General features: G+C 61.7%; 44 protein-coding genes and 2 tRNA genes (1 of these 46 only partly in view). 15 read left to right on the plus strand and 31 right to left on the minus strand.

Translation table 11 applies throughout. The features are described 5' to 3' along the window. Window positions 1–1,924, plus strand: partial view of an ATP-dependent DNA helicase gene (locus tag GTP46_RS20420; RefSeq protein WP_161008461.1) — the 3' portion only. It extends 368 nt beyond the left edge of the window; 1,924 of the gene's 2,292 nt are visible here — the last part of the coding sequence; its start codon lies beyond the left edge, outside the window; the stop codon is at window positions 1,922–1,924. On the opposite strand, the gene GTP46_RS20425 is transcribed toward GTP46_RS20420, so the two are convergent. The 9 genes from GTP46_RS20425 to trhA all read right to left on the minus strand — a co-directional run bounded on the left by GTP46_RS20425 (window position 1,921) and on the right by trhA (window position 8,697). Continuing rightward, window positions 1,921–3,105: an FAD-dependent monooxygenase gene (locus tag GTP46_RS20425; RefSeq protein WP_161008462.1), complete on the minus strand. Its 1,185-nt coding sequence runs from the start codon at window positions 3,103–3,105 to the stop codon at window positions 1,921–1,923. The genes GTP46_RS20420 and GTP46_RS20425 overlap by 4 nt on opposite strands. 16 nt (window positions 3,106–3,121) lie before the next feature. Further along, the gene (locus GTP46_RS20430; RefSeq protein ID WP_161008463.1) at window positions 3,122–3,922 is read right to left on the minus strand and encodes a helix-turn-helix domain-containing protein; all 801 of its coding nucleotides are present in this window, start codon (window positions 3,920–3,922) and stop codon (window positions 3,122–3,124) included. Further along, entirely contained in the window at window positions 3,922–4,653 is a 732-nt protein-coding gene (locus GTP46_RS20435) for a LytR/AlgR family response regulator transcription factor (RefSeq protein WP_161008464.1), read from the minus strand. Before GTP46_RS20435 ends, GTP46_RS20430 begins: the two co-directional genes overlap by 1 nt. Window positions 4,654–4,656: 3 nt before the next feature. Beyond that, window positions 4,657–5,736, minus strand: coding sequence for a sensor histidine kinase (locus GTP46_RS20440; protein ID WP_161008465.1), 1,080 nt, complete (start codon window positions 5,734–5,736; stop codon window positions 4,657–4,659). Beyond that, window positions 5,736–6,452: a LiaI-LiaF-like domain-containing protein gene (locus tag GTP46_RS20445; RefSeq protein ID WP_202414363.1), complete on the minus strand. Its 717-nt coding sequence runs from the start codon at window positions 6,450–6,452 to the stop codon at window positions 5,736–5,738. The genes GTP46_RS20440 and GTP46_RS20445 overlap by 1 nt, the downstream gene beginning before the upstream one ends. After that, a complete protein-coding gene (locus tag GTP46_RS20450; RefSeq protein WP_161008466.1) occupies window positions 6,449–6,826 on the minus strand; it encodes a LiaF transmembrane domain-containing protein in 378 nt (125 codons plus the stop codon). Before GTP46_RS20450 ends, GTP46_RS20445 begins: the two co-directional genes overlap by 4 nt. 116 nt (window positions 6,827–6,942) lie before the next feature. Then, a complete protein-coding gene (locus GTP46_RS29515) occupies window positions 6,943–7,101 on the minus strand; it encodes a hypothetical protein (RefSeq protein ID WP_202414364.1) in 159 nt (52 codons plus the stop codon). Window positions 7,102–7,184: 83 nt separating this feature from the next. After that, entirely contained in the window at window positions 7,185–8,066 is an 882-nt protein-coding gene (locus tag GTP46_RS20455; RefSeq protein ID WP_161008467.1) for a LysR substrate-binding domain-containing protein, read from the minus strand. 13 nt (window positions 8,067–8,079) lie between these two features. After that, window positions 8,080–8,697 (minus strand): PAQR family membrane homeostasis protein TrhA, encoded by a 618-nt coding sequence (gene trhA, locus GTP46_RS20460; RefSeq protein ID WP_161008468.1) that lies wholly within the window; start codon window positions 8,695–8,697, stop codon window positions 8,080–8,082. Window positions 8,698–8,937: 240 nt separating this feature from the next. Between trhA and GTP46_RS20465 the strand changes: the two genes are divergently transcribed. Genes GTP46_RS20465 through GTP46_RS20475 form a run of 3 tightly spaced genes read left to right on the plus strand, consistent with a single transcriptional unit; the run spans window position 8,938 to window position 12,994 of the window. Further along, complete coding sequence (locus GTP46_RS20465; RefSeq protein WP_161008469.1) at window positions 8,938–9,312, plus strand: BlaI/MecI/CopY family transcriptional regulator; 375 nt, start codon at window positions 8,938–8,940, stop codon at window positions 9,310–9,312. Beyond that, window positions 9,309–10,883: a M56 family metallopeptidase gene (locus GTP46_RS20470; RefSeq protein WP_161008470.1), complete on the plus strand. Its 1,575-nt coding sequence runs from the start codon at window positions 9,309–9,311 to the stop codon at window positions 10,881–10,883. The genes GTP46_RS20465 and GTP46_RS20470 overlap by 4 nt, the downstream gene beginning before the upstream one ends. A gap of 2 nt (window positions 10,884–10,885) precedes the next feature. After that, window positions 10,886–12,994 carry a TonB-dependent receptor plug domain-containing protein gene (locus GTP46_RS20475; RefSeq protein WP_161008471.1) on the plus strand — a complete coding sequence of 703 codons (2,109 nt, stop codon included), beginning with the start codon at window positions 10,886–10,888 and terminating at the stop codon, window positions 12,992–12,994. Here the strand turns inward: GTP46_RS20475 and GTP46_RS20480 are convergent, their stop codons facing one another. Continuing rightward, window positions 12,995–13,162 (minus strand): hypothetical protein, encoded by a 168-nt coding sequence (locus GTP46_RS20480; protein WP_161008472.1) that lies wholly within the window; start codon window positions 13,160–13,162, stop codon window positions 12,995–12,997. Between the two features lie 255 nt (window positions 13,163–13,417). Here GTP46_RS20480 and GTP46_RS20485 point away from each other — a divergent pair, with 255 nt between their 5' ends. Continuing rightward, on the plus strand, window positions 13,418–14,524 hold the full coding sequence (locus tag GTP46_RS20485) for a patatin-like phospholipase family protein (protein WP_229259036.1): 1,107 nt from the start codon (window positions 13,418–13,420) through the stop codon (window positions 14,522–14,524). Here GTP46_RS20485 and GTP46_RS20490 read toward each other — a convergent pair. After that, window positions 14,521–16,215: an FAD-dependent oxidoreductase gene (locus GTP46_RS20490; RefSeq protein WP_161008473.1), complete on the minus strand. Its 1,695-nt coding sequence runs from the start codon at window positions 16,213–16,215 to the stop codon at window positions 14,521–14,523. The two genes, GTP46_RS20485 and GTP46_RS20490, sit on opposite strands and share 4 nt — an antisense overlap. A 46-nt stretch (window positions 16,216–16,261) precedes the next feature. Beyond that, entirely contained in the window at window positions 16,262–16,591 is a 330-nt protein-coding gene (locus GTP46_RS20495) for a hypothetical protein (RefSeq protein WP_161008474.1), read from the minus strand. Between the two features lie 178 nt (window positions 16,592–16,769). Between GTP46_RS20495 and GTP46_RS20500 the strand changes: the two genes are divergently transcribed. Further along, the gene (locus tag GTP46_RS20500) at window positions 16,770–17,795 is read left to right on the plus strand and encodes a type II asparaginase (RefSeq protein WP_161008509.1); all 1,026 of its coding nucleotides are present in this window, start codon (window positions 16,770–16,772) and stop codon (window positions 17,793–17,795) included. Window positions 17,796–17,798: 3 nt separating this feature from the next. Here the strand turns inward: GTP46_RS20500 and GTP46_RS20505 are convergent, their stop codons facing one another. Then, on the minus strand, window positions 17,799–18,422 hold the full coding sequence (locus tag GTP46_RS20505) for a flavin reductase family protein (protein ID WP_161008475.1): 624 nt from the start codon (window positions 18,420–18,422) through the stop codon (window positions 17,799–17,801). Between the two features lie 53 nt (window positions 18,423–18,475). On the opposite strand from GTP46_RS20505, the gene GTP46_RS20510 reads away from it, so the two are divergent. Further along, window positions 18,476–18,979: a GNAT family N-acetyltransferase gene (locus GTP46_RS20510; RefSeq protein ID WP_229259037.1), complete on the plus strand. Its 504-nt coding sequence runs from the start codon at window positions 18,476–18,478 to the stop codon at window positions 18,977–18,979. Between the two features lie 132 nt (window positions 18,980–19,111). Here the strand turns inward: GTP46_RS20510 and GTP46_RS20515 are convergent, their stop codons facing one another. From GTP46_RS20515 to GTP46_RS20550, 8 genes are all read right to left on the minus strand, one after another. Then, the gene (locus tag GTP46_RS20515; protein WP_161008476.1) at window positions 19,112–19,528 is read right to left on the minus strand and encodes a DUF6691 family protein; all 417 of its coding nucleotides are present in this window, start codon (window positions 19,526–19,528) and stop codon (window positions 19,112–19,114) included. Further along, the gene (locus tag GTP46_RS20520; protein ID WP_161008477.1) at window positions 19,525–19,950 is read right to left on the minus strand and encodes a YeeE/YedE family protein; all 426 of its coding nucleotides are present in this window, start codon (window positions 19,948–19,950) and stop codon (window positions 19,525–19,527) included. Before GTP46_RS20520 ends, GTP46_RS20515 begins: the two co-directional genes overlap by 4 nt. 481 nt (window positions 19,951–20,431) lie before the next feature. Continuing rightward, window positions 20,432–20,508 (minus strand) — tRNA-Arg (locus GTP46_RS20525). A gap of 72 nt (window positions 20,509–20,580) precedes the next feature. Next, window positions 20,581–20,657: transfer RNA gene (locus GTP46_RS20530), tRNA-Pro, on the minus strand. A gap of 72 nt (window positions 20,658–20,729) precedes the next feature. Beyond that, complete coding sequence (gene glmM, locus GTP46_RS20535) at window positions 20,730–22,079, minus strand: phosphoglucosamine mutase (RefSeq protein WP_161008478.1); 1,350 nt, start codon at window positions 22,077–22,079, stop codon at window positions 20,730–20,732. 25 nt (window positions 22,080–22,104) lie between these two features. Next, on the minus strand, window positions 22,105–22,944 hold the full coding sequence (gene folP, locus GTP46_RS20540) for a dihydropteroate synthase (RefSeq protein ID WP_161008479.1): 840 nt from the start codon (window positions 22,942–22,944) through the stop codon (window positions 22,105–22,107). A gap of 70 nt (window positions 22,945–23,014) precedes the next feature. Further along, entirely contained in the window at window positions 23,015–24,898 is a 1,884-nt protein-coding gene (gene ftsH, locus GTP46_RS20545) for an ATP-dependent zinc metalloprotease FtsH (protein ID WP_161008480.1), read from the minus strand. A 194-nt stretch (window positions 24,899–25,092) separates the two neighbouring features. Then, window positions 25,093–25,785, minus strand: a complete 693-nt coding sequence (locus GTP46_RS20550; RefSeq protein ID WP_161008481.1) for an RlmE family RNA methyltransferase — start codon at window positions 25,783–25,785, stop codon at window positions 25,093–25,095. Window positions 25,786–25,829: 44 nt separating this feature from the next. On the opposite strand from GTP46_RS20550, the gene yhbY reads away from it, so the two are divergent. Then, a complete protein-coding gene (gene yhbY / locus GTP46_RS20555) occupies window positions 25,830–26,294 on the plus strand; it encodes a ribosome assembly RNA-binding protein YhbY (RefSeq protein WP_161008482.1) in 465 nt (154 codons plus the stop codon). 48 nt (window positions 26,295–26,342) lie between these two features. Here the strand turns inward: yhbY and GTP46_RS20560 are convergent, their stop codons facing one another. From GTP46_RS20560 to GTP46_RS20605, 10 genes are all read right to left on the minus strand, one after another. Continuing rightward, window positions 26,343–26,822 (minus strand): DUF4149 domain-containing protein, encoded by a 480-nt coding sequence (locus tag GTP46_RS20560; protein WP_161008483.1) that lies wholly within the window; start codon window positions 26,820–26,822, stop codon window positions 26,343–26,345. Then, a complete protein-coding gene (gene greA, locus GTP46_RS20565; protein ID WP_161008484.1) occupies window positions 26,822–27,298 on the minus strand; it encodes a transcription elongation factor GreA in 477 nt (158 codons plus the stop codon). Before greA ends, GTP46_RS20560 begins: the two co-directional genes overlap by 1 nt. Before the next feature lie 101 nt (window positions 27,299–27,399). Continuing rightward, window positions 27,400–30,618 (minus strand): carbamoyl-phosphate synthase large subunit, encoded by a 3,219-nt coding sequence (carB, locus tag GTP46_RS20570; protein WP_161008485.1) that lies wholly within the window; start codon window positions 30,616–30,618, stop codon window positions 27,400–27,402. Then, window positions 30,619–31,782 (minus strand): glutamine-hydrolyzing carbamoyl-phosphate synthase small subunit, encoded by a 1,164-nt coding sequence (gene carA, locus GTP46_RS20575; protein ID WP_161008486.1) that lies wholly within the window; start codon window positions 31,780–31,782, stop codon window positions 30,619–30,621. Between the two features lie 204 nt (window positions 31,783–31,986). Further along, window positions 31,987–32,679 (minus strand): LamG-like jellyroll fold domain-containing protein, encoded by a 693-nt coding sequence (locus GTP46_RS20580; RefSeq protein WP_161008487.1) that lies wholly within the window; start codon window positions 32,677–32,679, stop codon window positions 31,987–31,989. A gap of 123 nt (window positions 32,680–32,802) precedes the next feature. Next, window positions 32,803–33,213 (minus strand): GlcG/HbpS family heme-binding protein, encoded by a 411-nt coding sequence (locus GTP46_RS20585; protein WP_161008488.1) that lies wholly within the window; start codon window positions 33,211–33,213, stop codon window positions 32,803–32,805. A gap of 10 nt (window positions 33,214–33,223) precedes the next feature. Further along, entirely contained in the window at window positions 33,224–34,141 is a 918-nt protein-coding gene (locus tag GTP46_RS20590; RefSeq protein WP_161008489.1) for a patatin-like phospholipase family protein, read from the minus strand. A 67-nt stretch (window positions 34,142–34,208) separates the two neighbouring features. Next, on the minus strand, window positions 34,209–35,570 hold the full coding sequence (locus tag GTP46_RS20595) for a Gfo/Idh/MocA family protein (protein ID WP_161008490.1): 1,362 nt from the start codon (window positions 35,568–35,570) through the stop codon (window positions 34,209–34,211). A 14-nt stretch (window positions 35,571–35,584) separates the two neighbouring features. Then, window positions 35,585–38,536 (minus strand): TonB-dependent receptor plug domain-containing protein, encoded by a 2,952-nt coding sequence (locus GTP46_RS20600; protein ID WP_161008491.1) that lies wholly within the window; start codon window positions 38,534–38,536, stop codon window positions 35,585–35,587. A 98-nt stretch (window positions 38,537–38,634) separates the two neighbouring features. Continuing rightward, window positions 38,635–41,919, minus strand: a complete 3,285-nt coding sequence (locus tag GTP46_RS20605; protein ID WP_161008492.1) for a TIM-barrel domain-containing protein — start codon at window positions 41,917–41,919, stop codon at window positions 38,635–38,637. A 272-nt stretch (window positions 41,920–42,191) separates the two neighbouring features. Between GTP46_RS20605 and GTP46_RS20610 the strand changes: the two genes are divergently transcribed. The 7 genes from GTP46_RS20610 to GTP46_RS20640 form a co-directional block, all read left to right on the plus strand. Beyond that, entirely contained in the window at window positions 42,192–43,328 is a 1,137-nt protein-coding gene (locus tag GTP46_RS20610; protein WP_161008493.1) for an SIS domain-containing protein, read from the plus strand. Then, entirely contained in the window at window positions 43,315–44,262 is a 948-nt protein-coding gene (locus GTP46_RS20615) for an ROK family protein (protein WP_161008494.1), read from the plus strand. Before GTP46_RS20610 ends, GTP46_RS20615 begins: the two co-directional genes overlap by 14 nt. Beyond that, on the plus strand, window positions 44,262–45,605 hold the full coding sequence (locus GTP46_RS20620) for a D-tagatose-bisphosphate aldolase, class II, non-catalytic subunit (RefSeq protein ID WP_202414366.1): 1,344 nt from the start codon (window positions 44,262–44,264) through the stop codon (window positions 45,603–45,605). Before GTP46_RS20615 ends, GTP46_RS20620 begins: the two co-directional genes overlap by 1 nt. 34 nt (window positions 45,606–45,639) lie before the next feature. Then, window positions 45,640–46,407 carry a DeoR family transcriptional regulator gene (locus tag GTP46_RS20625; protein ID WP_161008495.1) on the plus strand — a complete coding sequence of 256 codons (768 nt, stop codon included), beginning with the start codon at window positions 45,640–45,642 and terminating at the stop codon, window positions 46,405–46,407. A gap of 4 nt (window positions 46,408–46,411) precedes the next feature. Beyond that, window positions 46,412–47,509, plus strand: a complete 1,098-nt coding sequence (nagA, locus tag GTP46_RS20630; RefSeq protein ID WP_161008496.1) for an N-acetylglucosamine-6-phosphate deacetylase — start codon at window positions 46,412–46,414, stop codon at window positions 47,507–47,509. Between the two features lie 11 nt (window positions 47,510–47,520). After that, a complete protein-coding gene (locus GTP46_RS20635; protein ID WP_229259038.1) occupies window positions 47,521–49,299 on the plus strand; it encodes an MFS transporter in 1,779 nt (592 codons plus the stop codon). A 145-nt stretch (window positions 49,300–49,444) separates the two neighbouring features. Further along, window positions 49,445–53,847: beta strand repeat-containing protein (locus GTP46_RS20640; RefSeq protein ID WP_161008497.1), on the plus strand; the 4,403-nt coding region annotated here is incomplete at its 3' end.

Here is a 53,847-nt window from a genome sequence, read left to right on the forward strand (position 1 = left end):
CTACTTCGACATCGGCAGCCAGAAAGAAACCGTGCTGCACGAAGACCACACGGCGGCCGGTCTGCAAGCCTACTTCGAACAGCAATGCACGCTGTTCCTGCAATGGGCACAGCAAGAGATGGCGCACCGCGCGGAGCGCGACCAGCAACTGAAGGTGATGCGCTTCCCCTACGGCGACTTCCGCCCCGGCCAGCGCCAACTAGCGGAAGCCATGTACCGCGCCAGCAACCGCAAGGTATGTCTGCTGGCGCAAGCGCCTACCGGCATCGGCAAAACCGTCGGCAGCCTGTTCCCGATGCTAAAAGCCAGCGCCGAACATGGCGTCGATAAAATTTTCTTCCTCGCTGCGAAAACCTCGGGGCGTCAAATGGCGCTCGATGCGGTGGACCTGATCCGCGAAGGCGCGCCGCTGCTGCCACTGCGCACGCTGGAACTAGCAGCGAAGAGCACCGCCTGCGTCAATCCGGACAAGGCCTGCCACGGCGATTCCTGCCCGCTGGCGAAAGGCTTCTACGACCGCCTGCCGGCGGCGCGCGAATCCGCGCTGGCGATCATGGCGCCATCGTCAAATGGTGGCGCACCGCCGACGCTGGATCGCGACACGCTACGTGCGATCGCCCTCGCCCACAATGTCTGCCCCTACTATTTGAGCAGCGAGTTGGCGCGCTGGTGCGACATCGTCATCGGTGACTACAACTACTACTTCGACGGCAGCGCCATGCTGTACAGCCTCACGCAGCTGAACGACTGGAAGGTCAACGTGCTGGTGGACGAGGCCCACAACATGGTCTCGCGCGCCCGCAAGATGTATTCGGCCGACATGGAGCACGACAGCCTGCGCCTGCTGCGCAAGATCGCCCCGGAGGAATTGAAAAAACCGCTGGAGCGCGTGCATAAGCAATGGAACCAGCTGGAGAAAGACCAGGCGGCCGAGTACCAGTCCTATGCCGAGCTGCCGGAAAAATTCATGGGCGCGTTGCAGACCGCATCGACCGCCATCTCCGACTACATGGCCGACCATCCGGGCTACGTGGAGCCGGACCTGCAAAGCTTCTACTTCAACGCGCTGATGTTCGCGCGACTGGCGGAAAGCTTTGGCGACCACGCGCTATTCGATATCGAGAAGGCGCCGGGCGCGCGCGCCAGCAATAGCAACTCGGTGCTCTGCATCCGCAACATCGTACCGGCCCCGTATCTAAAGCCGCGCTTTGAAAGCACGCACACCACGGCGCTGTTCTCGGCCACCCTGAGCCCATGGAACTACTTCGGCGACATGCTCGGCATGCCGGATACCACCGCGTGGGTGGACGTGGAGTCGCCATTCGTGGCGGAGCAGTTGTCGGTGCAGGTGGCGAAGCATATTTCGACGCGCTACCAACACCGCCAGCAATCTCTGAAGCCCATCGCGGACCTGATGGGCAAGCAGTACGCACAACAGCGCGGCAACTACCTCGCCTTCTTCAGCAGTTTCGATTACATGGAAAAGGCGGCCAACCAGTTCAGCGAGCTGCATCCGGAGGTGCCAACGTGGCGGCAATCGCGCCGCATGGATGAAGCGGAGCGCGCGCACTTCCTTGATCGCTTTACGCTCGACAGCGAAGGCATCGGCTTCGCTGTGCTGGGCGGCTCGTTCGGCGAAGGCGTGGACTTGCCGGGCGCACGCCTGATCGGCGCTTTCGTCGCCACGCTGGGCCTACCGCAAATCAATCCGGTCAACGAGCAGATACGCCAGCGCATGGAGACCATCTTCGGCGCAGGCTACGACTACACCTACACCTATCCCGGCATGCAGAAGGTGGTGCAGGCGGCCGGCCGCGTGATACGCACGCAGTCCGACAAAGGCACGGTCTACCTGATCGACGACCGCTTTGGCCGTCCGGAAATCCAGGAGCTGATGCCCAGCTGGTGGCGCATCGAAGGCTAGATCAGGCCCCACACGCGGCAGGCGAAGTAAGTAGCGCCGTGGCGGGTGTTGATCAAGTCCCGGAAGATGGCGTTCAAGGCACGACCTTCCGGCGTTGGCCGCATCACCGCGACCTGCGCACGCGACCAATCGAGGACCCGAACGCCGACCGGATGGCGCTCCGCCTGGTAGCTATCCAGCAGGCCGTCCGGCGCTTCGTTGTGAATGGTGGCCGCGAGCTTCCAGCCCAAGTTCATGGCGTCGCCGATGCCGAGGTTCAGGCCTTGCCCGCCCAGCGGTGCGTGAATATGCGCCGCGTCACCGGCCAGCAGGATGCGGCCATTGCGGTAGCTGGTGGCTTGCCGCGCACGGTCAGTCCACGTGGTGGCAACGTGCAGCGCGCCGATGGCGACGTTGACGCCTGAGATGCGGCGCAAGACCGCCTGCAAGTGGTCGCGCGTAACCGGTTCGCCGGTCTGGTGGAAGGCGCCGCCATCAAAGTCCTGCAGGTTGAGATAGCCCGGCTGCGATTGGAAGTACATGCCGCGCTCTGTCACCACACGGCCGCGAGCAAGCAACTCGGCATCGACCAGGTCCACCTTGGCGGAGTAGCCGGTGAATTCAGGCTCAGTGCCCGCGAACTCAAATCCGCCCTGCTTGCGCACCACGCTGCGCGCACCATCGCAGCCGACCAGCCAAGCTGCACGTGCCGTCCGCTGCTGCCCGGCCATGGATGCGGTCACGCTCACGCCGTCGGCATCCTGCGCCACATCGGTGATGCCTGCGCCGCGCCGGATCTCTACGCCCAGCGATAGCGCGCGGCGCGTCAACACCTGTTCCAGTTCCGCCATCTCGGACAGCAGGCTGTATGGCAAACCTTGCGGCCAGCCGGAGGTATCGATGTTGTCATGCTCGAACTGGATGCCGGCGAAGTGGCCGGCTTGTTTGGTGCGCGTGCCGGTGAAGGGATTCTGCAAGCGCTTGGGCACTTCCATTTCCTCCAGCAGCCCGCGCCGGTGCAGCGCTTCAATCGACGGCGCATTCAAGCCGCGTATGCCGAACGGCAGCTGCTTCAATAGTGAGTGCGGATCGTCCGATTTTTCAAGGATGAGGACCGAGCATTTGGCCAGCGCCAGCTCGCAAGCGAGCAACAGGCCTACCGGTCCAGCGCCTGCAATGATTACGTGATGTGGTGTGTTCATGCCCCGCAGTCTAGGGCTAGTCTCCGGCAGGGGCTTGTACAAATGCGACAATCTCTTTGCTGGCGGCTTGCACCTTGGCCTTGCGCGCGAAGGCAGCCGGCGTCGCGCCGCTGTATCGTTTGAACTCGCGGCTTAAATGCGATTGATCGGTGTATCCCAGCTCTTGCGCCAGCGCGGCAAGGTTGACCTGCGGAGTATGCCACAAGCGATTCCGCACCTGCTCGAAGCGCATCAGGCCCGAGACATCTTTCACCGTATGCCCGGACGACTGCTTGAACTTGCGCTCCAGCGTGCGCACCGTTGCATGCGCAGCTGCAGCGACCTCGCTCACTGGCATCGCACCGCCCGCTCCGCGCATCGCCTCACCGGCTTTGAACAGCGTGCTGTCCAGCGCCAGCTGCGGCCGGAAATGGCGCTGCAGCTCGTCCAGCGCCGCACCGATATCGCCGGCCTGCACGTGCCGCGCCATCAGAGGCTGCAACTGCGCGATCGGATGCTCGAACGTTTGCACACCATGCTTACCGGACGGCAGGCCAAGCAAATCAAACACCGTCCACGGATAGCAGCGGATGCCGATAATGTCCAGCCGCCCCGCCGCCGCAAACAACACCGGCTGGTTCAATAAGCCCATCATGAAGGGCGACGGCAGCGCCACGCCATCGCGAATCACGCTACCGAAGCTGAAGATGATTTCCGCATACCCGTCCGGCAGCACCTCAAAGCTTGCAGGCTGCTCGCCGAAGTCCCAGCGGTTATGCCAGAAGCACTTGATGGCTTCCCGCAGTTCCTCCGGCGGGTCAAACTCTTCGTGCAGCATTATTGGATCACCGTGCGTATCTTCTGGTAGCCGCTGCGGCTGACCGGCAAGCGGCTGCCATCTTTCAACACCGCGACATGGCTATCCTTGGTGGCCTGCTCGATGCGGTCCACAAACGCGATGTTGACGATGTACGATCGATGAATGCGCAGAAACTGCTCGCCGTCCAGCTGCTCCTCCAGCTCCGACATGCGCTGGTTCTTCAGGTAGGACTTGCCCTCCGACCGTATCTGCACATAGTCGTCCTGCGCCTCCACATGCTCGATCTTGTCGGCAGTGATAACGTGGACCTTGGCGCCGTCGCGTATCAGCACGCGGCCTATCGGTTTGTTGCGGCCCGTCGCCTCGCGCACCATCTTCTCCACCGCCTCGCCGCCGGCGCTGATATTGGCGCGCGCATGTGCCAGCGCCTGGTCGAAGCGCTGTTGGCTGAAAGGTTTGAGCAGATAATCGAGCGCGTGGAATTCAAACGCCTTGATCGCATACTGGTCGAATGCCGTGGCGAAGATATAGCGCGTCTTGCTGCCTGCCAGCTCGGCCACTTCAAAGCCATCCAGCTTGGGCATCTGGATATCCAAAAACACCAGGTCGGGCGACAGCTCTGTAATCGCCTTCACCGCCTCGAAGCCGTTGGCGCATTCGGCCACGACCTCGACGTCCGCATGCTCGGACAAGTATTCGCGCACCACGCCGCGCGCCAGCATTTCATCGTCCACGATGATGATACGCATACCTCAATCCCCTTCTTCGCTCGTTTGCGCGGGCATTGTGATGTCCACGCCAAAGCTGTTCTCGTGCCGGCCCCACTGGATGCCAGCTTCGTGTTTGTAAGCCCCGGATAAACGCTGGCGCACGTTGGTCAGGCCGATACCGTGGCCCTCGCTGCGAATGGACGCCATGTCTTCGTCCACCGGATTGGCCACACCGATGTGCAGCATCGAGCCGGCCCGCCGCGCGATGATGCGTATCGTACCGCCCTCCGGCATATTGCAGATGCCATGCTTGACGGCGTTTTCCACCAGCGGCTGGATGATCATCGGCGGCACCAGGCATTCCGCCGCACCTTCGCCGATTTCCTCTTCCACCAACAGGCGCTCGCCGAAACGTACCTGCTCGATGGCGAGGAAGTGCCGGATCAGCACCATCTCTTCACCTAGCGTTACTTTCTTGTGTGCCTCCATGCCGAGGCTCTGACGGAAGAAACTCGCCAATTCCAGCGTCATGCGCCGCGCCGATTTCGGATCCTGCGAGGTCAGCGCGCTGATGGAATTCAGGCTGTTGAACAGGAAGTGCGGATCGATCTGCGTGCGCAGCATGCGCAATTCGGCCTCCTGCGCCATCAGCAGCGATTCCAGCTCGCGCTGCTCGGCGTTCTTGGCCCGCACGAATTCAATCACCAGGTAATGCAGCGCCACCGCAAAGCCATACAGCAGCACGCCCAGCACCACAATCAACACCGACAGCTGCGGCGTGATGACGATGCCGCTCCATCCCACGCCCAACAACAGGCAAACGCTGTTCCATACATTCCCTATAATCAGCCACAGAAAACCCAGCACTATGGCCGCGAGAGCCAGCACCATCGCCGTCGGCGCGGCGCCGCGTGTGCCCAGTGGGTAGGCGCGACACAAGTAGTAAGCCGAATAGCCAGCGGCAAAGGCGTACCACAGATTCATGGGAATCGCGAACAGCATGGCGTTAGCCAGCGGCGTCTCGCTGGCAAGCGACACCACGCCGCCCAATGCACAACCGAGGAACAGCCATACCAGCAGGTAGATGACGGTCCCTCGGCGAGTGGCGGAAATCTCCTGCATCAGTTACGCACTTCCAGTCCACCCATGATGACGTAGCCGCGTACGATCAGGCGCTTACCGGAACCGGGGCCCGTGACCGGCACGGTCTTTTCCTCAAAGCCGCCCATGATCGGCGTGCCGTCGAATACCACGGTCCAATCGATCGGCACCTTAATGGTGATGCCGCCGCACATCACGAACACGTTCAGCACTGCGTCGCCGTTGATCGAGGACTGGCGCAGGTCCAGGTCACAGCCACCCATGATGGAGGTGATCTCGCCGCCGCGGAAGTCCGGCGTGGTGATGCGATGTTTGAAGCCGCCCATGATGGCGGTGTAGTTAATCAGCGAATCGGCTTCCGATTTATCCAGCGGGCCAGGCGGCTGCTGTTCCAGCGCGGTGCGGTTGGCGTTCGACTTGAATACCACGGCGACGCCGGCGCCAATCAGGACCAGCGGCCACAGGGTGTTCCAGCCGATGTTAATCAGGCCCATTTCCTTCAGCATGAACACACTGCCCACCGCCACCATCCCACCACCGATGATGATGCCCGACTGGGTGCGGGTTTGCAGCACTTTCAAAATACCGGCGGCGATCAGGATGGTCGGCAGGATGTGGATGCGCAGGTCAAGATCCAGCCAGCCGAGATTATCGAGCAAGAACAGCATGCCAACGCCAATCACAATCAGTCCGATAACCATCTGCGTGGCGGGATTACGGTCGCGGCGGGTTTTCATGCTTGCTCCTTGATCGATGCGAAAATATTATCCAGCAAAGGGCGCAGCAGCAGGCCCAGCCCCCAGGCGACCAGCAGCGCCGGCCAGGTTTCGCCGAAGCCCCAGCCCCAGATGCGGTTGAACGAAACATACCACCAGCCGGCGAAGAAGATCTCCCAGAATCCATTCAGGAGATAACGCGGGTTGGTCGGCGGGATGATTTTGGTGATGCCGCTGATGACCAGCAGCCAAGGCCAGTAGCGCCATACCTGCGCCAGGTCGAAGTCCCAGTCCAGCAGGTCGATACGCTCCAGTAGCACGATGGTGCCGACGGCGATCAGCGCCAGTCCCCACACCAGCTGTTTGCGCCACTGGTAGGCAGTTTGTACGTTCATGTCAGTCCCCCAAGTCGGTATGGATGTAACGATACCGGGGAACTGCTGGCGGGGATACCGCTATTCGGTGAACGGCGGAAATGGGCCGGTGAACGGCGAAAACAGGGTCAATTACGTCAATTACGGTTGCTGCTGACTTTTTGATCGAAGGCCATCAAGCCCCAGCCAAGCTGGCGACGGATTTCGTCCGGCGTTGGCGGCGGTTTCACTTCCTGCGAACGGCGCTCAAGGTAAGCGCGGACCAGGTACTTCGAAGGGTGCGTAGTGTGTGTCATGATGGCCTCCAGCTGTAGTAGCTTGGACACCAGTTTAGCCCTGCGCCGCACAGCTCTCTGTACGGCTCCGCACCCTGCACAGATCAGAGTTTTTGCTGCAAAAATTCGAGGAAACAGCTGATCCGCTGCGCCAGCTGGGTGTTGCGGTAGTAGACCGCGTGGATCTGCTGGCGGTAGCCGGTGTTATCGGCTTCCAGAACTTTCACCAGGCGGCCCGCGTCGATGTCGGCGCGGGTCATGAAGTCTGCCAGGCACACAATGCCCTGCCCGGCCAGCGCCAATTGGCGCAGCGTTTCGCCGCTGGAGGCGGTCATGGTCGGCGTAATCGGCAGGCTATTGCCGGCGGCATGGCGCAACGGCCACTGGTTGCCCAGTTCATACTGCACGAAGCCGAGCAGCGCATGCCGCGCCAGGTCTTCCGGTGCTTGCGGCGTGCCATGCTGCGCAAGGTATTCCGGACTGGCCAGCACGTGCAGCGGGCTGGAACTCAGGGCGCGCGCGTGCAGGGTCGAATCGGTCAGCGCGCCGATGCGGATGGCGATGTCGGTACGGTGCTCGATCAGGTCCGCGATCTGGTCGTTGCTGCTTAATTCCAGGCGGATGTCCGGATACATGGCGCGGAATTCGGGCACGTGCGGCACCACGCAATGCAGCATGAACGGCGACGCCGCGTCCACGCACAGGCGGCCGGCCGGCTTCTGGCGACGAATGCGGATGGTTTCTTCCGCCTCCTCCATCGCGCTCAGGATAGCGCGCGCTTTTTCCAGGAACAGGTGGCCCTCTTCGGTCAGCTCCATGCGGCGCGTGGTACGCGTCAGCAGCGAGGTGGCCAGCTTGTCCTCCAACCGCGACAACGCGCGGCTCACGCCGGACGTAGTCTGCCCGAGGTGCACCGAGGCGGCGCTCAAAGTGCCGCTGTCGATCACGGTGATGAAGGTCTTTAAATCGTCCGAGTTGATATCCACGGGTGTTCCATCCTTACGCCACGTACAGCAGCACCGCGCCGAAATGGCATGCGCTGCCGCCCAGTACAAACAAATGCCAGACGCCGTGGCCGTAACGCCATTTGTGGTCGGTGACGAAGAAAGCGATACCCAGTGTGTACACCAAGCCACCTACCGCCAGCCACATAAAGCCGTTCCAGCCCAGCGCATCGATCAGCGGGCTGGCGCCGATCACGCCCACCCACCCCATCGCCACATAAATCAGCAGCGACAGCACGCGCGCGCCCTTGGCAAACAAGAGTTCCTGCACGATGCCGATCACCGCCAGTCCCCATACCACGCCGAACAAGGTCCAGCCCCACGGTCCGCGCAGGCTGACCAGCGTGAACGGCGTGTAGCTGCCGGCGATGAGCAGGTAGATGGCGCAGTAATCCAACTGCCGCAGCACGTCTTTGGCGCGTCCGCGCAGGCTGTGATACAGCGTGGACGTCAGGTACAAGGCCAGCAACGTGGCGGCGTAGATGCTGCAGCTGACGATTTTCCAGGCGTCGCCGCTGCGGGCGGCCTGGATGATCAACAGGGTGCCACCGACCGCAGCCAGCGCAGCGCCGACGGTATGCGTGATGCTGTTGAAGCGCTCTCCGTAATACATAAATTTTCCAATGCAGAGGTGGCTGCGGCTGGGATAGCTGCGGCCACAGGCATTGTATAGCGCCTCGCTTCTACGTGCCGCCGGATTATGACGACGTGCCCTTTTGCTAGTTAGCAAAAAATTCATCGTAGCATATTTAGAATTTATTTAAAGCAATGTTACAAAATGATATACATTGGCTTGACGAGCATGCGACAACTGTCGCATACTGATCCCATTCGTCGCACAGAGGGTAGATTCATGAATATTCCGTCGGTTACCGAGCTGACTTTGCTGAAAGTGCTGTGGAAGCAGCAGCCACTGAGCGCGCGCGAGATTCACGATGCCGCCGCCGGCGAGCTGGATTGGTCGTTTTCGTCCACCCGCAAGACACTGGATCGCATGCTGGAAAAGGACATGGTCGGCTTGCAGCTGGCGCATGGCGTGAATGTCTACAGCGCGCGGCTGGAGAAGGTTGGCACGCTGGCCGCGTTTGCACACGATTTCGGCCGCCGCGTGATGGAGATCGACGCACCGCTGCCGGTGACCATGTTCACCGGCTCCAAACTGGTCGACCAGCAGGAACTGGCGCAACTGGAACAAATGCTGCACGACTGGCCGGCGGACGAGGCATGATGGCGTCCCTGGCGTCGCTTCAATGGCTAGTGGCATGCGCAAGCTGCCTGGCGGCAGGCATGCTGGTGTGGTTGATGCTGGACGGTGCTGCGCGCCTGCGTCCCGCGCTGCGAACGCGCCGGGATGTGTGGCTTGCAGCGCAATGCGTCGTGGCCTTTACCGCCGTAATACCTTTCCTGCCGCTACCGCGCAGCGCGCACATGAATATCGCACCGCAGATAACGCTCACCGCCGCGCAGCCAGCGCCGGCGCGCGCGGCCGGCGCCTCGACAGCCTCGCCGTCCTTGCCACAAACCGCAGCCTTCGACAACGGCGATGGCGAGACGGCGGCGTCGTCATCGGCGGCTGCGACTGCGGCCTTGCAAATCCTGCCTTCGCTGGCTGCGCTTTGGCTGTTGACTTACGCCGCCGGTCTGGCGTGGGCGATCGCGAAGCTGCTGCGTGCGCGGCGCTTGTGGCGCGGGCTGCTGGCAAGCGCCGAGCGTTTGTCGCCACAAGAGCTGCTCGTCCTGTGCACTGCCGATCAGTTACGAGAAATCGCCCAGCGCGGGCTGACCGTGCTGCGTACCGACGCCGCTATCTCGCCGATGCTGATCGGCGTACGTCGTCCGCGCCTGCTGCTGCCGGCCCATCTCGACACGCTATGCCGCCAGCAGCAACAAATGATCATCGCCCACGAACTGCATCACTGGCGCGTGCGCGATCCGCTGTGCCTCGCCATCGCTGCCATTCTGCAGACTATTTTCTGGTTTAATCCCGCCCTGCGCTGGATGGCAAAGCAAATGGCATGGGCGCTGGAACTCAGCTGCGATCAGCACGTCCTTGCTGGACGCCCGCAACAACAGCGCAAGCAATACGCCGCCGCCCTGCTGCGCCAATGGACGACGATCACGCCAGCCGGAGCTGCGGCCTTCGGCGGCGCAACGATCAGCGCCCGCATTCGCCACATGCAGCAAGAAGGCCTGCCTGCACTGGGCACTGCCACAACATGGCTGGTGGCCGCCGGACTGGCCTCCATTCTCGCGCTGGGCGCGATGCTGCAACCCGCGCTGGCATTCACCGCCGCGACCAGCGAAGCAGCGGCGAGCTACAGCTCGACCTCCATCGACACTGCAACTGCGTCACCTGAAATCTGGCGCGCACCGGTGGACAAGGTTCGCGTAACCAGCTTCTTCGGCGTGATTCGCAGCGTGCTGCCGACGCCGCACCGGGGCATCGACTTTGGTGCAGCCAAAGGTACGCCGGTCCACGCAACGGCCGACGGCACCGTCATCGCCGCCGGACCGTTTGCCGAAAACGACGGCCGCTACGGCAATGTGGTCATCATCGACCACGGCGGCCAGCAGTCCTTATACGCCCATCTGGACAGCGTAAGCGTCACGCCCGGCCAGCGCGTGCAGGCAGGCCAACACATAGGCGCTGTCGGCCAAACCGGCTTTGCAACCGGCCCGCACCTGCACCTCGAACTGCGCGAGAACGGCCGGATCCTCGATCCCGCGCCAAAATTCGCCAACCTCGACGCCTACGCCACCGCCCGCGCACTCAAAGTCCGCCGCCAGCAAAAAGGATAACCATGTCGCCTCAACGCATCACCAGCAGCCTGCTGCTGGCGGTCTCCGCTTGCGCCTACGCTTCGGAAACGCCGGAACCGCAGCAAGTCCAGGTCACCGGCGCGCGCGCCGAGCAGCGCCAGCGCGAGACCACCACCAGCATCGTCATCAACCACGCTGACATCGTGCGGCAAGGCGACCAGGCGCTGGCCGATGTGCTCAAGCGCCTGCCCGGCATCAGCATCAACGGCAACGCTATCCAGATGCGCGGGCTTGGCAACGGCTATACGCAGATACTGCTCAACGGCGAGCCGGTGGCGGCCGGTTTCTCGCTCGACGCCATCGCACCGGAAACCATCGAGCGCATCGAAATCCTGCGCAGTGCCACGGCGGAAATGAGCAACCAGGCGATGGCCGGCGCCATCAACATCATCCTGAAAAAAGCTGCGACGCGTGGCCAGCGCTCCATCACCGCCAGCGTCGCGCAACAAAACGGCGCGAACACGCCGGCACTGAGCGCACAACTCTCCGATCAAAGCGATGCTTATTCCTACAGCCTCGCCGCCGCGCTGACACGCAAGCGCAGCGAAAAACCCTTCACCGACTGGCAAGAGCAGCGCGACACCAACGACGCCATCACGCTGCTGCGCCGCACGCCGCAAACCGAATCCGGCCGCACCGACGCCCTCACCCTGACGCCGCGCCTGAACTGGAAATTCGCCGATGGCGATACCGTCAGCTGGCAAAGCTTTGCTTACATCCGCCGCGTCGACAACCTCAATCGCGCCGACGAAACGGCGCTACTTGGTGACCACAGCGAATATCCGCACAACGACGCCAACTTCATCGCCAACTTTGTCATGCTGCGCAGCGACGTCAATTGGACGCACCTGCTGGCCGATGGCGCCAGGCTGGAAATGAAACTGGGCGCGGCCACCAACCGCCGCAGCGGCATCTTCGACTTCCACGGCCGCGATGCCGACGGCAAGCCGCTCGGCCGCCATCACGTCGACTCCGGGCCGGTGGAAAACACCGCGACCAGCACCGGCACATATCGCCATCCGTTCGGCGAACAGCACGCGATTGCGCTGGGCTGGGACGCCAGTCACGCCGTGCGCAGTGAAGACCGCAATGAAACGGTGTTCGACGCCAAGGACGTACAAATCAGCGCCAACAACGCCGACTACCGCGCCAACGTCAATCGCCTCGCCCTGTTCGCGCAGGACGAATGGCAGGTAACAAAGCAGTATTCACTCTACCTCGGCCTGCGCCACGAACGCCTGGACACAGCCAGCCGCGCCAACGCCGCCAATGCAGCGGATGCGCTGGACAGCCGTTCCTCGGTATGGAGCCCATCGCTGCAATCGCGCTACGCGCTGGCGAACAAGGACGTGCTGCGACTGGCCATCAGCCGTACCTACAAAGCGCCACCGCTGGTCAAGCTGGTACCGCGCCGCTACACCAACGACAACAACAATAATCCTACCAATCCGGATGAACAGGGCAACCCCAACCTGCGGCCGGAACTGGCATGGGGTATGGATGCGGCATACGAGCACTATCTGGGCGGCGGTGCCCTACTCAGCGTCAGCACCTACCTGCGGCGCATCCGCGACGTAACGCAATCGCGCCTGTTCCAGCAGGACGGCGTGTGGGTAGAAGCGCCGTTCAACGACGGCAACGCGCGCGCGCATGGTGTGGAGCTGGAAGCCAAGCTGCCGTTGACAAAGACGTTGGACCTGCGCGCCAACCTGTCGCGCAACTGGTCGCGCGTGGACAATGTGCCCGGCCCGGACAACCGGCTGGAATCACAAACACCAGCCACCGCCAACATCGGCGCGGATTATCGCTGGCAGCAGTTCACAGTCGGCGGCAACCTGAATTACCAGGCCGCTGGCCCATCGCGCCAGTCATTGAAAGTGTTTAACAGCGCCAGCCCGAAACGTGAGCTGGACCTGTACGCCCTCTGGAAAGTGGGCGCGAAAACGCAGCTACGCATCTCCGCCGCCAACCTGCTGCACCAGCAAGCCAGCGAAACCACCCTCTACACCGACAGCAGCGGCGCCACGCAGCGCATCCGTCTGACGCCAACGTATGCCACGCTGCGCCTCATGCTGGAGCATCAACTGTAATTAGTGGACGTTGCGTGCGATGTAGTAGACGGCGGCGGTGAGTCCTGAGCAGACCACCGTCACGCCAACCAGCAAGCGCGTAGTCTGCTCGTGTATCGCCTTGTAGAATTCGGCCCGGACGCGTTCAACTTCGGCTTGGGTAGCCGCTGTCGCTTTGGTGGTCGCCATATCTATCTGAAGCTCATTAATAGATTTCTGCATGACGACCTGCCCGGCGCGGAGTTCAGCCTGTCCGCCGCGCAGCTCGGCTAGGGATGCCGCTAGCGCCTCGCTCCCAGTCTGCAATACGGCAGTACGAACCAGCAAGGTTCGTAGCATTTCCTCCGTCGGTGTAGTCTGGGTTTCCATGTGCGCCATGTTAAGCCTCTGCCGAGGGCTGTCAAGCAAGCTGGGCGCTGCTTGCTTGTGGTATGGTTGCGTCCTATGACGCAAGAATTGTATAAACCGTATAAACGCTGCATGGTGATGGGAGGTGGAGGTTTCCGCTTCGGGATCTACATCGGCATGTATGCCGCGCTGCGGCAGGCCGGCAAGGCGCCGGATGTGCTGCTGGCCAGTTGCGGTGGGGCGATTGCCGCCGCCATCATTCACAACCTGCCCGATCCCGAGGCACAGCGCGAGTGGCTGTCGTCGGAGCAGATGTACCAGTTCTGGTGTAGCCTGCGCTCCACCGACAATGCCGTTTTACTCGGCTCCTTATTCCGCGCCGCCAAGCGCAAGATGAGCAACGCCAGCGCGCCGGTGATTCCCGATTTATTCACCGACTACCTGTTCGAGATTCCGCCGCAGCTGCCCTTCCCTGCGGCCACCGGCACGCCGGAAGTGGATGTCGCCATCATTGGCGGCAAGCTGCTGTTCGATGAGGCGGACGTCGGCCAGCCACGCGGCCAGCGCAAGCTGTATGCGGAGACGGTATTCTGTAATGAGCGCGCCGCCGCCGCGCTGCAAGGCATGGATTCGCCGCTCAACGCGCCGCGCTGGGGCGATCACGCCGTCGCGCAGGAGCTGCTGACCGACAGCAGCGTGGCCGTCACCGACGCTGCCCGCATCTCCATCGCTGACATGATTTACTTCCGCTGCGCCCAGCATCGCGGCAGTGAGTACATCGGCGGCGTGCTTGATCTGTTCCCGGTCGAAATCGCGCGCGCGCTCGGCACAGAAGTCATCATGGAGTTCAAGGAAGCCTTCGACCAGGTATTCTCAATTCCCGCCTGGCGCGCGGTGCTAGGCGTGGATGGCAACGCGCGCCTGCGTTACGCCAACTCGCACCTGGCCGACATGCGCATTGATTCGTCCGACGTGTCGGTGGTGCTGGAAAAGCAGCAACTACAGCAAAAGCTGGACTGGCTGCGCAACCGCATCGAGCTGCGCATGCCGCCAAGTTACGAGGTCTTCGTGCAGCACATGCAGGACCAGTGGCAGTACGGCTACGAACGCGCCCAGGAAGCGCTGGCGCGGCCGCCACTCCAGCAGCCGCCGATCCGCCGCGCCAACCGGCACAGCAAACCGCTGGGCAGCATCGAGCCTTAGAGCAGGTCCGAAGCCAGGGCCTGGTGCAGCGATGCCACCGCTGCCGAGCCCTCGCCCACTGCTGCCGCCACCCGCTTGACCGAACCGCTGCGCACATCGCCCACTGCGAAGATGCGTGGGCGGCTGGTTTCGAGGAAGTGGCGCGGGCGTTCAAGCGGCCAGCGTTCTGCCGGCACGTCCGGCCCGGTCAGCACGAAATTCTTGTCGTCCAGCGCCACGCAATCGCCCAGCCACGCGGTGCTAGGCTCCGCGCCGAGGAACAAGAACAGATGGCGCGCCGGTGCTTCACGTGCGACACCGCCTGCGCTTTGCCAGCAAATGCTTTCCAGCCTGTCGCCGCCACGCAGCTCGACAATCTGCTTGTGCGTGTGCAGCGTGATTTTCGGCGAGGCTTCGATGCGCTGGATCAGGTAGCGTGACATGCTGGCCGCCAGCCCGCTCGAACGCACCACGATATGCACATGCTTGGCGTGCTGCGATAAAAACACCGCCGCCTGTCCGGCCGAATTGCCGCCGCCGACGATCACTACCTCTTCATCCGAACAGAAATTCGCTTCCATGAAGGAGGCGCTGTAGTACACGCCGCGCCCTTCAAAGCGCTCCAGTCCCGGCAAGTCAGGCTTGCGATAGCGCGCGCCGCTGGCGATGACGATGGAACGCGCACGCAGCTTCTCGCCGCTGTCGATCTGGATATCGTATTCCGGACTTTCGCAATTGACGGCGCTGACCTTGACCGGCACCGCCACCTCGGCGCCAAATTTGCGCGCCTGCGCCAGCCCGCGGCCTGCCAACGCCTGCCCCGATACGCCGGTCGGGAAGCCGAAGTAGTTTTCGATCTTGGAGCTGGCGCCAGCTTGGCCGCCCGGCGCTTTGGCGTCCAGCACCGCCACCGTCAAGCCCTCCGAGGCCGCGTACACGGCGGCAGCCAGACCCGCAGGACCAGCGCCGACCACCACCACGTCGAACAAGCGGCCGTCGATGCTGTCAGGGCTGATGCCGATGCCGTCCGCCACCTGGCGCAGTGTGGGCCGGCGCAGCACTTCGCCGCTGATGGTGACCACCGCCGGAATGTCCTGCAGTTGCACACCGAAGCGCTCCATCAGCGCGCGCGCATCGTCGTCGGCATCGGCCTCGAAGTAAGCGGATGGTGTGCCGTTACGATTGAGGAAATGGCGCAGGATCAGGGTCTCCTGCGAATCACGCTGGCCAAACACCACTACGCCGCCGGTCTGGTCGGACATGTAGACCACGCGCCGCAGGATGTAGGCGCGCATGATGGTTTCACTCAGCGCCGCTTCCGAAATCACCAGCGTGCGCAGCGAATCTTCGCTGATCACAATCAGCTCGCTGTCTGCCACCACGCGTGCTGTGGCGACGGCGGCACGGCCAGCCAGCGATCCCATCTCACCGGTGAACATGCCGGGACCGTGGGTGCCGATGACGGTCAAGCCCAGCGCCGAGCCGCGCTCCACTTCAATTGAACCGGAGATGATGACGTACATGCCGATATGCCGGTCGCCCTGGCGGAACAGCACCTCGCCGGCGGCAAAGTGCCGCCGTTCGCCGTAGCGCATCAGGATGTCAAACTGGTCTTCGCTCAGGGTAGGGAAAATCTGGTGCCGGCGGTTGCCGACGTCGGATGATGCCAGGTGAGGGGCGGCGCTGCTGCCGGCCCCAGGTTTCAGTTCCATGCCGTATCCTCGCGATGTGGTACAGACATGATAGCGCCAATTGGTGTTATCGACAGAGCTGCCGCCACTGCGCCTCAAATTCGGCCGGGGTGACGTCCTGCGCCAGCACGGTCAGGTCGCGCGCCACCGAGATGTAGCGCTGGAAGCCGATGTAGCTGCCGAACGCATCCTTGGCGTTGACCTCGCCGCACGGCGCCCCGCCCTTGCCGATGAACTGGTTGCGGAACTGCGCCTGCCCGGGTTCCAGCACTTTTTCGCGCACATATTTTTCGCCCAGGCTGGTAAGCGTCGCCGCTTCTTCTCGCTGTTTTTGCTCCGCGCTCTTGCCGCAGGCGGCCAGCGCCAGCAATAATGCGATCGTGATAGTCAATCTCATATTTTTTCTCTTTTACTTAGTGCCCGCAAGCTAGCGCAACCGTGCGTTAACGCGGCAACACCCTGCATTGTTGACATACGGCGTTTTTGCCAATATGCCAATCTTTGTAATTTTATCAGGAGACCTCATGTTCTTTCATCATTCTAGTCGCTGGCGTGAAGCCGTGCTGGCCTGCGCAATGCTGCTCAGCTCCTATGCCGGGGCAGCAGAAAAACTGGCCCACGTGACCATTTTGGCGACCGGTGGCACCATCGCTGGCAGCGGCGCCACCAGCACCACCACGGTCGGCTACACCGCCGCCACCGTCGGCGTGGAGCGCCTGATCGCCGCCGTGCCGGAACTGGCCAAGGTGGCTGACGTCAAGGGCGAGCAAGTGTTCCAGATCGCCAGCGAAAACATGAGCAACGAGCACTGGCTGAAACTGGCCAAGCGCGTCAATACGCTGCTGGCGCAGCCGGATGTGGACGGCATCGTCATCACCCACGGCACCGACACGCTGGAAGAAACCGCCTACTTCCTCGACCTGACCGTGAAGAGCAAGAAGCCTGTGGTGCTGGTGGGCGCCATGCGTCCCGGCACCGCACTGTCGGCTGACGGCCCGATCAATCTGTACAACGCCGTGCTGCTGGCCGCCAGCCAGGAAGCTGTTGGCAAGGGCGTGCTGGTCGCCATGAACGACCAGATCCACGCTGCGCGCGATGTCACCAAGACCAACACCTCCACCCCGGACAGCTTCAAGACCCCGGAACTGGGCATGCTGGGCTACATCCAGGGTAACAAGCCGTACTTCTACCACGTGTCGGCCCGCAAAAACACGGTCGACACCGAATTCGACATCAGCAGGCTGGACGCGCTGCCGCAAGTGGACATCGTCTACGGCTACGCCAACGTCAGCCCGGTAGCGCTGAATGCGGTGGTTGCCGCCGGCGCCAAAGGCATCATCCACGCTGGTGTGGGCGATGGCAGCCTGGCGTCGTCGGTCAAGACCAGCCTGGAGGCGGCGCGCAAGCAAGGCGTGCTGATTGTGCGTTCCAGCCGCGTCGGCCAGGGCATTGTGGCGCGCAACGGCGAAGCCAATGACGACGAGCTGGACTTCGTGGCGTCGGATACGCTGAATCCGCAAAAAGCCCGCATCCTGCTGATGCTGGCACTGACCAAGACCAGCGACAGCAAGCAGATCCAGCGCATGTTCTACACCTATTGATCGTTACGGATAATTTGGCCGCGTCATGCGGAACAAGTTATCCGGCGTGATCTCGAAGTAATCGGCCGGGCCGCCGCCACGCAAGATGGTGTGCGAACCGGCCGTGTCGTATATGCCGTCGCGCAGCAGGTTTTGTGCGATGTGCACGCCTACCACCTCTCCCAGAATCAGCCAGCTATTGGTCTCTGCACCGGACGCGCCTTGCAGGCGGATGATCTGGCTGCACTTGCATTCAAACGACACCGGACTTTCCGTCACACGCGGCACGCCGACGATGCGCGATGGCGCGGTCTTCAGGCCGGCCAACTGGAATTCATCCACTTCCGGCGGCGCGGCGGCGCAACTGGCGTTCATCGCGTCGGCCAGCGGGCGCGTGGCCAGGTTCCAGACGAATTCCCCGGTCTCTTCGACATTGCGTAGCGTGTCTTTGCGTCCTAAACTGGCAAAGCCGATCAGCGGCGGCGTGTAGTTGAAAGCGTTGAAGAAGCTGTACGGTGCAAGATTGAGCGTACCGTCGGCAGCGCGGGTGGAAATCCAGCCGATCGGGCGCGGGCCGACAATGGCGTTGAAGGGATCATGCGGCAGGCCGTGGCCGAGCGCCGGTTCATAAAAGTATTGCTTGTCCATGCCCCATTGTCGCATAGGGGCACAAGAAACAATTTATACAAATCGATCATTGCATGCCAATCGTGCGCACCGCAGTATACGTGGATCACCTAGCAGGAAAAGGTACCATGGATCTCGACTTGCAATTTCGCCTGCTGAAAACAGCACCCGCCACCAAGGTTTTAATGGCATTCCGGCGCGATGCCGGTGCCAAAGGTGCGCTGTCCCAGCCCACCGCTGCCGATCCGCGCGGCAAAGTCCAGTGGGTGTCAGTGGAATTGAAAAACAAACAGATCGGCATCGCCCGGATGGAAATGGCGGCGCCGGAGTTTTGTTTTGTGTCGGAGCTCATCATTTTGAGCGAATATCGCGGCCAGGGCATAGGCCACTGGATCATGAAGCGCATCGAACAGTATGCGCTGAGCATGGGAATCCGCCGCCTGCTGCTGGTGGCGGGCGAAGGCACAGACAACTTCTACAAATCGCAGTCCTTCATTTCGGATCCCTTCATGCCGCGCATGCTGCGCAAGGAAATCAATCCTTTCCAGCCGAAGATGTTTGCGCTGCAACTCCACTAACGTTTAGCGCTTCGGTTCGCCAGGTTGTTAACAAATTCTGTGGATAAGGCTGTTAACAAAGCCCAGGGCCGAGGCTCAAGCTCTTGTTCTGAAAGGATAAAGTTTCACTGCGCATTTTTTCCGCAGCTGAACTTATCCACCGCGTAGGCGCTCAATCAATTCATACAACGCCATGCCTGCCAACATGGCGGCGACGAAAATGATGGCTTTCGGCAAGCCCATGCCAACACCCACCAGTGCGGGGCCGGGGCAGAACCCAGCGATGCCCCAGCCGATGCCAAACATCGCGGAACCAATCACCAGGCGACGGTCTATTTGAGTCGCGGTCGGCAATTTCATTTCTGCCCCCAACAAAGTCGTCTTGCGCGATTTTGCCCAGAGAAAAGCAAAGAACCCCACGCCAATTGCACCGCCCATGACAAACATCAGGGATGGATCCCATTTACCAGCCAAATCAAGAAAACCTAATACCTTGGCCGGATTCGCCATACCGGAAATAATCAAGCCTATGCCGAAGATCAGCCCAGCTAAAAAAGAAACGAATATCATAAGTGGCGCACCAAAAATACTGCAATAAACCCTGCAGCCATAAAAATCAGGGTGGCAATAATTGAACGCGGGGAAAGCCGGGATATTCCACACACCCCATGGCCGCTGGTACAACCGGAGCCATAGCGCGTCCCGATGCCAACAATTAAACCCGCAATAATCAAAGTCGCAGTATCGGCATCAACCTGAATTTCAGGCAGTTTGAAAAACAAACCATATATTAATGGTGCACCAATCAGTCCAGCTATAAACGCCAGCCGCCAAGCCGTGTCGCCGCGTATCGGTTTAATCAGGCCGCCAATAATTCCGCTAATACCAGCAATTCGGCCATTGAAGATAACAAATACTGCGACAGCCAAGCCGATCAGCACTCCTCCCGCCAGCGCAGCGCCGGGAGTAAAAACGTTCCAGTCAATAGTCATTCAGCTCTCCTCAAAGCCGGCGGCAACACTTTCCCTCACGCCGGGCCAGGAGAGTATGCCAGAAATGAGCGACAACACGCTAATTTTTGGCATAATGAGGTGTCGTAGTGGATTCAGCCTTTTATATTAATAATCAAAAAATACGCAATGTCAAAAGCTCCCAAATTCCCTGGCCCATTAACTGCGCGTGGCGCCGTACTGGCGGTATTATTATCCGATGCTGACCAAACCGGAGCCGAACCGCTACAAGGCCGTACCTCCCTCGCCGCTATCGTTAAAACATTAAAGCGCAAATACCATTGGCCAATTGAATCCAGCAGTTTCCCTTCTAATGCCAGTGATGGACGTGCTACTTGGGCTACGGTATATAGCCTGCCAGCGGCATCAGTGGCTAAAGCCTTGAATAATGGTGGGCGTGAATGGCTGGAACGCCGGGCGAGTGCAAAGACATATTGAGCGATGCATTAAGTCTTGGATTATCTGGCCTGCCCAGCTGGGTTCGAACCAGCGACCCCAAGCTTAGAAGGCTTGTGCTCTATCCAACTGAGCTATGGGCAGAAAGACGCCACAGGAATCTGCGGCGGAAATGAAAAAAGGGCTGTCTGAAAGACAGCCCTTTTTTGAAGTTCTTGGTCGGAGTACAAGGATTCGAACCTTGGACCCCCTGGTCCCAAACCAGGTGCGCTACCGGGCTGCGCTACACTCCGAAGACCAGTATTCTAATCGTTATCACCGATTCCGTCAATCAAAGCACCTGATTTAATTATAGTGCTGAAATTTCAGGCTGCCAGCTGGCTTTCCATCTTGTCGGCAATGCGGCGTGCCATCGACTGTGCGTCGTCGGCGTTGCGCGCTTCCACCATCACACGGATCAGCGGTTCGGTGCCCGAAGCGCGGATCAGCACGCGGCCGCTATCGCCCAGCTCAGCCTCAACCTTGGCTTTTTCCGCCACCATGGCCGCATTCTTGGTCCAGTCGAAACCGGCCGCCACGCGCACGTTGATCAGGGTCTGCGGGAAGATGGTCAGGTCGGCACAGCATTGTTCCAGGGACTTGCCGGCGCGCTTCAGCGCTGACAGCACTTGCAGCGCGGAAATGATGCCGTCGCCGGTGGTGTGCTTGTCGAGCGCCAGCAGGTGGCCCGAGCCCTCGCCGCCCAGGATCCAGCCGTTTTCCTGCATCACTTCCAGCACGTAGCGGTCGCCCACCTTGGCGCGCGCGAAGCCGATGCCTTTCTGTTTCAGCGCCACTTCGACCGCCATATTGGTCATCAGCGTGCCAACCGCACCGGCGACCGGGCCGGTAGCCAGGCGATCCATGACCATCAGGTACAGCAGCTCGTCGCCGTTGTACAGGCGGCCATTGGCGTCGCACATGATGAGGCGGTCGGCATCGCCGTCCAGCGCAATGCCGAGATCAGCACCGTGCGCCTGTACAGCAGCAGCCATCGCTTTCGGCGCAGTAGCGCCGTGCTCAAGGTTGATGTTAAAACCGTCCGGCTTGTTGCCGATGGCGATCACTTCCGCGCCCAGTTCGTGGAACACGTGCGGTGCGATGTTGTAGGCCGCGCCGTGGGCGCAATCAACCACTACTTTCAGGCCGCGCAGGTCCAGCTCGTTCGGGAAGGTGCTCTTGCAGAATTCAATGTAGCGGCCTTGTGCATCGTCCAGGCGCTTGGCGCGGCCCAGTTTTTCCGACGGCACGCAGTTCATCGGCTGATCCAGCTCGGCTTCGATGTCCAGCTCGACCGAATCCGGCAGCTTGGCGCCCTGGGCCGAGAAGAATTTGATGCCGTTGTCCTGGAACGGGTTATGCGAGGCCGAAATCACCACGCCGGCCGACAGGCGCAGCGCGCGGGTCAGGTAGGCAATCGCCGGGGTCGGCATCGGGCCGGCCAGCATGACGTCGACACCGGCGGCCGAAAAGCCCGCTTCCAGCGCCGCTTCCAGCATGTAGCCGGAGATGCGGGTGTCTTTGCCGATCAGGACGGTTGGACGGCCAGTACCACTGCGCTTGCTGGCCAGTACCTTGCCGGCCGCATAGCCGAGGCGCATGACAAAGTCAGGGGTGATCGGTGCTTCGCCGACCAGGCCACGGATACCATCGGTGCCAAAATATTTACGTGTCATTGTGTACTCTTAATCGTTATTGGTTTTACTGTGCCGCGTGCCATACTTTCAGCGCATCCACGGTCTCAGCCACATCGTGCACCCGCACAATCAGCGCGCCTTGCGCCACCGCAGCCAATGCGCCGCCGACGCTGCCTGCCATGCGTTTTTCCACCGGTTTGCCAGTCACCGCGCCCACCATGGCCTTGCGCGACAGGCCAGCCAACAGCGGCATGTCGAGCTCGGCGATCAGCCGGGATGTAGATTTTAGCAACGTGTAATTATGCTCTACCGTCTTGCCAAAACCAAGGCCGGGATCGATACAAATGCGGCGCGGATCAATGCCTGCCGCCAGCATCGCCTCGATACGCTCGCGCAGGAAGGCGATCACCTCGGCCACCACGTCGGTATAAGACGGCGCCAGCTGCATATGCTGCGGATCGCTTTGCATGTGCATGATACACAACGCGCAATCGCTGTCGCGCACGGCTTCGATGGCGCCCGGCGCACGGAAGCCATTGATATCGTTGATCATGTCGACGCCGGCGATGATGGCTTCGCGCATCACCTGCGGCTTATAGGTATCGACCGAGATGGCCGGGCCCATGTCGCGCACTGCATACAGCACCGGCATCACGCGCTGCAGCTCGTCTTCGAGCGACACCGGCGGCGAGCCGGGGCGGGTCGATTCGCCGCCCACGTCGATAATGTCGACACCCGCCTCGATCATTTCCTCGGCATGCGAGATGGCGAATTCCAGCGCCTGGTAATTGCCACCATCGGAAAAGGAATCGGGCGTCACGTTGAGGATACCCATCACACGGGCACGTACGCCCTGCCCCCGCCACGGGTAATTAAAACGGCCAAACTGTAAGGTAGATTGCATGTGGAACAGGAATGAAAAAGGGCGAGGATTGCTCCTCACCCTTGGTAGTTGATGCCGTGCCGCGTGGCGATTAAGCCGGTGCGGTCACGCTAGGCGAAACGCCGCTGCCGCCATCGCCCGGAGGCTGTTTGCGGATCGTCACGCCGGCTTTTGGCGGACGCGGCTCCAGACCGGCCATGATGTCGTTAATTTGGTCTGCGTCAATGGTTTCCCACTCCAGCAGCGCTTTGGTCATGACTTCGACCTTGTCGCGGTTTTCTTCCAGCAGCTTGCGGGCCAGCGCATATTGCGTGTCCAGGATGTTGCGGATTTCCGCATCCACTTTCTGCTGCGTGGCTTCCGAGATGGTCTTGTTGCTGCCGCCCATGAAGCCGTCGTTCTGGGTATCTTCGTACACCATCACGCCCAGCGCATCGGACATACCGAACTTGGTCACCATCGAACGGGCCAGCTTGGTAGCGCGCGAGAAATCGTTCGAAGCGCCAGTCGACATTTGGCCGACGAAGATCTCTTCTGCGATACGGCCGCCGAACAGGATGGAAATTTCTTCCAGCATCTTGTCCTTGTAGCCCGAAATATTGTCGTGCTCAGGCAACTGCCAGGTCAGGCCCAGTGCCCAGCCGCGCGGCATGATGGTGACCTTGTGAACAGGGTCAGCTTTCGGCAACAGCTTGGCAACCACAGCGTGGCCAGACTCATGGTAAGCGGTATTACGACGCTCGTCCTCTCGGATGACCATCGATTTACGCTCAGGACCCATGTAGATCTTGTCCTTGGCATCTTCGAAGTCCTGCATATCGACCAAGCGCTTGGAACGGCGCGCAGCAAACAGCGCAGCTTCGTTGACCAGGTTAGCCAGGTCCGCGCCCGAGAAGCCAGGCGTACCACGGGCCAGAATATCGGCCTTGACGTCGGTGCCAATCGGCACTTTGCGCATGTGCACGTTCAGAATCTGCTCACGGCCACGAATGTCCGGCAGGCCGACAGTCACTTGGCGGTCGAAACGGCCCGGACGCAGCAGCGCTTTGTCCAGCACGTCAGCACGGTTGGTGGCAGCGATCACGATCACGCCGGACTGGGCTTCGAAGCCGTCCATCTCAACCAGCAACTGGTTCAGGGTCTGTTCGCGCTCGTCGTTACCACCGCCCATGCCGGCGCCGCGATGGCGGCCAACTGCGTCGATCTCGTCAATGAAGATGATGCAAGGCGAATGCTTCTTGGCGTTCTCGAACATATCGCGCACGCGGCTTGCGCCCACGCCGACGAACATCTCGACGAAGTCAGAACCGGAAATCGAGAAGAACGGCACTTTGGCTTCACCCGCGATGGCACGTGCCAGCAGGGTTTTACCAGTACCTGGAGGGCCCACCATCAGCACGCCGCGTGGAATACGGCCGCCCAGTTTCTGGAACTTGCTTGGATCTTTCAGGAAGTCGACGATCTCGCCCACTTCTTCCTTGGCTTCGTCGCAGCCTGCCACGTCGGACAGGGTGACGGTGTTATTGGTTTCATCCATCATGCGCGCCTTCGACTTACCGAAGGAGAAGGCGCCGCCCTTGCCACCGCCCTGCATCTGTCGCATGAAGAAAATCCACACGCCGATCAGCAGCAGCATCGGGAACCAGGACACAAATACCGTCTGCAGGAACGAAGGCTCTTCAGGCGGTTTGATGTCGAAACGCACGCCGTTGTCGCGCAGGTCGCCGATCAGGCCGCGGTCAAGCAGCGTGGCGGTGGTGCGGACTTTGGTATCGTCGCTGCGGGTGGCGGTGATATTGCCGCCTTCAATCACGACATCCTTGATGCGCTTGGCTTTCACGTCATCCAGCAGGTCAGAATAAGCGATCGCTTTGGCTCCGCCCGCCACGCCGTGGTTGTCAAACTGCTTGTACAGCATAAGCAGGAGCAGTACTACGACTACCCAGATGGCTGATTTGGAAAACATGTTATTCACGAAAACTCCTTGGATGCAAGCGCATCGATAAACCTGGCTGAAATTCGATTTTACCCGCAATAGGCAGGCGGTGCCAGAACCCTGCCGTGCGCCAGCTTAAAACTGGCTGAAAAGCTTATTATTTGAGCAAAAACACGCTTAATCAAGATAAAACTGCTGCTCCGGAGCTTAATTTGCGGGTTGTTCTGCAAATATCAAGGGTGCCAACCCTCGGAATCGAGCGGCTGGGCAGACGCCATGCCATCACTCGGGTTTTTCAAACCACGGCCCAGCAGGAAAATCTCGGACGATTTGTCGCGACTGGCTTTCGGCTTCTTCTGGATCACGGTTTTAAATTCGGCACGGAATTTAAGCACGATGTCATTGAAACCCATGTCTTTAAAACACTTCACCAGCAGCGAGCCGTCAGGCTTCAAATGGGCTTGCGAGAATTCGATGGCCAAGTCGATCAGGTGTTCCATGCGCGCGGCATCGGAATCGTGGATACCGGACAGGTTGGGCGCCATATCCGACAACACAAGGTCAACCCGCGCGCCCTGCACCACCGCCTCCAGCTGTTGCAACACATCCGCTTCGCGGAAGTCACCCTGGATAAAGTGGAAATCGGCAATCGGCTCCATCGGCAGCATGTCGAGGCCGATCAGGGTGCCATTAATGCCGCCACCCTCCTTGCCAGCCAGCTTACGGCGGACGTATTGGCCCCAGCTACCCGGCGTGCAGCCGAGGTCGACAATGGTCTGGCCAGGTTTGATGAGTTTCTCGTCCTCGTCGATCTCTTTCAGCTTGAAAGCCGCACGGGCGCGATAGCCCTCTTTCTGGGCCATTTTCACGTAAGGATCGTTAATATGGTCGTGAATCCAGTTTTTGTTTATTTTGTTCTTAGCCATTCGCGTAGAATACTGCCTTTAAGGAACCTACAAAAAGAAATTTTATGATCAAACTTACCCCCGTTGAGCGCACCGCCCTGCGCGCCGAAGCCCACGGCCTGAAACCTATCGTCCTGATCGGCTCCGATGGCCTGACTGCCAACGTTATCAAAGAGATCTCGCTGGGTCTGGATTCTCACGGCCTGATTAAAGTCCGTGTATTCGGCGATGACCGCGAAGCGCGTATCGCGATGTACGAAACCATCTGCGAGCAGCTGAAAGCGGCGCCAGTGCAGCACATCGGCAAACTGCTGGTGCTGTACCGTCCGAAAGTGGAAACGGAAAAAGCCCGTTCGACTTCCGGCAAAGGCATGCGCGAAGTCACCATCGTCAAAGCCAGCGCCAGCGGCACCAAGCGTCCGTCGGTCACCAAAGTACTGCTGAAGGGGAATGAACGTGTAACCCAAGGTGGTAACATCAAGCGCGCCAAGGCACGCCAGAAGTCGACCAAGAAGACTGTATTGAGCTGATACGGTATCGCTCCCGCACCAGCGGGAGCGAAGTTTGACTGCTTTGTTTTACTGCTTCACTACCAGCCAAGCGGCTAGCAGGCTTTGCACCAGGTAGATCGCACTCGAAATGCCGTGCAAGATACCGAATTCATTACGCGCGGCGCCTTCCATCACACCGCCCGGCCCTGCTGCAGCACGCAGCGACGCCATCATCGGCTGCAGGCCGAAATGCGACACCAGCGTACATCCCAGCATCACCAGCACAATCAACAGCAAAGTACGGCGCGCCTTGGCCGCCATATTCGCCGCCGGTCCGGCAAAAATGCCGCCGGTGCTGGTCTGGGTCGCCCATAGCAACGCCAGCATCACCAGCGCGCAGGCGATCGACAGCCAGGCTTGATTCTTAAACAGGCTGGCGGCAATAGTGCCAGCCAATACGCGATCACTCAGCGTAGCAAACAGGGTCGGTGCGGCCAGATAACCCACCGCCCATAAACTGCCGGCCCACAGGGTCGCGACTAGTAAACGTGTGCGGGCGAGTAGCATCAGACGTAACGCACTTCCAGGATTTCGTATTCACGCGGGCCCGATGGGGCCTGCACTTCCACCACGTCGCCGGCCGATTTGCCGATCAGCGCGCGGGCGATCGGCGAGGTCACTGACACTTTGCTCAGTTTCAGGTCCGCTTCGTCAGTGCCGACGATCTGGTAGCTCACCTTGGCGCCCGACTCCAGGTCTTCCAGGTCCACGGTAGCAGCGAACACTACGCGGCCTTCAGCATCCAGCGTGGTCGGATCGATGATCTGCGCCGCGCTCAGCTTGCCTTCCAGTTCCGCGATGCGGCCTTCCACGAACGCCTGGCGTTCCTTGGCAGCATCGTACTCGGCGTTTTCCGACAGGTCGCCGTGCGAGCGTGCTTCGGCAATCGCGTCGATCACGATACGGCGTTCTTTGGTCTTCAACTGGTGCAGCTCATCTTTCAAGAGCTCGGCGCCGAATTTGGTAAGTGGAACTGAAGTCATGTTATTTATTTACTCTGTTTTTACAATGGAAAACCACAGAGGCCGCGCCGTACTGCCTGCGCGAGCTCTGTGGTCCGGGTACTACCTAAACCTATTAGGGCTTAGTGTAAGGTTTTATGCAGCCCTTGTAAATCGTACACTTGCAATTCGTCGAGATGACGGATGCCTTCCACTGCCGCTTCAGCGCCGGCGATGGTGGTGTACGTGGTCACGCGCGATGCCAGCGACGAGGTGCGGATGGCACGCGAGTCGGTAATGGCGCTGCGTTTCTCCTCCACCGTGTTGATGACCAGGACCACTTCGTGGTTCTTGATCATGTCGACCACGTGCGGACGGCCTTCCGCTACTTTGTTGACCGGGGTGACTGGAATACCAGCCGCCGCGATCACCGCTGCGGTGCCCTTGGTGGCAGCCAGGGTGAAGCCCATATCGACCAGGTCACGCGCCACTTTCACAGCGCGCGGCTTGTCCGACGATTTCACCGACAGGAATACCTTGCCCGATTTCGGCAGCTTGACGCCAGCGCCCAGTTGCGATTTCACGAAGGCTTCGCCGAAGGTTTTACCAACGCCCATCACTTCACCGGTCGATTTCATCTCTGGGCCGAGGATGGTGTCCACGCCAGGGAATTTCACGAACGGGAACACGGCTTCTTTCACGCTGAAGTAAGGCGGCACCACTTCTTTGGTGATGCCCTGGTCTGCCAGCTTCTGGCCGACCATGCAGCGCGCGGCGATCTTGGCCAGCTGCAGGCCGGTCGCTTTCGACACGTAAGGCACGGTACGCGATGCACGTGGGTTCACTTCCAGCACGTAGACAACATCCTTGCCATCTTGTTTCTGGATCGCGAACTGCACGTTCATCAGGCCGACCACGTTCAGGCCTTTGGCCATCAGCGAAGTTTGACGCTTCAGTTCATCGATGGTCTCTTGCGCCAGCGAGTACGGAGGCAGCGAGCAGGCCGAGTCGCCCGAGTGGACGCCAGCTTGTTCGATGTGTTCCATCACGCCGCCGATGAAGGTGGTTTCGCCGTCCGAGATGCAGTCCACGTCGCACTCGATCGCGTCGTTCAGGAAGCGGTCCAGCAGCACTGGCGAGTCGTTCGATACTTTGACGGCTTCGCGCATGTAGCGCTCGAGGTCACGCTGCTCGTGGACGATTTCCATCGCGCGGCCACCCAGCACGTAGGAAGGACGCACCACCAGCGGGTAGCCAATTTCTTGTGCCAGCGCCAGCGCGTCAGTTTCGGTACGCGCGGTGCGGTTAGGCGGTTGACGCAGATTCAGATCGTGCAGCAGCTTCTGGAAGCGCTCACGGTCTTCAGCCGCATCGATCATGTCTGGCGAGGTGCCGACGATAGGTACGCCATTGGCTTCCAGGTCCAGCGCCAGTTTCAATGGGGTCTGGCCGCCGTACTGCACGATCACGCCAACTGGTTTTTCCAGCTCGACGATTTCCAGCACATCTTCCAGCGTCAGCGATTCGAAGTACAGGCGATCCGAGGTATCGTAGTCGGTCGACACGGTCTCTGGATTGCAGTTGACCATGATGGTCTCGTAGCCGTCTTCACGCATTGCCAGCGCAGCGTGTACGCAGCAGTAGTCGAACTCAATACCCTGGCCAATACGGTTAGGGCCACCGCCCAGCACCATAATCTTCTTCTTGTCAGTCGGATTCGACTCGCATTCCTCGTCGTAGGTCGAGTACATATACGCGGTGTTGGTCGCAAATTCTGCGGCGCAGGTATCAACGCGTTTGTACACCGGACGGATGTCCAGCGAGTGGCGGTACTTGCGCACTTCAGCTGGCGTGGTTTGCAGCAGGAAGGCCAGGCGGCGGTCCGAGAAACCCTTCTGTTTCAGCTTGTACAGCGTGGTCTTGTCCAGCTGTTCCAGCTTCTGGGTGTCCATCCACAGTTCCAGGTCGACGATCTCTTTAATCTGAATCAGGAACCACGGATCGATCTTGGTCAGGTTGTGCACTTCTTCCAGCGTGAAGCCTTGTGCGAACGCATCGCCCACGTACCAGATACGCTCAGGACCTGGCTCGCCCAGTTCCTCTTCGATCTTCTCGCGGTCCTTGGTTTTTTCGTTCAGGCCATCGACGCCCACTTCCAGGCCGCGCAGGGCTTTCTGGAACGATTCCTGGAAAGTGCGGCCGATCGCCATCACTTCACCGACAGATTTCATCTGGGTGGTCAGGTGGTGGTCGGCGGTTGGGAATTTCTCGAAGGTGAAGCGCGGTACCTTGGTCACGACGTAGTCGATCGAAGGTTCGAACGAGGCCGGGGTTGCGCCGCCGGTGATCTCGTTGCGCAGTTCATCCAGCGTGAAGCCCACGGCCAGTTTCGCTGCCACTTTAGCGATCGGGAAGCCGGTCGCTTTCGATGCCAGTGCCGACGAACGCGATACGCGCGGATTCATCTCGATGACGATCATGCGGCCGTCTTTCGGGTTGATCGAGAACTGCACGTTCGAACCGCCGGTGTCCACACCGATTTCACGCAGTACCGCCAGCGAGGCGTTACGCATGATTTGATATTCTTTATCGGTCAGCGTCTGTGCTGGCGCCACGGTGATCGAGTCACCGGTGTGCACGCCCATTGGGTCCAGATTTTCGATCGAGCAGATGATGATGCAGTTGTCCGCCTTGTCGCGCACCACTTCCATCTCGTACTCTTTCCAGCCCAGCAGCGATTCTTCAATCAGCAGCTCGTGGGTTGGCGAAGCTTCCAGGCCGCGCTTGCAGATCGCTTCGAATTCTTCTTCGTTGTAAGCGATACCGCCACCGCTGCCGCCCATGGTGAACGATGGACGGATGATGGTCGGGAAGCCGACGGTCTTCTGCACCGCCCACGATTCTTCCATCGAGTGCGCCACGCCGGAACGTGCCGAACCCAGGCCGATCTTGGTCATCGCATCCTTGAACTTGGAGCGGTCTTCGGCCTTGTCGATGGCTTCTGGCGTTGCACCGATCAGTTCAACCTTGTACTTATCCAGCACGCCGTTGTGGTGCAGGTCCAGCGCGCAGTTCAGCGCAGTCTGGCCACCCATGGTCGGCAGGATCGCATCCGGTTTTTCCTTGGCGATGATCTTCTCTACCACTTGCCAGGTGATCGGCTCGATGTAGGTGACGTCGGCCATTTCCGGGTCGGTCATGATGGTCGCAGGGTTGCTGTTGACCAGAATGACGCGGTAGCCTTCTTCGCGCAGCGCCTTGCAAGCCTGGGCGCCGGAGTAGTCGAATTCGCAGGCCTGGCCGATGATGATCGGGCCAGCGCCAATAATCAGGATGCTTTTAATATCAGAACGTTTTGGCATTTATTTTTTCTCCGAAGCTTCCATCAGGCCGATGAAGCGGTCAAACAGGTAAGCGACGTCAGTCGGGCCAGGCGATGCCTCAGGGTGACCCTGGAAGCAAAAGGCCGGCGTATCGGTGCGGGCGAAGCCTTGCAGCGAACCGTCGAACAGCGACACGTGAGTCACGCGGCAGTTGGCCGGCAGCGTGTTCGGGTCAACTGCGAAGCCGTGGTTCTGGGACGTGATCAGCACTTGTTTGCTGTCCAGGTCTTGTACCGGGTGGTTGGCGCCGTGGTGGCCGAACTTCATTTTCAGGGTGGTGGCGCCGGAGGCCAGGCCCATGATCTGGTGGCCGAGGCAGATGCCGAACAACGGGATCTTCTTCTCCATGAACACCTTGGCAGCAGCGATCGCGTAGTCGCAAGGCTGCGGGTCGCCAGGACCGTTCGACAAGAACACGCCGTCCGGGTTCAGTGCCAGCACTTCTTCAGCGGTGGTTTGTGCAGGAACGACGGTCACTTTGCAGCCGCGCGAAGTCAGCATGCGCAGGATGTTTTTCTTCACGCCGAAGTTGTAGGCGACTACGTGGAACTTGGCATCGGCCAGTTTGCCGTAGCCTTCGCCCAGCGTCCATTCGGTTTCGGTGAACTCGTACTTCTCTTTCACCGTCACTACCTTGGCCAGGTCCATGCCCGACAGGCCCGGGAAGGAACGCGCCAGGTCCAGTGCTTGCGACACCGACGGCTCGTTACCTTGCGTCGCGGTGACGATGGCGCCGGATTGAGCACCCTTCTCGCGCAGGATACGGGTCAGCTTACGCGTGTCGATACCAGCGATGGCGACGATGTTCTCGGCCTTCAGGTAGTCAGACAGCGATTGCGTGGAGCGGAAATTCGAAGCGATCAGCGGCAGGTCACGGATGATTAGACCGGCTGCATGCACTTTGGTGGATTCGACGTCTTCGGGATTGATACCGTAGTTGCCAATGTGGGGATACGTCAGGGTGACGATCTGGCGGCTGTAGGAAGGATCGGTGAGGATCTCCTGGTAGCCGGTCATGGAAGTGTTAAAGACCACTTCACCGGTCGTATGGCCGGCAGCGCCGATCGAAAAACCTTTGAAAATGGTTCCGTCAGCGAGGGCCAGGATGGCTGGAACGGCGGGGCCAGAAAAAAATGGCGGCAAGGGCAACTCCTGTTAAGTTACCGTAGCTGCGCCACGTCAGACGACCGTCAAGCGACCCAGGAGCTTGCGCGCCACGGGGGAGTCGGTCAGATTGATGATGGATGAGTGGTAGTCGCTACGGTAGAGATATGATTTGGCTAAACCTTTGAATCATAACAGAATCCCCCGCCCTTGACAAGGCAGGGGCGTAGCGATTTCGCGAAGTCAGTCTTGCTTGCGACGGCGCGCGCCGCCTATCAGCGCCAGCATCCCCAGGCCGGCCGCCAGCATGGCCCCACTGGCGGGTTCCGGTACCGGCGCAGCCAGGCTGGCCACTTCGCGGGCGTCCAGCGCGCGGTCGTAGGTACGGATGTAGTCGACGCTGCCCGCCGCCGCCTCCCTCTGGGAGGTTGCATAGTCGTCGATGAAGAAGTTGGCGTCGTTGACGCCAAAATTGGCGATGCCGCCGGCGTCGTTGAACGTCCCTACCTGGCTGCCATTCATATAAATCGTCACCACCGACGCAGCATTGCGCGTCAACGTAAGGCGTGACGCCACGCCGTCCGCCGTGGTGGCGCCAAAATCGCCGACATTGTAGAAGTTCCAGTTGCTGCCGTAGGTGTACATACCGGTGTCGCTGGTCAGTGCACTGAAGTCGACTATCTTCTGCCAGCCGCTGTGGGTGTCGAAGGTGACGGCCATATCAATGGTATAGACACTGCCCAGCGTATCGTTCAGCGTCAAGCCCTGATTGGGGCCGAAGCTGTAGCTGGTAGGACCAAAAGTGCCACCATGCGACGTCAGCGCCGCACCACCAAGCGCATCGGCAGCAGAGCCATCAAGCAAATACAGGTGATCCGCCGCCCCTGCTGCACCGCTGATCGCCAGCAGAGCGGCGATCTGAATAAGCTTCCTCATCTATTTTCCCCTTGTTGTTAAACAGCGTTTTAGGGAAGTATCACAGAGGCAGCAAGCGTTAGCAATTTATCTTTTCATATTGTAAATTTAAACTGCATAGAAAAAACAAACTGGCCAAGCTTCTTAGTTCAGCGCAGCGATGCCGGCTTTTGCAATTTGTGCATCTTCGGCCGATTTCACGCCCGAGACACCCACTGCGCCGACGGTGTGGCCATCCACGATAATCGGCACGCCGCCTTCCAGCATGCCGTCGGCGACTGGCGCCGGCGCGGTCAGGAATGCGGTGCGGCCGTTGTTAATCATATCTTCATACAGCTTGGACTCGCGACGGCCCAGTGCCGACACGCGCGCCTTGGCCGGGGCGATGTGCGACGACAGCGGGTTGGCCCCATCCTGGCGTTGGAGCCACAGCAGGTGGCCACCGTCGTCGACGATGGCGATGACCACTGGCCAGTTATTCGCCACGGCTTCCGTTTCAGCGGCGGCGGCGATTTTTTTCACGTCGGCGAGCGACAAATATGGTTTGGTTTGCATAGCTACTTCCTTAAGGTCGACGTTTAGCTTCGAGTTTCTGTTTAATCTGTGCCATCACTTGTGCGGCGGCCTGCTCGCCCGCCAACACGGCCTGGTTACGGCCATTGAAGTCGTTGCCGGCCATTTTACCCAGCGGCGGCGTGATGACGATGTCCGCATCGCGCAGTTCATATTCGTTGATGCGCTGGCCCATGATGGAGAAGGTTTGCATGATCACGTCCAGCGAGCTAACAGTGGCTTGCACGTCAGCCTGCGTGGAGATATTGACGGCGATGACAAAGTCCGCGCCCATGTCGCGCGCAAAGCGCACCGGCACCGGCGCCACCAGGCCGCCATCGACATAAGTATGGCCGCTAATCGTCACCGGCTGGAACACGCCCGGCACCGCCGACGACGCGCGCACCGCCATGCCGGTATTCCCGCGCTGGAAGAGAATCGGCTTGCCGTCCTTCAGGTCCGTGGCGACTGCGCCAAATGGAATCTTCAACTTTTCCATCGGCTGGTTGTTGACCAATTTATTGATATAACTTTGCAGCGCCTCGCCTTTCAGCACACCGGTGGACTTGCGGAACAGCGGCAAGGCCCAGTCGGAAATCTGCGCTTCGTCCATGTCCATGGCCATTTTCTGCAACTGGAAGCCAGTGTTACCAGCGGCGTACAGCGCACCGACCACACTGCCCGCACTGGTGCCGACCACCACATCCGGATAAATGCCCTGCGCTTCCAGTGCCTTGATCACACCGATGTGCGCAAAGCCGCGCGCCGCACCACCGCCAAGGGCGAGGCCGATCTTGATCTTTTTCGGAGGCAGGGGCTCAGCTACAGCGACAGGCGGCTGCAATGCAGGCGTCTCGGCGACAGGAGTGGTTTTGCAGCCGGCGATGACGGCTGCAGACAGGAAGAGAAGAGCAAGACGGCGTGAAAGCATGGGCGCGAGAGGTGGATTTAAGCGCCCAGATTGTACACCGCCTTGCTGAGGCTATTATTAGCGGTGATTAATAGCGGTCATCAAACGCAAAAATCGGCTTGCGGGTCTTCCACTGGCCGGCCGTGAAGTCCGGGAAGTCCAGCGTCTGGAAGTTCTGCGCAATCGACTGCTCGGACAGCGGCGTAATGGCGCTCCACGTCACTGCGTCATAGATATCGATAGGCATCGGCGCTTCCGCCTTCAGCGCTTCGATAAACGCGTGGATCACAAAGAAGTCCATGCCGCCGTGGCCCGCACCCTCCGCCGCTTTGCCGTACTTCTTCCACAGCGGATGCTCGTACTTATCCTGCCATTGCTGGAAGTCGTCCCACTGGTGCGGTTTGCTCTTGCCTTCGATGTGGATGGAGTGGTTCACATCCATCCACAGGCCGTCCGTCCCCTGCACGCGGAAGCCCAGCGAATAAGGACGCGGCAGCGAGGTATCGTGCTGCAGGAGGATGGTCTCGCCGTTCTCGCAGGCCAGCGTGGTGGTCACCACGTCGCCAAGCTTGAAGGTGGTCTTGGCGCTCGGGTGATTCACCCCGCCCTGCTTGATAATGTAGTCATGCAGGCCGCGCGCCTTGGTGGCAAACGAATTAATCCGCGTGAATCGGTTGCCGCGATTGATGTTGGTGTACATCGCGCACGGGCCTATGCCGTGGCTCGGATACAGCTCGCCGTTGCGCTGCACCGAATGCTCCGTGCGCCAGCGCGCCTCAGACCAGCCCTTGGCGCCGTACTCGATGCCGCTGCCGTAAGGCTTGGCCGGGTCGCCATTGTTGAACTTCACCGCGCGCAGGTCGTGCTGATAGCCGCCCTGCAGGTGCACCAGCTCACCGAACACGCCGGCGCGTACCATCTGCAGCACCGCCATCACGTCGCGGCGGAAGCATACGTTCTCCAGCAGCATATATGGCGTTTGGGTTTTCAGCTGGGTGTTCAGCACATCCCAGTGGTCTTGCAGCGTGACGCCAGCCACCACCTCGCAGCCAACCGGAATCTTGGCCTGCATGGCGGCGATGGCCATCGGTGCGTGCCATTCCCACGGCGTGGCGATGATCACGCCATCAAGGCCGCCCGCATCCAGCATGCGCTTGTAGGCTTGCGGATCGCGGTCTTCGCCCCAGGTCTTCGGCTTAGCTTTATTGTGCTTGCTGACGTTGGTCAGCGCCTTGCCCAGCATGATAGGCTCGATGTCGCACAGCGCCACCACATCCACGTCGTCGCGGCGCAGCAGCTCTTGCAGCAGCACCTGACCGCGCATGCCGGTGCCGATCATGCCGATGCGGACACGCTGGCGCGTAGCTGCGAAGGCCTTCGGCAGCATCAAGCTGCCGGCCAGCGCCGCACCGGTGGTGAGGAAGTCACGTCGATTGAATTGCTTGTCCATCAGTTCTACCTTTGTTAAAAGAATTTATAGCTGGCCGAGAAGGCGTACTGGCGACCGAACAGATTTTGGCTGTGATTGTAGCCCTCCCAACCATTAGGATCGTAGTAAGGCTGCTTGTTCAGCACATTCTTGATGTTCAGGCCCAGGTCCAGATTCTTCATCGGCTTCCAGCTCAGGCCCAAGTTGACCGTGGTGTACGACGGCGCGCCATCGCACTGGTTCTTCGGCATCTCCACGCCAGCCGCCATGCAGGTGCCCGGTGCGTTGTCGGTATCCCAAGGACCGGCGGCCCACTTGGTTTTGCCGGTGTAGTTCACGAACACGCTGGTAATGAATTTCTGATACGACCAGTCAGCATTGAAGGTGGCGCGCAAGCGCGGCGAATCGTAGTAGCCCACGTAGTTGCCGGAGAAGCCGGTGCCGTCTTCACTGTTATAGGTTTCGCGGCGGCGGATGGTGGCCGAGACGCCGGTATTCAGCTTGCCCATGTCGCCGAACGAGAAGCGAGTGCGCGCATCGATGTCAACACCGTCGATCAGCGTGCGGCCACGGTTCGAGTACGAGTTAATCAAGCCGCCGATGTTACCGACCGAGTAGGTTGGCAGCGAGCCGGAACATGCGACCGCATTGGCCGGGTTCTTGCACATCGCCGCCACCGCTGCGATATTGCCGCGGTCCGCATCGCTGATCGGATTGCGGATCGCCGCGCTGGTACCGGCCAGCGTTGGACCGTATTTATCGACCAGCTGCGTGAACAGCTCATTGAAGTCCTGGCGCACGATCTCGTTGCGGCGATAGACAAACCAGTAGTCCACCGAGATGCTGACGTCCTTGGCCGGCTGCAGCACGATGCCGGCGGTGGAGATCTTGGCTTTTTCCGGACGCAGGTTCGGGTTAGGCGGCGTCAAACCACCGACCGTGGTCGAGCAGTTGGAGTTCAGCAGATTCTTACCCAGATCGACATCGGTTGGCGTAGCGGACTTCAGCAGCAGCTTGGCCATCGCATTGGTCTCGTCGCAGCGCACGGTGTCGCGAATACCGCCCACCTGCGCAAACACGCCACCGCTGCCCGATTCGGCCAGGTTAGGTGCGCGGAAGCCTTCCGAATACGTACCACGCACCAGCAACTCGGGACGCGCGCGCCATTGCACGCCCAGCTTCGGTGCGAGGTTGGCGGCAAAGTTCGGATATTTATCGAGACGCGCAGCGGCGTTCAGTTCCAGCGTATCGGTCAGCGGCACCACCACTTCGCTGAATACGGCGGAGATATTGCGCTGGCCGTCGAACCACGAACCGCCCTGCTGAGTAATCAGGCCATTGGCCGCATCCTGATTGCCCGGCGTGTAGAAGCTCTCGCGCATCAAGCTGGCGCCAAAGGCGGCGCGCACTTCACGCTCGCCCAGCTTGAAGATGGTGCCTTCCACCTTGCCGTCCCACGTCAGCAGCTTGGTCCACGACTGGATGTCGAAGGTCGGATACGCTGCGCGCAGCAGCGCGGCATTGGACTCGCTGATCTCGCCGAACTTGTAGGCCGGATTGTCCGAGATGTAGGTGCGGCCGGTGACCGCGTCTTTGGTGAAAGGGCCGAAAGCTTTTTCAAAGCCCTTGGTGTTGATATTAATGGTCTGGTACAGCGTTGAATGGCTGCCTGCCACGCTGAGCGCAGTTTCAAAGTCCCAGCCATCGCCAAAGCTGCCGCGCAGGCCAGCCAGTGCGCGATAGCTATTGTCGATATTGGTCTGGCCGAAGTGGCCGGCCGCGTCTTGCAGGAGGTAGTTCAAGCCTGCTGCGCCGCCCATCTTGGCGACCATGTCGGCATCCAGCTTGCCTTTCAGGTAGACGTTGTTCGCGCCCAGATAAGGTGTCACAAAGGTATTCAGCGTGGTGCCGGTGTTACGCGCGAACCAGTTGTTGGTGCTGCCGCTGTTGAAGGTGCGCGGACCGTTCTCGCCGCGCAGCTTGATGTGGGTGTAAGCAGTTTCCGCAAATGCCTCCAGATCGCCGCCCAACTTGATGCGGCCATTCAGGTAGCCGGTAACGCGGTCCGACGATGGGCCGGTATCCAGCGCATATGGCAGCGAGTTCCACACGCAGCGCGTGCCGGAAGCTTCGGTGATCTGGGTGGTGCAGCCGCTGACGGCGCGCTGCGTGCGGGCGTTGTTATTGTTCTTGTCGAAGACGAAGAAAGTCCCCGGATTCATCACACCCGGCTCACTGCCAACGCCGACGCGGTAGCCCGATACAAACGTCGGATTGTTATCGTAGAAAGCGCCCGGACGTTTCAGGTAAGTGTCCGCCGTCGAAATGCGGTCGCGCTGGTAAACGTTGACCGAGCCGTAGACGTTGTAGCCGTCGCTGTTCAAATCACCGAGGCCGTAGATCAAACTGCCCTGGCGCTCGCCGTACGATTTCACGCTGGGCGAGGTGTCCATATTGCCGCGCGCTTCCAGGCCTTGGTAGCTCTTCTTGGTAATCACGTTGATCACGCCTGCCACCGCATCCGAGCCATACACTGCCGACGCGCCGTCGGTCAGAATCTCCATGCGTTCGATGGCTGCGGCGGGAATCGAGTCGATGTTCACGAACATGGTCTGGAAGCCGGCCGGCGCGCCGTAGAACGACAGGCGGCGGCCGTTCAACAGCACCAGCGTGCCTTGTGCGCCAAGGCCACGCAGGTTGGCTTGCGACGCGCCGTCGGAACCGGTGAACATGGAACGGAAGTCCTGCTGTGCCGGACGCGCGGCTGGCAGATTGTCCAGCACTTGCAGCAGCGTGCGCGCGCCCATGTTCTCGATCTCTTTGGCGTCGATCACCTGCACCGGCGATGCCGTTTCAGCGTTGATGCGTTTCAGGCTGGAGCCGGTCACCTCGACTCGTACCATCTTCTCATCCTGATCCTCTGCGGCAAATGCTGCCGAGGCCAGACCCGCCGCCATCATCGCGGCTACCAGTTTTTTCATGTGCATGGTTCTCTCCCTGTTGTATATGGTTTGTTATCGTGAGGCTGCAACAATCCCTCCCCGGTCCGAAGAGGGGTTCTTTCGTATGAAAACTGTGTTGTGGATTAGCGCGGCGTGACCGTGCTTCCCTCCGTGCCAAGCAAGACTGCATTGGCCCAGTTGCCGCAGACTTGCTGCGGTTTGCTGCCATGCGCGCCCAGCGTGCGCAGGCTGATTTGGCTTAAACCGCGCACATCGATCTCCGGCTTGACTACGGCTGGCGCGGTAATCAGGCCGCTGTCGTACAGCAGGCGTTCACCGCTCCAGACCTGGAACTGCATGCCGCCGGCGTTGCGGCAGCTGTCATCGATACCAAGGTCGGCGCGCAGCAGGTTCCAGTTACCAGCCAGTTGCAGGTCGATGCGACTGGACGCTCCGACGCCGAGGCCTTTGCGGAACCACAGGCCGTTCATGCGCATCTCCTTTGCCCCTGCCGGTTTGTCGCGGCTGACGGATTTCGGCAGTGGCAGGTCGGACAGGAACTGCTGCTGTTCCGGGCCTTCCTTCTGCTGCACTGCCAGCACGTGGAATTCGGACAGCGTAATCGGTGCGACTTCGCTGGCGACGGCGGCGTTGAAGGCGCGGGCTGTCGGTGCGTTGGCTGCGATAACCATAGGGTCGGTACTGGCTGCACCGTCGCCTTCAGGATTCTGCGTGCTAAGGACACGGAAGCGCAGCAGACGGCCGGCGGCGGGTGGGAAGCTGATGGTCTGCATGTCCTTCGACAGCTTCAGTTGTCCGCGTTTGATCGGCGTGCCCCAGTCGCCGTTGTTGTCGCCCATGTAGATTTCGTAGTCGCGAATTTGACCGTGCTGCCAGTGCTGGTCGTTACGCGGTGCGATTTCGATGGCGTCGATCAGACGGCGTTCGGTGAAGCCGATTACCCATTCGTGCGGCCCGCCCTGCACCGCCGGGCTGCGCGCAGTGCGGAACCAGGTGGTTGGATTATTGTCGAAAGCGTTTTCCAGTGGATGGCCGTTTTCTTCGGCTGGACGGTTCATCACCATCATAGCGTCGGCTGGAATGGCGCGGCCCAGTGCTGGTGCGGCTGGGAAGGCGTCATCGGCGACGGTTGCCAAAGGCACTTGCACGATGAAGCGCAACGGCTGGCGAATATCGCGGCTCGCAGTCTTCACGTGCAGCGTGCCTTGGCGCTCGTTGGCGTCGAAGAACCAGCCTTCGCTCGCCGCGTCAAACGCAGCGCGGTCAGCCAGCGACGGCAACACGGCGCTGCCCGCGCTCACCGCCGCTGGGCGCTGGCGGGTCAGCATGCGCAAGGCGTAGCTTCGCTGCGCCAACTGGCCGTCGTAGTTGCCGACGACCGGCGCGACATCAACCTGCACGCCATCCGCGCTGGCGTTCATGCGAATCAGCTGCTGGCTATAAGCGCCTTCCTGATAGCGGCGGGTGTTGCCATCATCCTCGTATAGCGTGAACTCGGAAGCGCCTTGCGGATACAGGTCCAGCGTCAGCACATCCTTCGGCTTCTGGCCGTCGTACAGCATCTCCGGATACATCGGCAAAATCGCGCCAGCGCGCACGAACACCGGCAGCTTGTCCAGCGTAACGGCCAAATCGATATCACGCCCCTCCTTGCCCGCCGTCGCCTGCCGGCCATCCCAATAATCAAACCACTGGCCCTGCGGCAGGTGAATCGCGCGGCGCCAGCCCTGGCTCACCGCCTGGCTGCGATACACCGGCGCCACCAGCAAATCACGCCCCAGCAGATACTGATATTTGTACGCTTCCGTGTAAGCCGCCGGATCCTCAGGATGATCCCACATCAAACCACGCACCAGCGGCGCACCGCTCTGCTCCGCCTCGTGCATCAGCGTGTACATATATGGCGTAAGGCGCATCTTCAACTTCAGGTAGCGGCGATTGATGCTGACATACGGCTCCGCAAACCACCACGGATGCTTGCGCTCCGCCGCCGCCCAGCCGGACATACCCATCAACACCGGCGTAAAACTCTTCCACTGCAAATCACGCGTGTAGGTCTCCGGGCTGCCGCCGAAAATCGCATCCACATCGCCAGTCGCGTAAGCCTGGCCGGACAAGCCGGAGCCAATCAGCGTCGGCACATGCCAGCGAATATAGTCCCAGCTGGCGCTCTGGTCGCCAGTCCAGGTGACAGCGTAACGCTGGGTCCCGGCCCAGCCCATCACCGTCCAGATGAACGGACGCCCATCGGAATTATTCAGGATACCGTCGTAGGCCGACTTGTTCGCATCCAGCGAAAATTGATAACCTTTACCGGTCCACGCCACATCCAGCTTTTGCACACGGGTGCCGGCAGTGCCGACTTCCCACGCCATCTTCTCGACGCCGTTCTCCGTCCACAAGCCAGTGCGGAAGCCATATTTGGCAAGGCCCTGCACCGTCTCCGGCAGCGAAGAATAACCGCAGCCATAGCCATCGTTCGGCAAAATCCAGCCACCCGGCATATCGTGTTCGCGATACTGGCGCGCTACCGATTCCACTACATCAGGCGTCTTGCCAGTTGGGCCGTCGGTCCAGCCTTTCGGCACCGTGCCCGGCTTCTTCACGTTGTCGCCGTCGTTGTAGCAATCAGCGTCGCCGTATTCCAGCGCCCAACGCGGCAGCATGCGCGCGCGGCCGGTCCATTCGGTGTAACGCGCCAGCACATCGCGCATGTCCTTGCCGACGAAATAGTAAGCATCGAAGCGCGCTTCATCATGTGCGAGCGAGACCTGGTCCTGCTGGCGCAAATCATAGCTACCATCCGACCAAGTATTACGCAGCATGCCCCAGCCGCGAGAACTCATCAGGAACGGCGCAGGACTCGGACGATCGCCCTCTTCCCAACCACCGGAGTACGATACCTGCAACTGCTTGCCCTTGAATTCATAACGGCCATTCTGCTGGCCGCCGCCGAAGAAGCGCTCCGCCTTGTCGCTAGAAAGAGTTTGCACGCTTTGCTTGTCGCCCAGTTCCAGCGGCTGCACTTCGCGCCACAGCGGTTGCGCATCGCCTGCGCGGAACAAGGTAAAGCGCAGCGGCTTGCGGTCGATACGCAGGCTCAGTGCCGGCGTGCGGATCACAATATGGTCGGCCTGCTCGCTGACGGTGTGCTCCACCTTGGCCGCCGCCGTAGCGACAACGATAGGTGCGGCCTTGTCGCCGGCGCCGGTCAGGCCGGACTTGGGACCAGCCCAGATATGCAGCACATCGGCGCGCGGCAGGCTAACCTGTACATGGGCGCCGGTATCGGTCACGAGATCCCACTGCTGGCCGGCGGTGGCGGTCACGGTGCGCAAGTTGCCGACTGGCGCAGCCAATAAAGGGCCGCTGGCGAGCAAGGCAACAATGGCGGAGATTTGTCTCATAGTTTGCTTATTTTCGAAAGAAAATCCGTTGGAATGCATTTACTCTAAAAACAAAAGCAAGGTCGGTCAACAAAAAGAAAGAGAAATCTTCAAAAATTTGATTGAAATCTTTCGATTGAATGATTAACCGAATAACATACTTTCGTTTTCGTGGCAAAAGCGGCACAGGGCCGCCTATCATCACCATCAAACAACTTTCTTTTTGCTTTCGAATTTGACATTTCGAAAATTAAACCTTATTCTTTCTTCGACCTAACCAAGAAAATCTTTCGATGACTACCTTATTCCAGCGTAAGACCGACGAATGGCGCAGCATCGGCGGCCTCGATACCGCCGAAGAAATCGCCCACCAGCCAGCCCTGTGGCGTGAACTGGCGGCGCATCTCGGCCGCGAGCAAAGCCGCATCGCCGCCTTTCTCGGCGACAGCCTGCGCCACCCGCAGCAGCGCGTAATCCTGACCGGCGCCGGCAGCTCGGCCTACGTTGGCGAAATCATCGCAGACGAAATCAACGCAGCGTGGCCATGCCAGGTGCGCGCCATTTCGACCACCAGCCTGCTGACCCACCCTGCCCTGTATCTGGAAACCGGCGCGCCAACGTTGCTGGTGTCCTTCGCCCGCAGCGGCAACAGCCCTGAAAGCGCCGCCGCCGTGCAGCTGGTGCGCGATCTGGTGCCGAACGCGCGCTTCCTCAACATCACCTGCAATGCGGATGGCGCGCTCGCCAAGCAAAGCGAAGGCGATGCCGACACCTTCAACCTGATGATGCCTGCGGCCAGCTGCGATCGCGGCTTCGCCATGACCAGCAGCTTCACCTGCATGCTGCTGGCAGCATTGAGCGTGCTCGATCCTGACTTCCAGCCGGAGCGTCTGAACAAGCTGGCCGACCTGGGCGAACAGGCAGCAGCGCAATGGTCTGCACCGGTGGCGCAACTGGCGGCGGAGCGCGTGTCGCGCGTGATTTATCTGGGCAGCGGCCCGCTGGAAGCACTGGCCAAGGAAGCCGCGCTGAAAATCATGGAGCTGACCGCCGGTGCGGTGATGACGATGGCGAACAGCGCTCTCGGTTTCCGCCACGGCCCGAAAGCAGCGGTAACGCGCGACACGCTGGTACTGCTGTTCCGCAGCGCCGATCCGCTGTCGCGCCGCTACGAACATGATCTGGTGGAAGAGCTGCGTCGCGATCAGGTGGCGGCGCACGTGCTGACCATCGGCGCAGGCGGCGAATTCGGCATCGACACGCCTTCGTGGCCGGATGCATGGCTGGCGCCTGTGTGGCTGCTGATGGCGCAGCAATATGCGCTGCATCAATCGGCGCTGCTGCAGCTGCGTCCCGATAATCCTTTCACCGGCGGCATCGTGAACCGCGTGGTTCAAGGCGTCACCATTTATCGCCATGACGAATTCTGAACAACGCGGCTACCACGGCATCGATATCGGCGGCACCAAGATCGAGCTGGTGGCGTTTGCCGAAGAAGGCCAGAAAATACGGGAAGTCCACCGCGAACGCATCGCCACACCGGGCACCGACTTCGCCGCCTTCATCGCTGCGATACAAGACCTGATCGCGCGCGGCGACGATGCGCTGGGCCTGCGCGCGCCGGTCGGCATCGGCCTGCCGGGCGTAATCGACAGTGTGACCGGCCGCCAGCTCAGCTCCAACGTGCCGGCGTTGAACGGCCGCCTGGTGGTGCAGTCGCTGGAAGAAGCATTGCAACGTCCACTTGCTGTCGGCAACGACTGCCAGTGCTTTGCGCTGTCCGAAGCGCAGGGCGGCGCAGCGGATGGCATGGCCACCATGTTCGGCGCCATCATCGGCACCGGCGCGGGTGGCGGCTACTGCGTCAACGGACGCCTGATGCGCGGCTCGAACGGCGTGGCCGGCGAATGGGGCCACTGGCCGCTGGCCGCGTCGCTGCTGGCGCCACACGGGCTGCCGCTGGTCGACTGCCCTTGCGGAAGGAAAGGCTGCCTTGAGCGCTACGTCTCCGGTCCTGGCATGCAGCAGATGTACCGCCACTTCGGCGGCGGCGACGAAACGCCGCTGGCCATCGTCGCCCGCGCGCAAGGCGGTTCGTCCACGGCGCAGCAAACGCTGGACGTGCATCTCGACTTGCTGGGCCACGCGTTGGCCACGCTGGTGCTGACGCTCGATCCACACGCGATTGTGCTGGGCGGCGGCTTGTCGCAACTGGCGCACCTGTACGAAAAACTGCCTGCGGCGATGAACCGCCACCTGTTCCCCGGCGTGCGCACGCCGCCGGTGCTGCCGCCCATGTTTGGAGATGCCGGCGGCGCACGCGGCGCCGCCCTCCTCGTTCGTCAACAACTGAGCAACCAATAATGACCACCACTGATTCCCTGTCCCCCGTCCAGCAAATCATCGCAGCGCACCGCCGTGGCGATGCAGCCGGTTTGTACAGCGTGTGCTGCAGCCATCCGAGCGTACTGCGCGCCGCCATGCGCGTCGCCACCACTTACGAGACTGTGCTGCTGGTCGAGGCGACCTCGAATCAGGTCGACCAATTCGGCGGCTACACCGGCATGACGCCATCGCAGTTCGTCACCTACGTGCAGCAGATGGCGAGCGAACAAGGCTTCCCGCTGGAGCGCCTTGTACTGGGCGGCGACCATCTTGGCCCCAACGCTTGGCAAGGATTGGACGCGACCACTGCCATGCAGCACGCCGAAACCTTGATCGCAGCTTACGCGTCGGCGGGCTTCCACAAAATCCACCTCGATTGCTCGATGCGCTGCGCCGACGATCCGCAATACCTGAGCGATGAAGTGATCGCCGCGCGTTCGGCGCGCCTGTGCATCATCGCCGAGCAGGCCGCAGAACAAGCCGGCCTGCCGCCGCCGGTGTATGTGATCGGCACCGAAGTGCCGATTCCCGGCGGCGAAGCTAATCTGGCCCAAGCCGGCGCTGTGACCGCGCCGCAAGCGGCCCAGCGCACGCTGGACGTCCACCGCAAAGCCTTCATGGACCAGAACCTGCACGACGCATGGCGCCGCGTGATCGCCATGGTGGTGCAGCCGGGCGTGGATTTCGACCATACACACATCCAGCACTACGATGCAGTGCAAGCGGCAGAACTGTCAGCCTTCGTCGCCAGCCAGCCCGGCATCGTGTTCGAGGCCCACTCCACCGACTACCAGCGTGAAACGGCGCTGCACCAGATGGTGCGCGACCATTTCGCCATCCTCAAGGTCGGCCCGGCCGCCACCTTCGCGTTGCGCGAAGCCTTGATGGCGCTGTGCCAGATCGAAGAAGAACTGGTGCCAGCGGGCCAGGTCTCGCGCCTGATGCAGGTGCTGGACGAAATCATGCTGGCGCAGCCCAAGCACTGGACCAAGCACTACCCGGGCAGCAGCGCTGAACAGCGCCTGCTGCGCCGCTACGGCCTGAGTGACCGCTGCCGCTACTACTGGGGCGAAGCGCCTGTGGTGGCTGCGGTAGAGAAGTTGGTCGCCAACCTTGATGCGCTGGAGATCCCGCTCTCGCTCCTGAGCCAACACTTGCCGGAACAGTACCTGGAAGTCCTGCAAGGCCAACTGCCCGCCAAGGCCAACGCCCTGCTGGAACACAAAATCGGCCGCCTGCTGGCGCAGTATGCGCGCGCCTGCAACCGCAACGCATCGGCGGACAGCAGCGAGCACGCTAGCAGCAGCGCTGCAATCTGTTAAGCTGCCATATTTGATAAATTAACAGCACAGCTTTATGCGACATACCAGTCAACGCCGCGCCTCGATTTTGCAAGCGCTCACCCAACACGGTTCGGTGCAAGTCAACGAACTGGTAGAGCAGTTGGGCGTTTCTGCGGTGACCATCCGCACCGATCTTAGTGCGCTCGAATCCCAAGGCCTGGCCACGCGCAGCCACGGCGGTGCCACACTGGCGCGCACGCCGCCGACCGAACACACGGTGCCGCAAAAGGACGCCATCAACCACGAGCAGAAATCGCGCATCGGCGCCTATGCTGCGCGCATGGTGCAGCCGGGCGATAACATCATCATCGACTCCGGCACCACCACCATTTCGCTGGCGCGCCATTTGCGCGAGGCGCAAAACATCACGGTGATGACCAACGGCCTGAATATCGCTTGGGAGCTGGCCGATGCACCGGGAGTGGACCTGATCCTCACCGGCGGCCTGCTGCGCAAGCAGTCGCTGTCGATTCAAGGCACGCAGGCCGAAGCCTGTTTGCAGGCCTACAGCTTCGATAAGCTATTCCTCGGCGTCGATGGTTTCGATTTGCAGTTCGGCGTCACCACCCACCATGAGGCGGAGGCCAGCCTGAATCACAAGATGGTGGAACGCGCCAAGAAAATCATCGTGCTGACCGACGCCTCCAAATTCGGCCGCGTGAGCCTGCACCGCATCGTGCAGCTGGACCGCGTGCATGCAGTCGTCACCGACGCCGCCATCAGCCCGGAATATCGCGACGGCTTGCTGGAAGCCGGTATCGAAGTCTTGATCGCGGAGTGACGCTGTGCTGAGTGGACGTATTCTTACCCCCGATGGCTGGATCAACGGCAGCATCAGTTTCGACCAGCGCATCCTGCACATCCGCGAAGACAACAGCGCGGATAGCACGCTGACCATTATTCCCGGCTTTATCGACCTGCACGTGCACGGCGCGGCTGGCGTGGACATCATGCAAGGCGGCGACGCCGGCGCCACCGTGGCGCGCGCGCATGCGAAGCACGGCACCACTGCCATGCTGGGCACCACCATGACGGCTACCGATAATTCAATCCGCCGCGCGCTGCGTGGACTGGCACCGACGATTGCCGACCGTCCGACTGGCGGTGCGCGCATGCTGGGCGTGCATCTGGAAGGTCCCTTCCTCAGCATCCACCGCCTTGGCGCGCAGCCTGCGGACGCGATTGCAGTCGGCAGCATGGACCTGGTGCGCAGCTATCACGAACTGGCGCCGGTACGCGCCATGACGATAGCCACGGAAGTGGAAGGCCACCTTGAACTGATCCCGCAATTGAATCAACTCGGTATCCGCGTGCAGATCGGCCATAGCAACGGCACTTACGAAGACGGCGTGGCCGCGCTGAAGGCCGGTGCTGCCGGATTTACCCATCTTTACAACGGCATGACGGGGCTAAATCACTACAGGCCCGGCATCGTCGGCGCGGCGCTGGCGCACGCGGAGTACGCGGAAATTATCCCGGACTTGCAGCACGTCGAGCCGGGTGCAATCCGCGCTGCATTGCGCGCGATTCCGCGTTTATACGGCGTCACCGACGCCACTTCCGCCACCGGCATGCCGGATGGCGAGTATGGCCTTGGCAGCCAGCGCGTCTACAAATGCCTGGGCTGCGTGCGGCTCGCAACGGGATCGCTGGCCGGCAGCGTGCTGACGATGGACCAGGCGCTGCGCAATTTCGTCGGCCTCGGGCTGGACCTGGCCGATGCATCGAATCGTTTGTCGCTCTACCCTGCCGACTACCTCGGCGAGACGGAACGTGGCCGCCTTGCGCCGGGCGCATGGGCCGACATTGCGGTACTCAACGCAGAATTACAACCGGTGGCCGTCTTCGTGGAAGGTGAAGCCATCGATCTAACCACCAACTAGCCGGAGACTCGATGCAAGCACGCGCCATGGGATTTTTATTGTTCATTGCAGGGATGGGTGGACTGCTTTACGGAATTGACGTTGGCATTATCGCGGGCGCGTTGCCTTATCTTGAATCGACGGCTTCAGTGGCGTGGCGTTTAAGTGCGCAGCAACTGAGTTTTATTGTGGCAGCGGTGCTGCTCGGCTCCGTGCTTTCTTCGTTGTTTGCGGGTGCGCTGGCCGACTGGATCGGCCGCCGCTGGGCGATGGTCTTGTCCGGCGTGCTGTTCACGCTCAGTATTCCCTTGATCGCGCTGGCCGATGGTTATCTGCCGCTGCTGCTGGGTCGCTTGCTGCAAGGCGTCAGCGGTGGCTTGATCGGCGTGATCGTGCCGCTGTACCTGGCCGAGTGCCTGCATGCGCGCCAACGTGGACGCGGTGCGGCTTTGTTTCAGCTGCTGTTGACCATTGGCCTTGTCGCCGCTGCCGTTATCGGTTTGATGCAGGCGAATTCGGTGGAAGCTGCCACCGCAGCGGCCCAGCATCTGGCGGAAGTGGAGCGCACCGCAGCGGTGTTTGCGGCCAAGGACCACGCGTGGCGCAGCATCTTCTGGTGGTGCCTGACGCCAGGTCTCGTGTTCACGCTGGGCGCCCTGCTGCTGGCGGAATCGCCACGCTGGCTGGCGCAACGCGGCCGCATGGAAGAAGCCCGCACCGCCCTGCTGCGCACCCGTCCCGCCGATGAGGCAGAGGCCGAGCTGCACGAAATCCAGCAAGTGCTGGCTCCTGCCGCAAGCAATCCATCTGCACCGCGCGCCAGCGATCCGCTGTTCAGCCGCCGCTACCTGCTGCCCTTTCTGCTGGCCTGCCTAATCCTTGCGCTGAACCAGGCCACCGGCATCAATTCCGTGCTGGCCTACGTGGTCAACATCCTCAATCAAGCCGGCCTGCCCGGCGCTACCGCCAACACCGCCGACGTCGCGCTAAAAGTGCTGAACGCCGCGATGACCATAGTCGCCGTGGTGCTGGTCGACCGTAAGGGCCGCAAATTCCTGCTGATGCTGGGCACCGCCGGCATCGTCACCGCGCTGGTCGCGGCCGGCCTGCTGTTCCGCAGCGTAGAAGGCGAACAGCGCGACGTCCGGCCTATGCTGCAAGCCCGCATCCAGTCCGACAACCTGTCGCTGCGCCTCGACCAAGCCACCCTGCAATCGTTCGGCGCCAGCGCAAACGGCGCACCGCGGCAGCTGACCGTGGCTTATTCCTACGGCCCATTCACCAACGTACAAACGCGCCGCAGCGACGACACTGCCCTGCCACTGCTAAACGTGAGCCGCGAAGACACCGTGCAGCCGGACAGCGTGATCGGCGTGTTCTTCCGCAAGCTGCACCTGAATCCATTCGCCGATCCGGCCGAAGGCGCCAACGCGCCGCTGCGCATCGAACGCGCCGACATTGCCGCCGTGCCGCCTGCGTCGCATGGCTGGTGGGTGGCGCTGGCCATGTGTTTGTTCGTGGCCAGCTTCGCGGTTGGTCCGGGCGTGTGCGTGTGGCTGGCGTTGTCGGAGCTGATGCCAACCCGCATTCGCTCCAACGGCATGAGCATCGCGCTGCTGGTCAACCAGTTCGTGTCGACCATGATCGCCGCCACCTTCCTGCCCACCGTCGGCCAGTACGGTTACGGCACCATGTTTCTGGGCTGGGCCGGCGCCACGCTGCTCTACTTCCTGACCGCCGCCTTCCTGCTGCCTGAAACCAAAGGCAAGACGCTAGAAGAAATCGAAGCCCACTTCGCGCGCAAGGGATAACGCACGGCACTAACGAATTCCGGAGGGAAATAACTGTTCCAGTTTTCATGATGCACTTGCATCATTTACGCATCACGGCGTTCCTGCGACAGTAATCGACATTGTCATATCGACATGATTTGTCTATTACTGAAAGGTCTGCATCATGCGCATGCTTCCCCCGGGTTCGCCCCACAAGCTGGTTCCCCTGCTGTTGACCCTGGCAGTCAGCCAGGCCTACGCCGGCGATGTCAACCAATACGGCACAGCAGGTACGCCCGGTATCACCGGCGCCACGCCGGGCGCCAGCGGCAGCAACGGCGGCGTTGGCGGCAGCGGCACGGCGACCAATACCGGCGCCAGCGATAGTGGCACTACGGCGGCGTATGGCGGCAACGGTGGCAATGGCGGCAATGGCGCGGCCGGCAACAGCGGCGGCAACGGCGGCAATGCCGGTGCGGGCGGCAATGGCGGCAGTGCGACGGCGCAAGGCGGCGCAGCGATGGTTGGCACTTCCGGCTATGTGAGCGTGGCCGCAGCGGGCGGAATGGGCGGCAGCAGCGGCACCCCAGGCGCAGCCGGTGTTGGCGCGCTCAACGGCTCGGGAGCGGCGGGTGGATTGGGCGGCACAGCCAACGCCATCGGCAGCCTGAACCTGACTAGCGCGTCCGGCTATAGCGCCTCGCTTAGTGTCAGCGGCAATGGCGGCAGTGGCGGCAGTGCTTATGGCAGCGGCGTGCGCGGTGGCGCAGGTGGCGAGGCCAGCAGCTCGGCCGCCATCCAGAGCGATGCGTACTACACCGGTGTCAACGTGACGCAAACCGGTGGCAGCGGCGGTGCCGGCTATGACGGCGCCAGCGGCGGCCAAGGCGCGCAATCGCTGCTGACCAACGGTATCAGCGGCACGGCCAGTGGCTATTACGGCGACATCACGCAAAACGCCAGTGCCGGCCACGGCGGCTACAGCGACAGCGCGCAGGCCGGACACGGCGGCGCGGCCAATTCCAGCCTGACGCTGGCCACTTCGCTAGGTACCGCCTCTGCGCTGCGCAGCAACGCCAATGGCGGCAATGGCGGCAGTACCCAAACCGGCATTTCCGGCAATGGCGGCAATGGCAGCGCCGCGCTGACAGTGGGCTCGGTGCCGGCCGGCAGCCAGCTGAGCGGTTCAGCCACCAGTGTCGGCGGCTATGGCGGCAACGCCAGCAACGGCGGCCAGGCCGGTGTGGCAGGTAACGCCAATACCGAACTCCAGCTGAATGGCACCAACAACATCAACGGCACCGGCTACAGCTACGGCGGTGCTGGCGGCAGCGTCAGCGGCGGTAGTGGCAACGGCCAGGCCGGCGGCAGCGCCAGCACCAACAGTCTGGGCCTGGCCGAGCAAAACCTGAGCTTGCAATCGTACTCCTCCGGCGGCAGCGGCGGACAGGGCTCGGGCGCCGGCAACAGCGGCGGCGTGGGCGGCACGGCCAGCAGCACGGTCAGTGGTACCGCCAGCGGCGGCAGCGGCTCGATCTCGCTCTATACCGGCCAGACCGGCGGCAATGGCGGCAACGGCGTGAACGGCGCCAGCGGCGGCGCCGGCGCCAATAGCGTGGCCAATAATACGGCCAGCGGCAGCGCCGTAGGCTACGTGGGCCTGAGCCAGACTACTGGCGGCGGCAGCGGTGGCTCCAGCGACACCGGAACAGCCGGCAACGGCGGCAGCGCCGCTTCCACCCTCACGCTCAACGACAGCACCACCAGCAACCTGTCGCTCACCACCAACAGCTACGGCGGCGCAGGCGGCCGCAGCGACAGCGGCGTCACCGGCCTGGGCGGCAGCGCCACCAGCACGGCCAGCGGTACCGCCGCCAATGGCTCGCTCAACGTCTCCAGCAGCGCCACCGGCGGCAATGGCGGCAGCGCCACCGGCGCCGGCAATGCCACCGGCCAAAACGGCGCCAGCGCGACGTCCACCGCCAGCGCAACCGGCGCCGGCGGCAACTACCAGTCAATCTACCTGAACGCCAACGCCACCGGCGGCAGCGGCGGCAACGGTTACGGCGCGGGCCAGCATGGCGGCGATGGCGGCACGGCCAGCGCCAGCGGCAGCGCGCTGTCCAGTAGCAACGCCTACTTGCAAGCCAGCGTGGCGCAATACGGCGGCGCTGGCGGCAATGGCAGCGGCGGCGCCACCGGCGGACGCGGCGCCGATAGTGCCCTCAACAACGCCATCAGCGGTAGCACCAGCTACTATCTGCAGCTGGCGCAGGGCGCGGTGGGCGGCAATGGCGGCAATAGCGACGGCGCTGCGGCAGGCAACGGCGGCCACGCGGAATCGCAGCTGACGCTGTCCGACAGCAGCGCTGGTTCGCTGGTCATCAGCGCCCAGTCGATCGGCGGCAAAGGCGGCGATAGCAGCAACGCCACCAGCACCGGCGGCAATGGCGGCAACGGGCTGACGCTACTGAACGTCACCTCGACCCGTACCGACTCCAGCCTGCAACTGACCGGCAACGCCAGCGGCGGCAACGGTGGCGCGGCGGTGGGCGCCGGCCAGACCGGCAGCGCCGGCAATGCCCGCAGCACAGTGAGCGGCACCAGCGCCGGCAGTGTCAGCCTGACCAGCAGTGCCAGCGGCGGTAACGGCGACAATGGCGTCAGCTGGCAAACCTACGGCGGCACCGTACACGCCAGCGACGGTGGCAACGCCGTCAGCAGCGCCCAAGGTACGCTAACGGCAGGCTGGTCGGCGCAAGCCACCGCCAATGCCTACGGCGGCAAGGGCAGCATGGCCTACGGTGCCGGCCAGCGCGGCGGCAACGGCGGCAGCGCCGACAGCAGCGCCTCGGTGACCAGTACCGGCTGGGGCTATGCCACCACCAACAGCAATGGCGGCGCCGGGGGCGATGGCTACGGCGGCGCCGATGGCGGCAATGGCGCGGCCATCAATGTCACCAACACCGTCTCGGGCGCAGCCACCAGCGGCCTGAACCTGACGCAAAACGCCAGCGGCGGCAAAGGCGGCGACAGCACCACCGGCGCGGCCGGCACCGCTGGCGAAGCACGTTCCACCCTGAGTCTGAGCGGCGTATCGCAGCCGGAATTGACGCTCTCCGCCAACGCCGCCGGCGGCTACGGCGGCAGCAGCGGCAGCGGCGCCGGTAGCGTTGGCGCCAACGGCGTGGCGGCGGCCACCGTCAGCAGCAGCGCCAATGTGACCGCCAACAGCAGCGCCTACGGCGGGCGTGGCGGCAACAACGCCAACGGCGGCCAAGCCTCGGCACAATCGTCGGCCACGGCCAGCGGCAGCGCCAATGCCAGTGCCACGGCCAACGCCAGCGGCGGCACGGGCGGCGACAGCGATTCTTATCACGGCTTCCAGCTGGCGGCCGGCAATGGCGGCAGCGCCAGCGCCGGTGCGTGGGCGCAATCGGAGAGCGGCAACGCCTCCGCCAGCGCGTCGCTCAACGGCGGCAGTGGCGGCTACGGCTCGCAATCCAATAACGGCGGCGATGGTGCGCAGGCACAGGCCATCAACCTGGTCGGCGGCCACACCACCGGCAGCCTGAGCTTGTACCAGTCAGCGGTCGGCGGGCGCGGTGGCGATAGCTATACCGGCCAGGGTGGGCGCGGCGGCGATGCTCTGTCGCGCCTGACGTTAAGCGATGGCGACGCGGCCTCACTGAACGCCAATGTCAACGCCAGCGGCGGCACCGGTGGCAGCGGTGGCACGGCCAGCGCGGCCGGCAATGCCAGCAGCGAACTGGTACTGGCGTCTACCCGCGCCGGCGCCAGCGTGACTGGCTACAGCACAGCCATCGGCGGCGCCGGCAGGGCTGGCGGCACCGCCAGTTCGGCGGACGGCGGCGCCGCCGACGCGCGCCTGCAACTGAACGGCAACGGCAATGTGAACGGCTACGTCACTGCGCGCGGCGGTCACGGCAACGAATACGATTCCTACTACGGCAGTGGCATCAACGGCAACGGCGGCGTCGCCAGCGCCAATGGCCTGGCCAGCGCCAGCGGCAACAACAACGCCAGCCTGAGCGTGACCGCCACCGGCGGCAACGGCGGCGGTGCAGGCAACGAGTCCCTGCAATCGGGCAATGGCGGCAGCGCCAGCGCCACTGGACGCGCGGTGTCGGACAGCGGCAACGCCAGCGTCTACCTGACTGTCAATGGCGGCAGCGGCGGCGGCAGCTACTACAACAGCTCTCCTGACGGGATTGCTGGCAACGGCGCCAGCATCACGCTGAACAATACGGTCTCGGGCAGTACCAGCGGCACGCTCAGCCTGACGCAGACGGCCAATGGCGGTAGCGGTGGCTACGGCTATCGCGCCGCACCGGGACTGGCCGGTGACGCCAGCTCCACCCTCACCCTGAGCGATACGCAGGCGGCCAGCCTGGCGCTATATGCCAACGCCAACGGCGGTGCGGGCGCCGGCACCAGCGGCACCCATGCCGTGACGGCCGGCGGCGCCGCCAGCGCCACGGTCAATGGCCAGGGCAATGGCTATGTCACGGTGGGCAGCAACGCCGTCGGCGGCAGCGGCGGCAGCAGCGGCTACGAACAACCGGG

This window comes from Duganella flavida (genome assembly GCF_009857445.1).
Classification (GTDB): domain Bacteria; phylum Pseudomonadota; class Gammaproteobacteria; order Burkholderiales; family Burkholderiaceae_D; genus Rugamonas; species Rugamonas flavida.

What these genes read in the sequence shown, in the direction of transcription:
- GTP46_RS20615 (WP_161008494.1), top strand. Translation starts at nt 43,315, where the DNA reads ATGACGAATTCTGAACAACGCGGCTACCACGGCATCGATATCGGCGGC.
- GTP46_RS20595 (WP_161008490.1), bottom strand. Translation starts at nt 35,570, where the DNA reads ATGGACAAGCAATTCAATCGACGTGACTTCCTCACCACCGGTGCGGCG.
- GTP46_RS20605 (WP_161008492.1), bottom strand. Translation starts at nt 41,919, where the DNA reads ATGAGACAAATCTCCGCCATTGTTGCCTTGCTCGCCAGCGGCCCTTTA.
- GTP46_RS20435 (WP_161008464.1), bottom strand. Translation starts at nt 4,653, where the DNA reads ATGCGTATCATCATCGTGGACGATGAAATGCTGGCGCGCGGCGTGGTG.
- GTP46_RS20590 (WP_161008489.1), bottom strand. Translation starts at nt 34,141, where the DNA reads ATGCTTTCACGCCGTCTTGCTCTTCTCTTCCTGTCTGCAGCCGTCATC.
- GTP46_RS20470 (WP_161008470.1), top strand. Translation starts at nt 9,309, where the DNA reads ATGATGGCGTCCCTGGCGTCGCTTCAATGGCTAGTGGCATGCGCAAGC.
- GTP46_RS20485 (WP_229259036.1), top strand. Translation starts at nt 13,418, where the DNA reads ATGACGCAAGAATTGTATAAACCGTATAAACGCTGCATGGTGATGGGA.
- GTP46_RS20495 (WP_161008474.1), bottom strand. Translation starts at nt 16,591, where the DNA reads ATGAGATTGACTATCACGATCGCATTATTGCTGGCGCTGGCCGCCTGC.
- GTP46_RS20480 (WP_161008472.1), bottom strand. Translation starts at nt 13,162, where the DNA reads ATGGCGACCACCAAAGCGACAGCGGCTACCCAAGCCGAAGTTGAACGC.
- GTP46_RS20550 (WP_161008481.1), bottom strand. Translation starts at nt 25,785, where the DNA reads ATGGCTAAGAACAAAATAAACAAAAACTGGATTCACGACCATATTAAC.
- GTP46_RS20520 (WP_161008477.1), bottom strand. Translation starts at nt 19,950, where the DNA reads ATGACTATTGACTGGAACGTTTTTACTCCCGGCGCTGCGCTGGCGGGA.
- glmM (WP_161008478.1), bottom strand. Translation starts at nt 22,079, where the DNA reads ATGACACGTAAATATTTTGGCACCGATGGTATCCGTGGCCTGGTCGGC.
- GTP46_RS20500 (WP_161008509.1), top strand. Translation starts at nt 16,770, where the DNA reads ATGCTGCTCAGCTCCTATGCCGGGGCAGCAGAAAAACTGGCCCACGTG.
- yhbY (WP_161008482.1), top strand. Translation starts at nt 25,830, where the DNA reads ATGATCAAACTTACCCCCGTTGAGCGCACCGCCCTGCGCGCCGAAGCC.
- trhA (WP_161008468.1), bottom strand. Translation starts at nt 8,697, where the DNA reads ATGTATTACGGAGAGCGCTTCAACAGCATCACGCATACCGTCGGCGCT.
- GTP46_RS20560 (WP_161008483.1), bottom strand. Translation starts at nt 26,822, where the DNA reads ATGCTACTCGCCCGCACACGTTTACTAGTCGCGACCCTGTGGGCCGGC.
- GTP46_RS20515 (WP_161008476.1), bottom strand. Translation starts at nt 19,528, where the DNA reads ATGATATTCGTTTCTTTTTTAGCTGGGCTGATCTTCGGCATAGGCTTG.
- GTP46_RS20510 (WP_229259037.1), top strand. Translation starts at nt 18,476, where the DNA reads ATGCCAATCGTGCGCACCGCAGTATACGTGGATCACCTAGCAGGAAAA.
- GTP46_RS20475 (WP_161008471.1), top strand. Translation starts at nt 10,886, where the DNA reads ATGTCGCCTCAACGCATCACCAGCAGCCTGCTGCTGGCGGTCTCCGCT.
- GTP46_RS20505 (WP_161008475.1), bottom strand. Translation starts at nt 18,422, where the DNA reads ATGGACAAGCAATACTTTTATGAACCGGCGCTCGGCCACGGCCTGCCG.
- GTP46_RS20625 (WP_161008495.1), top strand. Translation starts at nt 45,640, where the DNA reads ATGCGACATACCAGTCAACGCCGCGCCTCGATTTTGCAAGCGCTCACC.
- GTP46_RS20450 (WP_161008466.1), bottom strand. Translation starts at nt 6,826, where the DNA reads ATGAACGTACAAACTGCCTACCAGTGGCGCAAACAGCTGGTGTGGGGA.
- GTP46_RS20620 (WP_202414366.1), top strand. Translation starts at nt 44,262, where the DNA reads ATGACCACCACTGATTCCCTGTCCCCCGTCCAGCAAATCATCGCAGCG.
- GTP46_RS20635 (WP_229259038.1), top strand. Translation starts at nt 47,521, where the DNA reads ATGCAAGCACGCGCCATGGGATTTTTATTGTTCATTGCAGGGATGGGT.
- greA (WP_161008484.1), bottom strand. Translation starts at nt 27,298, where the DNA reads ATGACTTCAGTTCCACTTACCAAATTCGGCGCCGAGCTCTTGAAAGAT.
- GTP46_RS20440 (WP_161008465.1), bottom strand. Translation starts at nt 5,736, where the DNA reads ATGCAGGAGATTTCCGCCACTCGCCGAGGGACCGTCATCTACCTGCTG.
- GTP46_RS20610 (WP_161008493.1), top strand. Translation starts at nt 42,192, where the DNA reads ATGACTACCTTATTCCAGCGTAAGACCGACGAATGGCGCAGCATCGGC.
- GTP46_RS20445 (WP_202414363.1), bottom strand. Translation starts at nt 6,452, where the DNA reads ATGAAAACCCGCCGCGACCGTAATCCCGCCACGCAGATGGTTATCGGA.
- GTP46_RS20600 (WP_161008491.1), bottom strand. Translation starts at nt 38,536, where the DNA reads ATGCACATGAAAAAACTGGTAGCCGCGATGATGGCGGCGGGTCTGGCC.
- GTP46_RS20490 (WP_161008473.1), bottom strand. Translation starts at nt 16,215, where the DNA reads ATGGAACTGAAACCTGGGGCCGGCAGCAGCGCCGCCCCTCACCTGGCA.
- GTP46_RS20580 (WP_161008487.1), bottom strand. Translation starts at nt 32,679, where the DNA reads ATGAGGAAGCTTATTCAGATCGCCGCTCTGCTGGCGATCAGCGGTGCA.
- GTP46_RS29515 (WP_202414364.1), bottom strand. Translation starts at nt 7,101, where the DNA reads ATGACACACACTACGCACCCTTCGAAGTACCTGGTCCGCGCTTACCTT.
- carB (WP_161008485.1), bottom strand. Translation starts at nt 30,618, where the DNA reads ATGCCAAAACGTTCTGATATTAAAAGCATCCTGATTATTGGCGCTGGC.
- folP (WP_161008479.1), bottom strand. Translation starts at nt 22,944, where the DNA reads ATGCAATCTACCTTACAGTTTGGCCGTTTTAATTACCCGTGGCGGGGG.
- GTP46_RS20425 (WP_161008462.1), bottom strand. Translation starts at nt 3,105, where the DNA reads ATGAACACACCACATCACGTAATCATTGCAGGCGCTGGACCGGTAGGC.
- GTP46_RS20465 (WP_161008469.1), top strand. Translation starts at nt 8,938, where the DNA reads ATGAATATTCCGTCGGTTACCGAGCTGACTTTGCTGAAAGTGCTGTGG.
- GTP46_RS20430 (WP_161008463.1), bottom strand. Translation starts at nt 3,922, where the DNA reads ATGCTGCACGAAGAGTTTGACCCGCCGGAGGAACTGCGGGAAGCCATC.
- GTP46_RS20585 (WP_161008488.1), bottom strand. Translation starts at nt 33,213, where the DNA reads ATGCAAACCAAACCATATTTGTCGCTCGCCGACGTGAAAAAAATCGCC.